Consider the following 57,322-nt stretch of genomic DNA (forward strand, 5'->3'; position numbering starts at 1 on the left):
TGTAGCCAGCCGACGGCGAACGCAGAAAGCCGGGGTGGCGGCGGAACCATAGAGGCGATCAATCACACCAAATGGGCAATCAACCATTTCAGCGTCGATGGTCAGTCGGGGATAGACATTATCGGGCCGTATCAGGGCGGCGGCGGTGGCTGCTGCTATGGCGTGCCGGCGAGGTGGCGGCCGGGTATGACGGTGAAAGTCGACTGGGAAACAGGTGTTGGGGATATGGATGGGTTTCCAGGGTTTGACAAATGGGATGAGTATCTGGTCTGGGAAAAAAAAATGAAGGCCCAGAATAAGCAGCACAGCGCGGTGGTACCGGTGCCGGACTATACGGGACAGGAAATCTGCGGGATCACGGTGCATTTTCTGCCCTGTGATGAGGTGAAAGTGACGACCAGCTGTGCCAACTATGGCCACCCTGAACACCCGATCAAAGAGCCTCTTAAGATGCCGGAGCCCAAAGTATGTCCGAAATAATCACCGATCTGGCGTGGTTCCCGCCGGCGTTTCCGGCTCAGGGGCGATTACCCGCTCAGGCTGCGCTGGTAGGCACAAACTGCGTGCAGCAGGATAACCACGAGCTGGCCTACCGGCAGGCTCTAATCACCGTTTGACGTTTTTTCCTTTCAGTAATGCTTAGCCATGCCATCGTGAAAAGTCATGGTTAAGCAAGACGCAGTAACCTGTTAATTCATAAAAGGAATGCAAAATGAAAATACGACATTACCTCGTGGTACTGGGTGCCCTGCTGCTGGCGGGATGCAGTCAACTCGTGGCGAACGCAGAAAGCCGGGGTGGCGGCGGAACCATAGAGGCGATCAATCACACCAAATGGGCAATCAACCATTTCAGCGTCGACGGTCAGTCAGGCATTGATGCTATTGGTCCCTGGCAGGGCGGCGGCGGCGGATGCTGCTATGGCGTGCCGGCGAAATGGCAGCCCGGAATGACGGTGAGGGTCGACTGGGAGACAGGAGTGGGTGGCTCGAAGGGTTTTCCAGGTTTTGCAGATAGAGAGAAGTTCAAAAAATGGAAAAAAGATATGCAGGCCCAGAATAAGCAGCACAGCGCGGTGGTACCGGTGCCGGACTATACGGGACAGGAAATCTGCGGGATCACGGTGCATTTTCTGCCCTGTGATGAGGTGAAAGTGACGACCAGCTGTGCCAACTATGGTCACCCTGAACACCCGATCAAAGAGCCTCTTAAGATGCCGGAGCCAAAAGTATGTCCGAAATAATTACCGATCTGGCGTGGTTCCCGCCGGTATTTCCGGCTCAGGGGCGTTTACCCACTCAGGCTGCGCTGGTTGGCGCAAACTGCGCGCAGCAGGACAACCAAGAGCTGGCCTACCGGCAGGAGCTGTGCCTGGCCGCCGGGCGGCGCGTGGAGCCCCCCTGCTGTAAGACTTTGCATATCAGCTTTTTTTTTGACGGTACCGGTAATAACCTCAATCACGACTTATATATTGCTGACCCGAAGCACCCCACCAATATTGCCCGTCTGTTTCGCGCCACCATCGGGCAGGGTGCAGCCGGTGGAGTCACTAAAGGTGAAGAACTGCTGGATGCGGATGGTAGCGCTGAAGATAAGTACTACAAATATTATATTCCCGGTGTCGGGACGCCTTTTCCCGAGGTGAACGATCTGGATTTCAGCATGATGGGGCTGGCGGCAGCAACCCACGGGGAGGATCGTATCAACTGGGGCCTGCTGCGGATTATCGATGCCCTGAAGCGGACGACAACCAAGAAGAGCCTGTCGAACAGTGCGAGCTGGACGGCGGTGGACAAAATGGCGACCTCTATGGCGTCCTTTGGGCTGACCGGCAGCGCTAACCGTTATGAGACCTTCCAGAGCCTGCTGAAAGATATGGCACCAGCCCTGCAAAAGGCCCTGGTGCCTGTCGACCCCGGAAAGCCGAAGCTGTTGGGGATTAAACTGTACGTGTACGGCTTTTCGCGCGGGGCAGCGGCGGCGCGGGCCTTTGTCCGCTGGCTCAGCGAACTGTTACCAAAGCCTGCAGAGGGAAAAGACAAACCCGAGCAGTGCCTGGCGGTGGGGGGGCTGAAAATTCCACTCAGCGTGGAGTTTCTTGGCCTGCTGGATACGGTGGCCTCGGTGGGGGTGGCGCATATCGCCCCGGTTGCTGAAGGGCATATGGGCTGGGCGGACGGGACCCAGGAGCTGCCAGCAGAGAAGGTCTACGGGGGCTTGATTAAAAAGTGTGTCCACCTGGTCTCTTCCCACGAACAGCGGCTGTGTTTCCCGCTGGATTCGATCCGCCGCCCGGATGGTACGTATCCGGCGAACAGTCAGGAGGTTGTTTATCCGGGAATGCACTCGGATATAGGCGGTGGTTACCCGCCAGGGGATCAGGGTAAGGCAAATGGTGATGGCGATAGTTTGCTGTTGTCACAAATTGCGTTGAATGAGATGTATGCCGCTGCTTTTGAATCTGGAGCCCCTCTGAAAGCCCCCGAAGATAGTTTACCTGAAGATCTTAAATCTCAGCGCTGGAGGGTAATGGATGCCGATAGAATCTTAGAATTCGATATTGATACTGCTTTAGTCAATCGTTTCAATGCATGGCGCGAAATCACCCTCGGCCTGACAGCTCCCGATAAACCCATTCCCCCCGAACAGGCCGCAAAATACGATCCGCCGCGCGCGCCGGTCAGCCTGGAGAAAGCCCTTGAAGATCAGATGGGCTGGATCACCGCGTGGCGTATCAATCGCTATGCCGGGGGAACCTACAAGACCCAGCGCTTCTATGTTGATTCGGCGGCGAACGGGCTGGATAAAGACAGCGATCCGCTGGTCAGAAAGCAGTCTGAGGAAGCATGGAAAGAAGCAAAGAAAGAGGTTGACGATGCTCGGCGGGATATGAAGGCGAAACATAAACCTGAAGAGGGCTTCCTGATGCTCCCGCCGGGGCCGAAGGATTTTGACGCCGCGCTGGGGCAAACCCAGCTGCGCCAGGCCGCCGAAGAGTTCAGGGAGGATTACAGCGGCCTCTCCCGGTCGGATACCGGTAACTGGCTGTTTACCGCCGTTGATTCAATGAGCAACGCCATCTTCCTGCTGAATCACGACAATGAGTACGGCGAATGGCGCAGCATGAAAACGGCCGGGGACGATCGCGTGAAAGTGCTTTTCCCGACAACCGGCGAAGCGAGTAACGCCTCTGAGCCTGCCGGGCTGGTGCGGGCGCTGTTTGACGATCAGGTCCATGATTCCCGCGCGTGGTTTATGCACAACGCCTTCGGCTCCCGCGAACCCTGGGGCAGCTATTTCCTCTACCGGATGATCTACTTCGGCAGCCGCAGCAGTAAGCCGATGACGCCGTTGATGATTGCCGGGGCGGTGGTGGGGGTCGCGACCCTTGCCGCAGGCGCGGCCGTTATCATCAAACAGAAAAGCGCGAAGGGCAAACTCGCAGGGCTTGCCGGTACCGTGGGGGCCGTTTATCTCGAAACGCAGGCCATCGATCTGCTTTCCGGCAAACCGCTGCCGATGCTGCCTGATGCAGCACAGCTGCAGGCACCAACGATGGAGCCAGGCACGGTGGTTGCACAGCAAACGCAGGTCATCAGCGAGCAGCGGCTGGCGCTGGCAAAATCAATGATTGAATCCAGCTGGGCGGAAAAACTTAAGGCGACCGTAACGGCCTGATTCAGGGAGGGATGAAGGATGAAAGCAGTGATACGCGAGGGCGACACCCTGCGGGAGTACGGCGGGAAAGTGCTGGACGGGCATTATCTTTGCTTCGGGAAAGGGGGTTGCCTGCAAAGGCGATGCAATGTGTCCGAAATAATCACCGTTGTTTATCTCCTTCAGTAATGCTTAGCCATGCCATCGTGAAAAGTCATGGCTAAGCAAGGTGGACGTAACCTGTTAATTCATAAAAGGAATGCAAAATGAAAATACGACATTACCTCGTGGTACTGGGTGCCCTGCTGCTGGCGGGATGCAGTCAGCCTGCGGCGAAGGCTGAAACCCGGAGTGGCGGTGGTGGAACCATTGTTGCCATCAACCATACCAAATGGGCAATCAACCATTTCAGCGTCGACGGTCAGTCGGGGATAGACGCTATTGGGCCCTGGCAGGGCGGCGGCGGCGGCTGCTGTTATGCCGTGCCGGCGAAATGGCGGCCCGGAATGACGGTGAAAGTCGACTGGGAATCGGGGGTGGGCGGCTCAAAGGGTTTTCCCGGCTTTGCAGATAGAGAGAAGTTCAAAAAATGGAAGAAAGATATGCAGGCCCAGAATGAGCAGCACAGTGCGGTGGTACCACTCCTGGACTATACGGGGCAAAAGACCTGCGGGATCACGGTGCACTTTATGCCCTGCGATGAGGTGAAAGTGACCACCAGCTGCGTGAGCCCCGGCCGGCCTGGCTACCCAATCAACGAGCCGCTGCAGATGCCGGAGCCAAAAGTATGTCCGAAATAATTACCGATCTGGCGTGGTTCCCGCCGGTATTTCCGGCTCAGGGGCGTTTACCCACTCAGGCTGCGCTGGTTGGCGCAAACTGCTCGCAGCAGGACAGCCACGAGCTGGCCTACCGGCAGGAGCTGTGCATGGCCGCCGGGCGACGCGTGGAGCCTCCCTGCTGCAGGACGCTGCATCTCAGCCTGTTTTTTGACGGTACTGGTAATAACCTTAATCATTGGCTGGTTTTTAGGCCCCTTCAGTAATGCTTAGCCATGCCATTGCACAGGGCATGACTAAGCAGGATGCAGTAACGTGTCAATTCATAAAAGGAATGCAAAATGAAAATACGACATTACCTCGTGATACTGGGTGCCCTGTTGCTGACGGGCTGTAGCCAGCCTGCGGCGAAGGCTGAAATCCGGAGTGGCGGTGGTGGAACCATTGTTGCCATCAACCATACCAAATGGGCAATCAACCATTTCAGCGTCGACGGTCAGTCGGGGATAGATATTATCGGACCGTATCAGGGCGGTGGTGGTGGTTGCTGCTATGGCGTGCCGGCGAAGTGGCGACCGGGTATGACGGTGAAAGTCGACTGGGAAACAGGGGTGGGATACTCAATGGATTTTCCGGGTTATGCCGATGAACAAAAATTTTTATCCTGGGCCAAAAAAATAAAAGCCCAGAATAAGCAGCACAGCGCGGTGGTACCGGTACCGGACTATACGGGGCAAAAGACCTGCGGGATCACGGTGCACTTTATGCCCTGTGATGAGGTGAAAGTGACCACCAGCTGCGTGAGCCCCGGCCGGCCGGGCTACCCAATCAACGAGCCGCTGCAGATGCCGGAGCCCAAAGTATGTCCGAAATAATCACCGATCTGGCGTGGTTCCCGCCGGCGTTTCCGGCCCAGGGGCGTTTACCCATTCATGCTGCGCTGGTTGGCACAAACTGCGCGCAGCAGGACAACCACGAGCTGGCCTACCGGCAGGAGCTGTGCCTGGCCGCCGGGCGGCGCGTGGAGCCTCCCTGCTGTAAAACTTTGCATATCAGCCTGTTTTTTGACGGCACCGGCAATAACCTTAATAACTGGCTGGTCTTTATACCCCTTCAGAAATGCTTAGCCATGCCATTGCACCAGGGCATGGCTAAGCAGGATGCAGTAACGTGTTAATTCATAAAAGGAATGCAAAATGAAAATACGACATTACCTCGTGGTACTGGGTGCCCTGTTGCTGACCGGATGCAGTCAGCCTGCGGCGAAAGCTAAAACCCGGAGCGGCGGTGGTGGAACCATTGTTGCCATTAATCACACCAAATGGGCAATCAACCATTTCAGCGTCGACGGTCAGTCGGGGATAGACGCTATTGGGCCGTATCAGGGGGGCGGCGGCGGCTGCTGCTATGGCGTGCCGGCGAAATGGCGACCGGGTATGACTGTGAGGGTGGACTGGGAAAGCGGGGAGGCGTCCACAGATGATTTCCCTGGGTACCAAGATAGGGCTAAGTATCTGGCCTGGGAAAAGAAAATTGATAAAAGTAATCGAAATCATAGCAAAATTGTACCGGTTCCAGACTATACGGGACAAAAGACCTGCGGGATCACGGTTCACTTTATGCCCTGCGATGAGGTGAAAGTGACCACCAGCTGTGTGAGCCCCGGCCGGCCTGGCTACCCAATCAACGAGCCGCTGCAGATGCCGGAGCCAAAAGTATGTCCGAAATAATCACCGATCTGGCGTGGTTCCCGCCGGCGTTTCCGGCTCAGGGGCGTCTACCTGCTCAGGCTGCGCTGGTAGGCACAAACTGCGCGCAGCAGGATAACCACGAGCTGGCCTACCGGCAGGAGCTGTGCCTGGCCGCCGGGCGGCGCGTGGAGCCCCCATGCTGCAAGACTCTGCATATCAGCCTGTTTTTTGACGGCACCGGCAATAACCTTAATCACGACTTATATATTGCTGACCCGAAGCACCCCACCAATATTGCCCGTCTGTTCCGCGCCACTATCGGCCAGGGCTATGCCGGGGGGCTGGCGGACAAAAAAGCGGAGCTGCTGGATGCCAGCGGCAGCGGTGATGACAAATACTACAAATATTATATTCCCGGCGTCGGGACACCTTTCCCCGAGGTGAACGATCTGGATTTCAGCATGATGGGGCTGGCGGCAGCGACCCACGGGGAAGACCGTATCAACTGGGGCCTGCTGCGGATTATCGATGCCCTGAAGCTGACGATGGGCCTGGATGCGCTGTCAGACGACGAAAGCTGGACGGCGGTGGACAAAATGGCAACCTCTATGGCGTCTTTTGGGCTGACCGGCAGCGCTAACCGTTATGAGACCTTCCAGAGCCTGCTAAAGGATAAGGATATGGCACCAGCCTTGCAAAAGGCCCTGGTACCGGTCGAACCCGGAAAGCCGAAGCTGTTGGGTATCAAACTGTACGTGTACGGCTTTTCGCGCGGGGCGGCGGCGGCGCGGGCCTTTGTCAACTGGCTCAGCGAATTGCTGCCAAAGCCTGAAGAGGGAAAAGACAAGCCCGAGCAGTGTCTGGCGGTGGGCGGGCTGAAAATTCCGCTCAGCGTGGAGTTCCTTGGCCTGCTGGATACAGTGGCCTCGGTGGGCGTGGCGCATATCGCCCCGGTGGCGGAAGGGCATATGGGCTGGGCGGACGGAACCCAGGAGTTGCCGGCAGAGAAGATCTACGGGGGCTTGATTAAAAAGTGTATCCACCTGGTCTCTTCCCACGAGCAGCGGCTGTGTTTCCCGCTGGATTCGATCCGCCGCCCGGATGGTCATTATCCGGCGAACAGCCAGGAAGTCGTTTATCCGGGAATGCACTCGGATTTAGGTGGTGGATATCCGCCGGGGGATCAGGGGAAAGCAAATGGTCACGGTGACAGTCTGTTACTTTCACAAATCGCTTTACATGATATGTATTCTATAGCGTTTTCTGTAGGTGCTCCATTTAAGGTAATTAAGTCCTCATTACCAAAGGATCTGCAACAAGATAGGTGGCGTATTTTAGATGCACGCCAAATGAAAGAATTCGATATTGATACTGCTTTAGTCAATCGTTTTAATGCATGGCGCGAAATCACCCTCGGCCTGACAGCTCCCGATAAACCCATTCCCCCCGAACAGGCCGCAAAATACGATCCGCCGCGCGCGCCGGTCAGCCTGGAGAAAGCCCTTGAAGATCAGATGGGCTGGATCACCGCGTGGCGTATCAATCGCTATGCCGGGGGAACCTACAAGACCCAGCGCTTCTATGTTGATTCGGCGGCGAACGGGCTGGATAAAGACAGCGATCCGCTGGTCAGAAAGCAGTCTGAGGAAGCATGGAAAGAAGCACAGAAAAAAGTTGACGATGCTCGTAAGGCAGATATTGCCAAACATAAACCTGAAGAGGGCTTCCTGATGCTCCCGCCGGGGCCGAAGGATTTTGACGCCGCGCTGGGGCAAACTCAGCTGCGCCAGGCCGCCGAAGAGTTCAGGGAGGATTACAGCGGCCTCTCCCGGTCGGATACCGGTAACTGGCTGTTTACCGCCGTTGATTCAATGAGCAACGCCATCTTCCTGCTGAATCACGACAATGAGTACGGCGAATGGCGCAGCATGAAAACGGCCGGGGACGATCGCGTGAAAGTGCTTTTCCCGACAACCGGCGAAGCGAGTAACGCCTCTGAACCTGCCGGGCTGGTGCGGGCGCTGTTTGACGATCAGGTCCATGATTCCCGCGCGTGGTTTATGCACAACGCCTTCGGCTCCCGCGAACCCTGGGGCAGCTATTTCCTCTACCGGATGATCTACTTCGGCAGCCGCAGCAGTAAGCCGATGACGCCGTTGATGATTGCCGGGGCGGTGGTGGGGGTCGCGACCCTTGCCGCAGGCACGGCCGTTATCATCAAACAGAAAAGCGCGAAGGGCAAACTCGCAGGGCTTGCCGGTACCGTGGGGGCCGTTTATCTCGAAACGCAGGCCATCGATCTGCTTTCCGGCAAACCGCTGCCGATGCTGCCTGATGCAGCACAGCTGCAGGCACCAACGATGGAGCCAGGCACGGTGGTTGCACAGCAAACGCAGGTCATCAGCGAGCAGCGGCTGGTGCTGGCAAAATCAATGATTGAATCCAGCTGGGCGGAAAAACTTAAGGCGACCGTAACGGCCTGATTCAGGGAGGGATGAAGGATGAAAGCAGTGATACGCGAGGGCGACACCCTGCGGGAGTACGGCGGGAAAGTGCTGGGCGGGCATTATCTTTGCTTCGGGAAAGGAATTGCCTGCAAAGGCGATGCGGTGAGGTGCAATAAACATGGCATGACGGTCATTATCGAAGGTAGCTCGATATCGGAAGTGGACGGACAGCCGGTGGCGCTGCACGGTCACCGTTGTGCCTGCGGCTGCACGCTGGTGAGCTCCTTTCCCGATTGCGGCATTGAGCTGTGAGGCCGTTACCGGAGTATCCACCCTACCGGGTCGCGCGCCCTCCTGATGGCAAGCGATGGCTGTCAGCGGGCGCGCTGATGGTATTGCTGTGCGGGGTGGGCGGCGCGCTGCTTCGTTCTGCCGGGAGCGGTGCAGAGCTGGTTATAAAAGGAATGGCCTGCGCGTTGATTGTGATGGGCGTGCTCTGGTTAATACGCCTGCTGTATTACCGGATGTCGGCCCATAACGCCCGATATTATGAACAACTGGTTGAGCAGCAGCAGCAGGCCTGGTGGGAGCAGCATCAATACCGTTTCGCGCTCAGTGATATGGTGCTGCTGGGCCCGGCCGGAACCGATACGCCACACTGGCTGCGGCTGCTAAAGCGGGAGCATCGGGTTCCTGAGATAAAAAAAGAGCCGAGCGGGAAAGCGCTGCGTATCGGTCGAACGCTGGTCGATACGGTGGCTGAACGCGAAGCTTTACTGGCAAAAATGCTGGTGCTGCAATGGCAGACGCAACGCGCAGATTCCTCCCTCCCACAATTATGGCGATGCTACTGGCAGGGTTCTCTGAAGGGCTGGCGTGCATTCTGTACTCAAATGCAGGTTTCGTTTCCGGACGTGGCGCTTCCTGAAAAACCGGAGGCATGGCAAGGCGAAGAGACGCTGTCTGCACTTGCCGCAACGGCTCAAACTCTCGCTGAAACAGAGGCCATTCTTGTCGCTGGGTGTCATTCGATAGCTGCTTCGTTTAACTCTGCGCAGCCTGCCGGTGAGTCCGCTGCACTGTGTCTGGTCGCTCAGAGAGGGCTAGTCAGCCTGACCCGGGGGGAGGTTTATGATATCGCCGGGAAAGAGGTTTTAACCGCAGTCTGCGAGCGAGCTGAGCAGCAAAGTGAACTCGAAAATCCGCCTGATGCCTGCATGCTGTTCTCACAGCCGACGCTGCCCGCCCTGGCGCAAAGCGGCTGGAATGTAACCCATCACGTTCAGGACCTCAACTGGGGGAACCCCGGTGATATGGAAATGCTTATCGTGCTGCTTCTGGCGGCCCTTTACGCAAAAAATAATCAAGAACCCTGCGGCTGGATAGCCAAAGATCCTCTACACACTCTCGCACTTGGAATTATTAAACCTTATGGTGAAGGAAAATAAACCCGCTGAATTTTCTGTGCTTGCCACGGCGGTGTTGTTTGTTGCTACTGTCACGCTGCTTGCGTTGGCAGGTGGGTTGCTGTGGTGGTATTGGTGGGAAGATCTCTCCACTGAATGGGACGTGTTACGTCGAATCATAACGGCCTGTTTTGTTGTCTGGGGAGTGTCGCTTTGCGTACTGGTGCTGGGGTTTATCGCTTTTCATTTAATGATTCGGGATAAAGTTATGGGAGAAGTTTCTTCCACGCCGGTCAAAAAGAAAAGAACGCCCGGGCTGCCGCTCAAGGTGGACATCAGCAGCCATCTCCGTCGCCGCTATAGCCTCTTTTGGCGAAGTAAAGCTCGCCTGCTGTTAGTCACAGGCGATGAGAACGCCATCGCTCAGTTGGTGCCCAATCTGCAAGCCCGTCAGTGGCTGGAAGGTAACCGCACGGTCTTGATTTACGGCGGCAGCCTGACCGCTGAACCCGACGAAAAAAAATATACTGCTCTGCGCAAGCTGCGACGTGGTCGTCCTCTGGACGGCATCGTGCGCGTAATTGGCGAAGGCCAGAGTATTACGCCGCAGATGAGCGATAGTGATCTGCGCGGGCTGGAAAAAATCAGCGAACTGCTGCGCTATTCCGCGCCGGTATGGTTATGGCAACTGCGAGACAGTAAGTGGTCGCAGGCTAAGCGTATTGAACAGCCGATCGGAGCCACTTTCCCGCTCCGAGCCAAAGCCGACGACATTACCCGCCAGCTTGAACTGATGCTGCCGACCCTGCGGACGCAGGGGGTGAGTCAGGTCGCAGAAAACAACCGCCACGACTTCCTGCTGCGTCTGGGCCAGCATCTCAAAGATGGCGGTATCGCCCGCTGGGCCCAGCAACTGCTGCCATGGCTCTCCGACGCTCAGCAACGCGTTCCGCTGCGCGGCCTGATGTTCAGCCTGCCGGAGAATAAACCTGCTGAGATGTCAGGGGGAACAGCCGACGCTGAGAAATATATTCCGGAGTCACAACGCCATGCCCTCGCTCTGCCGGTGACATGGCAGGGGATCGTTGACGACTGCACCCGTGTACGTGGCCGCCGTGTCGGTATGGCATGGGAACAGACGCTCGCCTGGACGCTGGCGGCCATCATCGGTCTCTGGGGGGCGGGGCTGCTGGTCTCGTTTATGCTGAACTATGCACAAATTTCCTCTGTGGCAGGAAAAGCCCGCAATCTGGTTGAACATCCTTCGGTATCCGATTATCAGCTGACGGCACTGCATGAACTGCGAAACGATGCCGGGCGCATGTTGCACAATATTCAGGAGGGCACGCCCTGGTATCAGCGCTTCGGCCTCGACCATAATCAGCAGTTGCTAAACGCGATGCTGCCCTGGTACGGCGTGGCTAACAACCGGCTAATACGCGACCCGGCAAATGCTGCCCTGGCGCAAAAGCTCGCAGCGCTGGTCAATTCAGCGCCAAACAGCGACCAGCGGGTGCAGCTGGCGAAACCGGGTTATGACCAGCTTAAAGCCTGGCTGATGATGGCTCGCCCGGATAAAGCCGACGGTGCGTTTTACGCGCAAGCGATGAAAACCGTGCAGCCGACGCGTATGGGCATCTCAACCGGGCTGTGGCAGAGTCTGTCGCCGGATTTATGGGCCTTCTATATCGCTGAACTGCCAAAGCAGCCACAGTGGAAAATCACGCCTGATGCACAGCTGGTCAGCCAGAGCCGTCAGGTGCTGTTGCAGCAGATTGGCCGCCGCAACGCGGAAAGCACGCTGTATGAAAACATGCTCAAATCCGTACGCCGTAATTTCGCGGATGTGTCCCTGGAAGACATGACCAGCGGCACCGACGCCCGTCGCCTGTTCACCACCGATGAAGTCGTACCGGGCATGTTTACCCGCCAGGCATGGGAAGGGGGGATTCAGCAGGCCATTGAGAAAGCGGCCAGTTCACGCAAGGATGAAATTGACTGGGTATTGAGCGACTCCCGCAAAGCCGTATCGGCGGACCTTTCCCCGGAAGCGCTCAAAGCGCGCCTGACAGAGCGTTACTTCACTGACTTCGCCGGCAGCTGGCTGAACTTCCTTAACAGTCTGCGCTGGAATCCTGCGAACAATATTGCTGATGTCACCGACCAGCTAACGCTGATGAGCGATGTCCGCCAGTCGCCGCTGATTGCCCTGATGAATACCCTCGCCTGGCAGGGACAGACCGGTCAGAAAAGCGAAGGCCTTTCAGACTCAATCATCAAATCGGCTAAAGACCTCGTAGGCGGGAAAGACAAACCTGCGATTGACCAGTCAGCGTCAGGCCCACAGGGGCCACTGGATGAAACCTTCGGCCCGCTGCTTCAGCTTCTGGGTAAAAACAACGGCAGTAACGTCATGTCGGCTGACAACTCTCTGAGCCTGCAGACCTATCTGACCCGTATCACCCGCGTGCGCCTGCGCCTGCAGCAGGTGGCCAGCGCCTCAGACCCGCAGGAGATGATGCAAACCCTGGCGCAAACCGTATTCCAGGGCAAAAGCGTGGACCTGACTGATACCCAGCAGTACGGCAGCCTCATTTCGGCAAGCCTTGGCGAAGAGTGGAGCGGTTTTGGCAGCACGATGTTTGTGCAGCCGTTGGCCCAGGCCTGGGAGACCGTGCTTCAGCCGTCGGCAGCAAGTCTGAATGACAAATGGAGCCGCTCGGTTGTGACGAACTGGCACACGGCATTTGACGGGCGCTTCCCGTTCGCCGCGAGCAAGAGCGATGCCTCCTTGCCCATGCTGGCCGAATTTATACGTAAGGACAGCGGACGTATTGAACGCTTCCTGGCGACTGAACTCAGCGGTGTGTTGCACAAAGAGGGCAGCCAGTGGGTACCGGATAAGGTTAACAGCCAGGGACTGAACTTTAACCCAACGTTCCTGCGGGCGATAAATCAACTGAGCGAGCTGTCAGACATTCTGTTTACCGATGGCAGTCAGGGCATCAGCTTCGAGCTGCAGGCACGTCCGGCACCGCAGGTAGTGGAAACTCAGTTGACCATTGATGGGCAAAAGCTGCACTACTTTAACCAGATGGCCGACTGGCAGTCCTTCCGCTGGCCGGGAGACACGTACAAACCGGGAACTATGCTGACCTGGACCTCGGTCAACGCCGGTGCGCGTCTGTTTGGGGATTACAGCGGGACCTGGGGCTTTATACGCTGGCTGAACCAGGGCAAGCGGCAGCAGCTTGACCGCAGCCAGTGGATGGTAAGTTTCACCGCCCCGGATGGTCGAACTCTGCAATGGGTACTGCGTTCACAGCTGGGCAGCGGGCCGCTGGCATTACTGGCACTGCGCGGCTTCACGCTGCCGGATCGGATCTTCAGCATCGACAGCGCGGCCACGGCTCAGGCGCTGATGGCCAGCACGGAAAACAGTGACATGGACGGAATTGAAGAATGAGCAGTCTGCAGAATCTTGTTGCCGCCTGTCAGGCGGACGAAATTGAGCTACGACAGCAGGCGCAGGCCCGCACGGAATGCTGGCAGCCCTGGCTTGCCCCGGTCAGCGACACCAATCCTACAGGGGAAGATCCGGGTTATGACGATGATTTCCAGCGTATCAGAGAGGAGGTAAATAAACTCTCCGGCATCGATACCGGGCTGATTTGTACGCTTGCCGAAAAACTGCTAACCACCACCGCCAAAGATATCCGGATTGCCACCTATTACTGTTGGGCGCGTCTGCATCAGGACGGGGAAACCGGCTTTGCCGAAGGGCTTGAACTGCTGGCAGGATTGCTGCAGCGCTATGGAGCGCAGCTTCACCCGCAGCGCGAGCGGAGCCGCAAACCTGCGCTTGAGTGGCTCGCAGGCTCTCGTCTGCTCGACAGCCTCTCCCTCTGGCCGGAAGTAGTTCGCAGCGATGCTCAGCGCACCGCGGGTGTGCTGCTGCTCATCCGCGACAGTCTGGAAACAGAGCCGGAAACGTCACGGCCGGAACTTAATGCGCTGTACAGCGCGCTGGAATCCCGCCTGATGAAGGCCGGTGGCGTAGATGCTTTGGTTCCTCAGAACGCCAGTAACTCGTCCCAGCCACAGATCTCATCGCACACGACAGAGCATGATGCGCCCGTCCTGAGCCGCATTTCGTCTGGTCAGGATCTATTGACCCAGGCCCGTACTCTGGCGGGATATTTGCGTGAACAACCGGATGGATGGCTTCCCGCACACCGGCTGATGAAAAGCCTGCGACATGACACGCTGAGTGCTATTCCGGCGCCGGATGCCGAAGGGAAAACGCGCATCGAACCGCCGCGGGCTGACCAGCGGGCCATGCTCAAACGCCTGTACCTTCAGCAGAGCTGGCTGGAGATACTGGAGCACGCCGACAGCACCTTCTCGCGCGGTGCCAACCACCTCTGGCTGGATTTGCAGTGGTATATCCATCAGGCCCTGGTGAAATTGGGCCAGGATGTGCTGGCCGACATCATCATTGCCGACCTAAAAGGACTGCTGCGTCGCCTCACCGGGCTTGAAACGTTGGCCTTTAATGACGGGACGCCGTTTGCCGATGAGGTCACGCTGAACTGGATAAATCAGAGCGTGCTGGATGATATGTCCGGCTGGCGTGATGAGCCGGTCAGTACTGTCAGTGGGACGGACAACGATATTCTGGCTCTTGAGCAGGAAGCGCTTGTGAAAGCGGACACGGATGGCCTGGATGTCACACTCCACTGGCTGCAGACCCGCCCGGGCACTGACACCACGAAAGACAAATGGCTGCTGCGCCTGCTGATGGCGCGCGTGGCGGAACAAAAGGGTAAGAACGAACTGGCCCTGCATCTGCTGGGGGAACTCGATGGTGCTGCACAGTCAATCACCCTCACGCAGTGGACGCCGGCGCTATTGTTTGAAGTCAAATCGCGCCGCCTCAGACTGCTGCGCATGAAAGCCACCCGCAGCGAGACCGATAAATCTCGGCTTCAGCCTGAGATGGACCAGCTTCTGGCCGGTCTGATCGCGCTCGATCCGGCAAGCAGCGCGGTGCTATGCGGGTAAAACGCCTGGCCTACCTTTAAAATTCATCTATTCAGGTTCTTATGGACGATTTAACCCTGCGTTATTACGACGCTGAAATGCGCTACCTGCTTGAAGCCGGCGAAGAATTTGCCCGCGCTCACCCCGAGCAGGCAGCAATGCTCAACCTCGATAAAGCGGGCGCGCGCGACCCGTACGTGGAACGCCTGTTTGAAGGCTTTGCCTTCATGATGGGGCGGCTTCGCGAGAAGCTTGATGACGACCTGCCTGAACTGACAGAAGGGCTGGTCGGCCTGCTTTGGCCGCATTACCTGCGCACCATTCCGTCGATGTCGGTGGTGGAGTTCACACCCGACTGGCGTGAGATGAAAGAGCAGATGCGCATTGTCAAAGGCTTTGAGGTGCACTCGCGGCCGATTGGTGAAAAGGGGACGCGCTGCCGGTACACTACAACCAAAGAGATTACCCTTCAGCCATTGTCGCTTGAGCACGCCCGCCTGACTACTGATTCAGACGGGCATTCGGTTATCAGCCTGCGGTTTAACTGCAGCCACCTGGCCGACTGGGGCCGTGTCGATCTCAGCCAGCTCCCGTTCTACTTCAACGCCGACGCGCCGCTCGCCTGCGCCATGCATGAAGCCTTCACCATGAATGTTGCCCGTCTCTGGCTGCGGATGCCTGGCGACATGGACAGAAGACCGCTAGACGGATATTTCAGCGCGCTGGGATTTGGCGATGACGACGACCTGTGGCCGAAGGGCAGCAGCAGCTTTAGCGGCTATCAGCTGCTGCTGGAGTACTTCACCTTCCGCGAGAAATTCATGTTCACCGGCCTGTGTGGACTGGAGAGCGTCAACTTTCCGGCTGAACTCCCCTGGTTTGAAATCGACGTAGTGTTGGCGGAACGCTGGGAGCATGACTTCAGCTTTACCGAAAAGCATCTGCGCCTGAACTGCGTGCCCGTGATCAATCTGTTCCCACTGGAATCCGATCCGCTCACGCTAAATTCATTGCAGACCGAATACCTGCTGCGGCCGATGCGCGTACAGGATGGTCATACCGAGATTTACGCGGTCGATTCGGTGATGTCATCCAGCCAGCATACCTACGTGCCGTTCTCGAGCTTCCGCCATAAAGGGGGAATGATGCGCCATGAAGCGCCGGAATATTACTATCACACCCGCGTGCGGCGCGGCCCGTCTGGGCTGCATAATACCTGGCTTATCCTGGGTGGCGAAGCCTTTGACAACCACACCGTCCCGGAAGACGAAAGCCTGTCCCTGACGCTCACCGGCACCAACGGCCAGCTACCGCGACGGGCGCTGCAAAGTACCGTGCTCGATACGGTGATGAAAACCACCTCGGCCAGTATCGCCGTGCGCAACCTGTGTGCGCCAACGCTACCCTGTTATCCACCAGCGCAGGATCGTTTCCACTGGCGCGTGCTGAGCCATCTCGGCAGCGGATTTCTGTCGATGATGGATAATGCCGACGTGCTGCGGGGTACCCTGGCGCTGTATGAATGGACGGATAGCGAGATGAACCGCCGTCGCCTGGAAGCCATCATTGACGTGAAGCACAGTGAAACTGAACGATTCGAGCAGGGTTATTTGGTCCGCGGCGTGCAGATTGAAGTAACGCTGGACAGCCACGGTTTTGCCGGGCGCGGCGACATCTGCCTGTTCGGCGAGATGCTGAGCCGCTTCTTCGCGCTCTATACCGACATCTATCTGTTTAACCGCCTCATTATTATCCTGCAACCGACCGGAGAACGCCTGGAATGGCTAGAGAAGCACAACCGCCGCATTCCCGGCTGACGCCGCGGCTGGAGGTCGATCTTCACCGCATCAACTTTTACCGTTTATGCCAGCTGCTGGAGAAGCGCAATCCTGGAAGGCCGCTGATGGGCTCAACTAGTCATCCCGCCGATGACCCGGTACGTTTCGCGCCGCATCCGGGGATGGGGTTTCCGGTCAGCGAACTGAAGGCCGTCGAGTATGACGAAGACGATGACAGTAAGCCTCCGGTTATCCGCACAACCTTTATGGGCATGTACGGCGTCGATTCTCCCTTACCGACGGCGTATCTCGATGACATTACCCAGCGCCGGGAAGGGCATGAGGCGCTGCAGGGCTTTCTGGATATTTTCAGCCATCGCATCCTGACGCAGTTTTACCGCATCTGGCGAAAATACTCCTACCCGGCCACGTTTGAGCCCGGCGGAACGGACAGCATTTCGCAGTCGTTACTGGGTCTGGTAGGGCTGGGGATACCGGGTACGGCAAATCATATTGCCACACCCGTGTCGCGCTTTCTGGCTCTGCTGGGAGTGCTGCAGCAGCCGGGCAAAACTCAGGAGGGGATACAGGCACTGGTGAGCCTGCTGGCCCCCGATACGACGGTGCAGGTAAGTCCGTATTGTCTCCGGCCGGTAGAGGTCAATCAGCCGCTGGGTTTTTATGGCGATGATGATTTTCTGCTGGATGGCAATACGCCGTTAGGTGATGAAGCGATGGATGCCAGCAGCCAGCTGCTGGTTGCACTCAAGACGGATAACGAACAGGAAGCGCAGGGATGGAAGCCGGATGGCCAGCTGTACCAGGATTTCCTGGTGATGCTGCGGGTGTATCTGGGCTGGCGGTTCAAGGCCAGAATCACCCTGACCACCTCTGTCCGACTGCTGGCCGTACCACCGCTGGGTGAAAACCCTTTCTGGTTGGGAATGAACGGCGTGCTGGGTGCAGAGGGTGAGAGCCTTCCGGATGACATACCTGAAACCTTTACGACAGAGTTGGGCTATTACCGCGGGCTGGAGCCTGCGAAACCGCAACAAGGAAACCGACGTGTTACGTACAAGTTTAAATAAAGCCACTCGCTGGCTGATGCCTCTGATGGCGCTCACTTTGACAGGCTGCGGGGTGACGCAGAGCATCACCGACGGTATCAAATCGGCGTTTACTTCCGTGTTCTATAAAAAGATTAAAATACTGCATCTGGATTTCACCGCGCGTGAGGCGCTGAACACCGACTCCCGCGAAAATAACTCACTGTCAGAGCCTGTTGTGGTGCGGGTTTATCAGCTCAAAGACCGCAAAACCTTTGATAAGACGGTCTATCAGCAACTTCTTCAGGATGATGCCAGCATTCTGAAAGACGACATGCTGGCCAGTCGTGACGTCGTGGTGAAGCCGGGCGGGGATGTAAGCCTTGATATGCCGATGGAAGAAGAAGCGCAGTTTGTCGCGGTAGTGGGGCTGTTCAGGCACCCGGACATGACTAACGACACCTGGAAGCAGGTTATCAAGCGCAGCGATCTGGATCCGGATAAACCGCGCATTCTGGAAGCCGGCGAGAACCATCTGGCGCTGCAACCGCTTAAGGATGACTGATGCCCCAGGGACATAACACACCTTCGCTGTATGAGATGCTGACCGGAAATTTTACCGGCGGCCTCGAGCTTAATCAGGTTGCTGAAGAAAACCAGGTCATCCTTTCGGTACTTGATAACATGCAGCGCGTTCTCAACTGTCGCGCCGGCACGCTGGCGCATCTGCCCGACTACGGGTTGCCCGATATGACAAAAATCCTGCAGGGCATGCCTGGAACGGCCCATGAGCTTATGGGCACATTGTCTGCCGTCCTGCTCAAATATGAGCCACGCCTGAAAAAAATAGACGTGGTTCTGCTGGAGCAGAATGTACCCGGCGAACTGCGCTATGCCATTGACGCCGAGCTCAAAGGGATTGGGCTGGTGCGCTATGGCACCGAGTTTATGCCCGAAGGACGGGTTCTGTTGAGGCACCTCAGGCAACAGCAGTATCTCGACACGTCAACCCGGATATAAGGTCAGTTAGCACCATGTCAATAAAATCACAGTTCCTGAAAAAATTGCAGGCCAGACAACCCGCCCCGGCTTTGCCTTGCAGCAAGAGTCAGTTGGATATAGCTGAGTTTCGCCTGCGAATGGAGCAACTTCAGACGCAGATGGATGAGTGGCTGACAGGTACCGGACTGAATGTAGAGCCGCTGACGGCATCCGTACCTGACCTGCTGGTGGAGGGAGGGGTTTTTGAGATTACCGGTATCGTTCTGCGTTATGACAACCGGGCGGTAAAGTTTATGCCGGTATTTCTGTATGGGCAGGGCGTGGCTGGCTGTGTCGAGGTGACTTTTTGCTCCGGAGAAGATGTGATTTCTCAAGGACGCCTGTTCATGCGGGTGGGGGGAATGAGTCACTGGACTTATACTTCCCCTGATACGTCGCCTCAGTCAGGACAGCTATTTGATGAAGGTATTTTTTTCGGCCTGATTTTAGCGCTGTTGTCATAGCGATAACTCTCATTCCTTCTGTTAGTCATTGCCATTCTAAATCGTAAAACACCTCACACATCAACTGACGACATTAACCGACACGGATATTCAGGCCTTCCAGGATGACCACACATAAAATGTTAAAAACCGGCGGCGACCCGCGCACGCTGCCGGAATACACATCCCTGCGTAACGAATTGAATAAACTAAGCCATCCGGCGCGCCCGGATGTGAACTGGGTATACGTTGAAAAGTGCTGCCTTTCATTATTTGAGCAAAACGGCGTTGAGTTGCAGACCGCAGCCTGGTACACCCTTGCCCGTACGCACCTGTCTGGATTAACTGGTATGAATGAAGGGCTCACTATCCTGGAGGCTCTGATTACCCGTCAGTGGGATGTTCTCTGGCCGCAGTCGCTGCAGGTTCGTATGGAAATCCTGAGCAGCCTGAGCCAGCGCCTGCAGCAGCTCATGCGTATGCTTCCGCTAAACAACAGCGATCTTAGCGATCTTTACAACGCTGAAGAATTGCTTGCCAGCCTGGGGGCAGTGCTTCAGCGCCTTGAGCTCAAACACCTTAGCCAGTTTGATACGTTACGAACGGTGGTACATTCAAGCGCAGCAAGGCTGGAAACCAGTAATGGCGTGACAGACTTGAATGGGAGCAGGCCCGACAGTGAATCGCCTCCGGAGAGGGCAGAGCCGATCGAAGCGGTGAAATGGGTCTATGTTGTGCAGCAGGAAACTGAGCCGAATAGTGACGACCGTATGACGGCTGCCGGGTCTGTCAGGCCATGGAAACCTTTTGTCGCTGGGGTGTGTTCTGCGCTGGTGGTCTGCATCGCCGTGGCGTGGGGAGGGGGATTGCTGTCCAGACCCGATCCATTAGCGGCTCAGGCCGTTGCCTCTACGGCACCGTTACCTGAAGTGCTTACGCCCGTTCAGCAGGACGCTTTATTACAGCGAGATACGTTACCCGCCACGTTTATCTCAGACACGCAACGGCAGCTTGCGCGGCTGGATAAACTGCCGCCTGACTGGAGTATTGCTTACAGTCTTCAGCTGTTAGAGCAACTCCAGACATTGCGACCTGAAGAGGCTAAGGTGCTGATAATACAGTGGCAAAAAAAGTTTAACGCGACGGCGTTGCCGGTAGGCGCAATGAACAGCTGGTATCAGGGGATGATGAAGCTTCAGCAACTGAGTGATCGGCTGAGTAATCTGGATGAGCAAAAAGGAAAATATATAACCGTAAGTGAGCTTAAATCCGTGGTTTTTTCGACTATGCAGTCATTTAACCATGCAATACCCGCTGAAGAGCAGCTCAGGCGCCTCTCGCAATATCCTGCAGGAAATGCGCTCCCTGAAGCTGAAAAGACCCAGCTTGAGCTGCATCTAAAGCAACTGGCTGCGCGTTATGCTCAAATAAAGCAGGATGCTTCAGCTCAATGAGTTTTTGCAGCGAACGGACTAATGTGGGTGAAAACAGAGGAAGATAGAAGTGTCCCCTGCAGGAATCGAACCTGCAACTAGCCCTTAGGAGGGGCTCGTTATATCCATTTAACTAAGGGGACGAGGCGGCACGAGTATAGCGTTATTTACACTTTGCGTTAAGCGCATCGCCGCCTGACTGCTCAAAGAGTCACCATTCAGGTTGATTTTTTTGCCGCTTTATCCTTATTTGCCTGCGCCTTAAGCTCGGCTTTGCGTTTATTCGACATGTCGTTACGGATTTGGGCATGGCTTAGCAGCGCAAAGATAAACGTTCCGCCGCAGATATTGCCTGCCAGCGTCGGAATGGCGAACGGCCAGAAAAAATCGCTCCAGTGAAGCGTGCCGTTAAAGACCAGGTAGAGTATCTCAACGGTACCGACCACGATATGCGTGGTATCCGCCAGCGCAATCAGCCAGGTCATCAGGATGATCACCACGATTTTAGCGCTACCAGCAGAAGGGAACATCCACACCATTGTGGCGATAATCCACCCGGAGATGATGGCATTAGAGAACATTTCGACCGGCGTGTTTTTCATGACATCCATACCGATCTTCACAAACGCGTCCCGGGTGGGCTCATCAAATATCGGCATATATTCGAACGCCCAGGCCGCAATGCCCGTGCCGATAATATTTCCCAGCAGAACCACGCTCCAGAGCCTCATCAATAAACCGAAATTACCGAGGGTAGGGTTTTGCATGACCGGCAGAACGGCGGTCACGGTGTTCTCAGTAAAAAGTTGCTGGCGGGCCATGATGACGATAATAAAGCCGAAGGTGTAGCCGAGGTTCTCCAGTAAAAATCCGCCGGGCACGCCCTCCAGCTGCACATGAAATATCCCTTTCGCGAGCAGCGAGGCGCCCATTGAAAGTCCCGCCGCGATAGCTGACCAGAAGAGGGCCATGGCATCGCGCTCCATCTCCTTTTCGCCGTCCTGGCGTATATGTTCGTGGATGGCCATCGCACGGGAGGGGAGGCGATCCTCATCAATCTCTATCTCCTCACCGCGCGCTTTCTCCTCGCTTTCGATTTCATGTTCCTCATTATTTTCGCCAATTTTGTCTTCATCCACTTCTTTCATATCTGCTCCCGGAGGTTGATCTTTCTTTTAAGCGTAGCGGCTTTTATCGGGATGCCTGTGGGGATGCTCTTAAATTGGCGGGAATGACAACAAAGGTGATACATCTCGTTCAAAGACATTATAAAATTGCCAGCGAAACGAATTCCAAAAGTCCGGCTATGCTGAGATCAGAGTCACGGTGATTACTGCCCGTAATTGTACTCATAGACATCGGTAAACGTGCTGTTACAATCACTTGCACGTTTTCAGACGGAGCGCCAGATGCTCCGTTACGGATGGCAATCAACGATAGCCATACTGCACAGGGAGATATTTATGAAACTTCGGCTGTCGGCGCTTGCGCTGGGCGCGACGATGCTTGTGGGCTGCGCCAGCTCCGGGGAGCAAACGGGACGCTCCGATCCTCTCGAAGGATTTAACCGTTCTATGTATAGCTTTAACTACAACGTGCTGGACCCGTACGTGGTTCGCCCGGTGGCAGTAGCATGGCGCGATTACGTTCCACAGCCCGCGCGTAACGGGTTAAGCAATTTTACCAGTAACCTGGAAGAGCCTGCGGTGATGGTCAACTATTTCCTGCAGGGCGATCCGTATCAGGGGATGGTGCACTTTACGCGCTTCTTCCTGAACTCCCTGCTGGGGATGGGCGGCTTTATCGATGTCGCAGGTATGGCAAACCCGAAACTGCAGCGTGAACAGCCGCACCGTTTCGGCAGTACGCTGGGGCATTATGGCGTCGGTTACGGCCCTTACGTTCATCTGCCGTTCTATGGCAGCTTCACCGTTCGTGATGATGGCGGCGATATGGTGGATACGCTGTATCCGGTTCTGTCGTGGCTGACCTGGCCGCTGTCGATTGGTAAATGGACGGTGGAGGGGATTGAAACCCGCGCGCAACTGCTTGATTCAGACGGCCTGCTGCGCCAGTCGTCCGATCCGTACATTATGGTGCGTGAAGCGTACTTCCAGAATCATGACTTTATCGCCAACGGCGGCAAGCTGAAGCCGGAAGATAATCCAAACGCGAAGGCTATTGAAAACGAACTCAAAGATATTGATTCGGAATAAATAAAAAAGGTGAGCAACGCTCACCTTTTTTGATCCCTGCGCGATTAGAACGCGTAGTTGAAGTTAGTACCGAACAGCCAGGCTTTACCTTCAGAGGTAAACTCGTACGGGCCTTCCTTGAAGGTCACTTTCTGACCATGCATATAAGAAACGCCCGCATCGACAGAAGCATTCTCGTTGAACGCGTAGGTTGCGCCAGCACTCACCCAGAAGCGGTCCTGATCCGGAATGGAGATGGAGCGCTTATCAGCCGGTACCGGGCTATCATCGAATGCGATGCCGGTACGGAACGTCCAGTTGTCATCCATATAATAGGTGGTACCCAACGCAATGCGATAGGCGTCGTGGAAGCTCTCGTCCTTATAGAACAGCGTTTGACCGTTGGTGCCGGTCGCTTTCAGCTCCTGGAACTGGCTCCAGCTGGTATAGGCCAGGCTATAGTGAATAGCCCACTGTGGCGCAACGCGGTTGTAACCGGAGACTTCCCACATTTCAGGCAGATGCAGCGACAGTGAGCCAGGGACAGTTTGACCGGAAGTCCCCCACGGGATAGTGGTGCCCGCGCCTGGAACCAGGTTGTTGACCGGCGCCAGGATGCCGCTCTTGTAATCGCCGTCGAAGTCAATTTTCACTTCGGAACGATAGGTCAGGCCCCAGCGGTTGTTTTTGTCCAGCTCGTACAGGATACCGGCGTTCCAGCCATAGCCCCACTCATCGCCCTTCAGGCTGGCAATTTTGTTGCTGTTTTTCGGCAGGCGAGCCGTTTGTTCACCGGAGTAACGCTCAATTTTTGCATCAGCGTAGACGGCATCAAAGCCCAGGCCGAAGCTCCAGCTGTCGTTCAGACGATAAGCACCGCTCAGGTTCAGGTTCAGCGTTGTCAGGTCTGTTTTACCGCCGTATTCGCCTGCCGGGTAGTTGTTGTTGAACTCGGTAGCAAGGCCATAGTTAGACGTGACGGATGCGCCCCAGCCAAACTGTTCATTGATTGGAGCAACGAAGTGCAGGTTAGGTACCCACGCCGTTGGCGCAATGTTATCTGCTTTCAGGCTCGCACCAGAAGGTGACGTGCCGGAAATGTTGACATCAGGATCGATATACACCGCACCAGCAGAGAAGGTCGGGCGATCGAACATCATGATTAATGCAGGGTTACGGCTTGCGTTACCAGCATCATCAGCGATTGCACCTTCCCCTGAATACGCACGGCCAAGGCCAGAGGAAGAAAATTCGTTTAGCTGAAAGCCCGCTGACCAGGCGGAAGTAGAGACGATTGCCACTGCGACTGCCAGCGCAGTCTTGTTGAACAGGGTTTTCTGGCTCATGACCATAACCTCATTGAGTTATTTTTATTCAATAATTGTTACATACCGTAACAGGAGCGCGAAGTGTAGGGTCTGAGGTATGACAGACAAATCAGACCAGTGGCCAGAGTATAGGTCCGACCAGCCTGAATGTTGCAAGTTTGTTTATTAATATTTTCAAACATGTTTCTTGAAACGAGATCTGGTTGGCAAAATTGTGACCATCGCGGCTCACTCAAAAGGGTGGTTTTTGTTTTAGATCATTTTTTAGTGTGATATCGGTCACTTATCCGATTTTGCGCCATTAACGGCTGGAGAGAGCCAGCGCTGGGGCGTAAAATATCAGCATCGTGTTTATCTCGCGCTCTGCGCGAATACAGAGGAAATTGAGCTATGAGTAAATGCAGTGCTGATGAAACCCCGGTTTGCTGCTGTATGGATGTTGGCACCATCATGGACAACACCGATTGCACCGCGTCTTACAGCCGTGTGTTCACCAACCGCGCCGAAGCCGAAGAGACGCTGGCCGCGCTGAGCAAGCGCGCGCGTGATGTGGAGTCCGATCCGTGTGAAATCAAATCTACCTTCACGGAAGTGGACGGTGGCGTGAAGCTGGATATCGACTTTGTGTTTGCCTGCGAAGCTGAAACGCTGATTTTCCAGCTGGGTCTGCGTTAATTCCTGCGGTCTGGTGCCCTCATCCCAACCCTCTCCCACGTGAGAGGGCGCAAGCACTAAAAACGGTAACCTACGGGTTACCGTTTTGCTTTTATCCTCGGCATTTTCTTTTTCTTCTCTGTGTTTTACCTCGCATTTTTATGCTTCCCTGATTGGCTGAATGTAAAAAAATGGTTAAGACTGTTATCAGGTCAGACCACTTCATGTTCATGTAAAATTTTTTCACAGGGGAAGGTTATGAGTCAGGCATTACCGCTAATCACCCGACAAGGTGACCGCATTGCCATTGTCAGCGGTCTGCGTACGCCGTTTGCGCGTCAGGCGACGGCGTTTCACGGTATACCGGCTGTCGATCTGGGGAAAATGGTAGTGGGTGAGATGCTGGCTCGCAGCGAAATTCCGCCTGAGGTCATCGAGCAGCTGGTCTTCGGCCAGGTGGTGCAGATGCCTGAAGCCCCCAACATTGCGCGGGAAATTGTTCTCGGTACCGGCATGAACGTTCATACCGATGCCTACAGCGTCAGCCGCGCGTGCGCGACCAGCTTCCAGGCGGTGGCAAACGTGGCGGAAAGTCTGATGGCGGGCACCATTCGCGCCGGGATCGCAGGCGGCGCCGATTCTTCCTCCGTACTGCCGATTGGGGTCAGTAAAAAGCTGGCCCGTATTCTGGTGGATGCCAATAAAGCCCGCACCACCGGTGCGAAGCTCAAACTCTTCTCGCGTTTACGCCTGCGCGATCTCATGCCCGTGCCGCCTGCCGTAGCGGAATACTCCACCGGCCTGCGCATGGGCGATACCGCCGAGCAGATGGCGAAAACCTACGGTATCACCCGCGAGCAGCAGGATGCGCTGGCGCATCGCTCGCATCAGCTGGCTGCGAAAGCCTGGTCGGAGGGCAAACTCACCGACGAGGTCATGACCGCCTACACGCCTCCCTATCGAGAGCCTCTTACAGAAGACAACAATATTCGTGGCACCTCGACGCTGGCGGATTACGCCAAACTGCGCCCGGCGTTTGACCGCAAACACGGCACCGTGACGGCGGCCAACAGTACGCCGCTGACCGATGGTGCTGCTGCGGTGATCCTGATGACGGAGTCGCGTGCCAAAGAGCTGGGCATCACGCCGCTGGGCTATTTGCGCAGCTATGCCTTCACCGCCATTGATGTCTGGCAGGACATGCTGTTAGGTCCGGCGTGGTCCACGCCGCTGGCGCTGGATCGCGCGGGGCTGACGCTGGCGGATTTAACCCTGATTGATATGCACGAAGCCTTTGCCGCGCAAACCCTCGCAAACGTCCAGCTGCTGGCAAGCGAGCGTTTTGCGCGCGACGTGCTGGGCCGCGCCCATGCCACCGGCGAAGTGGATCAGAGTAAATTCAACGTGCTGGGTGGTTCTATCGCCTACGGCCATCCGTTTGCAGCCACGGGCGCGCGTATGATCACCCAAACATTACACGAGCTACGCCGCCGCGGCGGCGGGTTTGGTCTCGTCACCGCCTGCGCGGCGGGCGGTCTTGGCGCAGCAATGGTTCTGGAGGCTGAATAATGGATATGCCATCTGCATTTAATCTGACGGTTCGCCTCGATAACGTCGCGATTATCACTATTGATGTGCCTGATGAAAAGATGAATACCCTGAAGGCTGAATTTGGCACTCAGGTTCGCGCCATGCTCAAGCAGATCCGCGAAAATAAAGCGATTCGTGGTCTGGTTTTTATCTCGGCCAAGCCGGACAACTTTATTGCCGGGGCCGATATCAACATGATCGCCCGAGCGAAAAGCGCCCAGGAAGCAGAAGACCTGGCGCGTCAGGGCCAGCAGGTAATGGCTGAAATCAACGCCCTGCCGGTCCCGGTTATTGCCGCGATCCACGGTGCCTGCCTGGGGGGCGGGCTGGAGCTGGCCCTGGCCTGTCACAGCCGTATCTGCACCGACGATGCGAAAACCGTTTTAGGGTTGCCGGAAGTGCAGCTAGGCCTGCTGCCGGGATCGGGTGGAACACAGCGTCTGCCGCGTCTGGTTGGGGTTAGCACTGCCCTGGAGATGATCTTAACCGGCAAGCAGCTACGCCCCCGTCAGGCGCTGAAAGTGGGGTTGGTTGACGACGTCGTTCCGCACACCATTTTACTGGACGCTGCCGTTGAACTGGCGCTGAAGGGACGTCAGACAAAACGTCCTCTCCCCGTGCGCGAGCGCGTGCTGGCAGGGCCACTGGGGCGCGCGCTCCTGTTCAACATGGTGGGCAAAAAAACCGAGCAAAAAACCAAAGGCAACTACCCGGCGGCAAAGCGCATTCTGGAAGTGATTGAAACAGGGTTGTCGCAGGGAAGCAGCAGCGGCTATGCCGCTGAAGCTAAAGCTTTTGGCGAACTGGCGATGACGCCGCAGTCGCAGGCGCTGCGCAGCATCTTCTTCGCCAGTACTGAGGTGAAAAAAGACCCGGGCAGCGAGGCAGAGCCTGCTCCGCTGCGCGCCGTTGGCGTGCTGGGCGGTGGGCTGATGGGCGGCGGCATCGCGTTTGTTACCGCCAGCAAAGGCAAATTGCCCGTGCGTATCAAAGACATCAACGCGAAGGGCATCAACCACGCGCTGCAGTACAGCTGGCAGAACCTTGATCGGAAGGTCAAACGCCGCCATATCAAGGCAAGCGAGCGTGATAAAACCCTGGCGACGATCTCCGGCACGACGGATTACAGCGGTTTTGCGCACCGGGATCTGGTGATTGAAGCCGTATTTGAAGACCTGGCGCTTAAGCAGCAGATGGTGGCTGACGTGGAGCAGCACTGCGCGCCGCACACCATTTTCGCCTCAAACACCTCGTCTTTACCAATTGGCGATATCGCGGCGAAAGCTGCTCGTCCGGAGCAGGTCATTGGTCTGCACTTTTTCAGTCCTGTCGAAAAAATGCCGCTGGTGGAGGTGATTCCGCACGCCACGACCAGCCCGCAGACCATCGCCACCGTGGTGAAGCTGGCGAAAAAACAGGGTAAAACCCCGATTGTGGTCGCGGACAAGGCTGGCTTCTACGTCAACCGTATTCTGGCACCCTATATCAACGAAGCGATGCGGCTGCTGACGGAAGGGGAGAAAATCGAGCATGTCGACGAGGCGCTCGTAAAGTTTGGCTTCCCGGTCGGCCCAATCCAACTTTTGGATGAGGTGGGAATAGACACCGGCACTAAAATTATACCTGTGCTGGAAGCCGCATATGGCGATCGTTTTACCCCGCCTGCAAACATTGTTTCTGCAATTTTGAAGGACGATCGCAAAGGCAGAAAAAATGAACGCGGTTTCTATCTTTACGGCGCGAAAGGGCGTAAAAGCAAGAAACAGGTCGACCCTTCGGTTTATGGGCTTATTTCGGCCACCGGTCAGGGAAAACTGTCTGCCGTTCAGTGCGCTGAACGTTGCGTCATGATGATGCTCAATGAAGCGGCGCGCTGCTTTGGTGAACAGGTGATCAAAAGCGCGCGCGACGGCGACATCGGCGCGGTATTTGGTATTGGTTTCCCGCCGTTCCTTGGCGGCCCGTTCCGTTACATGGACACTCTCGGCGCGGGTGAAGTGGTTGCCATTCTGCAACGTCTGGCCTCGCAATACGGTCCGCGGTTTACACCGTGTGACGAATTATTGCAGATGGCGGAGCGGGGCCAGACATTCTGGCCTGCAAGGGAAACTGATTTCGTAAACTGAAGTCAAAGAAGGGTAAATCCTGAGGTGAATGAACCTGTTCTGGCGATTTTGTAAACAGAGATTGACTATACTTACGCCATTGAGGTAAAAAACAGCGTTTCATTCACCGAATGGATCAGGCACAATGCCCGGCCATCGGGTTTTCTACCTCAGAGCATTAATCGCGGGTAGTTAACGCCGGTGATTCTGGTTAACAAAAGCGGTGCAATATGCAAGTTTTTATCATGCGTCACGGCGACGCGGCACTCGATGCCGCCAGTGACTCAGTACGTCCTTTAACCGTCTGTGGCTGTGACGAATCCCGTCAAATGGCGACGTGGCTTAAAGGTCAAAAAGTGGACATTGAACGCGTTCTGGTGAGTCCGTTCCTGCGTGCAGAACAGACGCTGGACGTGGTAGGGGAGTGTATGAACCTGCCATCCAGCGTGGACGTTCTCCCTGAGCTGACGCCATGCGGCGATGTCGGTCTTGTCAGCGCTTACCTTCAGGCGCTGTGCAATGAAGGTGTCGCTTCCGCACTGGTCATTTCCCACCTGCCGCTGGTCGGCTATCTGGTATCTGAGCTGTGCCCGGGCGAAACGCCGCCAATGTTCACCACTTCCGCCATTGCCAACGTCACTCTCGACGAAACCGGCAAAGGGGTCTTCAACTGGCAAATGAGCCCGTGCAACCTGAAGATGGCAAAAGCTATCTGACGTGACGTGTGACAGGGCGGGGTACTACGTATTACCCGCCCTTCTGTCAGGGCAACTCTGGCGGCTGCCACTCCTCAACTTCAATCAACACCAGCAATGCGGCATCTCCGCCGTACTCTTTCGGTGCCTGATGAAACGCCATCACGTGCGGGTGCTGAGCCAGCCACAGCGGCGTCTGTTGCTTCAGAATATGTTTACCGTGGCCGTGCATCACGCAGGCGCAAAAAACGTGTTCGCGGCGACAGGCGGCAATCAACGCCCCCAGTTCCTGTTTCGCCTGCATCTGCGTTAAGCCGTGCAGATCGAGAAACAGCTCCGGCGAATAATCGCCGCGGCGTAATTTCTTCAGTTCAAAATGGCTGACGTCTTCGCGCACGTACTTCACAGCCCCTTGCGTATTGAGCAGCGGCTGAAATTCATCTGAAAAATAGTGGCTGTTATCCGCCTGCTCCTGGAGCAGCCGTTTGACCGGAACTTCGCTGATTTTTTTACGCTGCGGGCGGTGGACAATCGTGTCCTGCGCGATTTTACGCGTCCCGGTCATCAGCTGGCGGAAGAGAGCCTGATCCTCCTCGCTGAGCGATGTTTTCTTTTTCATTCGTCATTCTCATCTCGTATTTCCGATAGTGTACCCGACTAAACGCATTTTTTAACCTCAAGCGGTACGCGTCATTGCTGATTTATCGCCGTCTTCATGGCAAACTAGCCGCCGAAAATTATGCGAGCATGCCCTGGAGGAAAGAGTGGATAAAATATTTGTCGATGAAGCAGTAAACGAGCTGCATACCATACAGGACATGTTGCGCTGGTCGGTTAGCCGCTTCAGCGCCGCCAATATCTGGTACGGTCACGGTACCGACAACCCGTGGGACGAGGCCGTTCAGCTGGTGCTGCCGTCTCTTTACCTGCCGCTGGACATTCCGGAAGACATGCGCACCGCGCGCCTGACCTCCAGCGAAAAACACCGCATCGTTGAGCGCGTGATCCGTCGCGTAAACGAGCGTATCCCGGTCGCCTATCTGACCAACAAAGCCTGGTTCTGCGGCCACGAGTTTTACGTCGATGAACGCGTGCTGGTACCGCGTTCGCCGATTGGCGAGCTGATCAACAACCACTTTGAAGGCCTGATTAGCCATCAGCCGCAGCATATTCTGGATATGTGCACCGGCAGCGGCTGCATCGCGATTGCCTGCGCGTACGCCTTCCCGGACGCGGAAGTGGACGCCGTCGATATCTCCACCGACGCGCTGGCCGTGACCGAACACAACATCGAAGAGCACGGTCTGATCCATCACGTCACGCCAATCCGCTCTGACCTGTTCCGCGACCTGCCGACGCTGCAGTACGATCTGATCGTCACTAACCCGCCGTACGTCGATGCAGAAGACATGTCCGATCTGCCGAACGAATATCGTCACGAGCCTGAGCTGGGCCTGGCGTCAGGCTCTGACGGCCTGAAGCTGACCCGCCGCATTCTGGCCTGCGCGCCGGATTACCTGACCGATGACGGCGTTCTGATTTGTGAAGTGGGCAACAGCATGGTACATCTGATAGAGCAGTACCCGGATGTGCCGTTCACCTGGCTTGAGTTCGACAACGGCGGTGACGGCGTCTTTATGCTGACCAAAGCGCAGCTGCTCGACGCGCGCGAACATTTCAGCATCTATAAAGATTAATCCAGCGGGCTTCGGCCCGTTTCACAACGCTCAAACACAAACAACAACATCGGAGCCGTGATGGCAGGAAACAGTATTGGACAGTTATTCCGCGTGACCACCTTTGGCGAGTCGCACGGGCTGGCGCTGGGCTGTATCGTTGATGGCGTACCGCCAGGCATCGAACTGACCGAAGCAGATTTACAGCACGACCTCGACCGCCGTCGTCCGGGCACCTCTCGCTACACCACGCAGCGTCGCGAGCCGGACCAGGTGAAAATTCTCTCCGGCGTCTTTGAAGGCCGCACCACCGGGACCAGCATCGGTCTGCTGATTGAAAACACCGATCAGCGCTCCCAGGACTACGGTGCTATCAAGGACGTGTTCCGTCCGGGCCACGCTGACTACACCTACGAGCAAAAGTACGGCTTTCGCGACTATCGCGGCGGCGGACGCTCTTCCGCGCGTGAAACCGCGATGCGCGTGGCCGCTGGCGCGATTGCCAAAAAGTATCTGCAGCAGAAATTTGGCATCGTTATCCGCGGCTGTCTGACCCAGATGGGCGACATTCCGCTGGCGATCAAGGACTGGGATCAGGTCGAGCAAAACCCGTTCTTCTGCGCCGATGCGGACAAGCTGGAAGCGCTGGACGAGCTGATGCGCGGCCTGAAAAAAGAGGGCGACTCCATTGGGGCGAAAGTCACCGTGGTGGCAGACGGCGTCCCGGCTGGCTGGGGCGAGCCGGTATTTGACCGTCTCGACGCCGATATCGCCCACGCGCTGATGAGCATCAACGCGGTGAAGGGCGTCGAGATTGGCGACGGCTTCGACGTGGTGGCGCTTCGCGGCAGCCAGAACCGCGACGAAATCACGAAAGCGGGCTTCCAGAGCAACCATGCGGGCGGCATTCTCGGCGGTATCAGCAGCGGGCAGCAGATTATTGCCAACATCGCGCTGAAGCCAACCTCAAGCATCACCGTGCCGGGCCACACGATTAACCGCTCAGGCGAAGAAGTTGAGATGATCACCAAAGGTCGTCACGATCCGTGCGTGGGGATCCGCGCGGTGCCGATCGCAGAAGCGATGCTGGCGATCGTGCTGATGGATCACTTCCTGCGCCAGCGCGCGCAGAATGCGGACGTGACGACCACCATTCCACGCTGGTAAACATGAAAAAAACCGCAATTGCTCTGCTGGCGCTGCTGGCCAGTGGAGCCAGTCTGGCCGCCACCCCGTGGCAAAAAATCACCCATCCGGTGGCGGGAAGCGCGCAGTCCATCGGCGCCTTCTCTAACGGCTGTATTGTGGGCGCGCAGGAGCTGCCGCTGCAATCGGATACGTATCAGGTGATGCGTACCGACCAGCGTCGTTACTTCGGCCACCCTGACCTGGTGCTGTTCATTCAGCGACTGGGAAACCAGGTGCATAACCTGGGGCTGGGGACGATGCTGATTGGCGATATGGGGATGCCTGCCGGTGGCCGCTTCAACGGCGGGCACGCCAGCCACCAGACCGGACTGGATGTCGATATCTTCCTGCAGCTGCCGAAAACGCGCTGGACGTCTGCGCAGCTGCTGAAACCGCAGGCGCTGGATCTGGTCTCGGGCGACGGCAAACGGGTCGTTGCCTCCCGATGGTCACCGGAGATTTTCAGCATGATCAAGCTGGCGGCAGAAGATAACGACGTCACGCGGATTTTCGTCAACCCTGCCATCAAGCAGCAGCTCTGTCTGGATGCGGGAACCGATCGCGACTGGCTGCGCAAAGTGCGCCCGTGGTTCCAGCATCGTGCGCATATGCACGTTCGTCTGCGCTGCCCGGCGAACAGCCTGGAATGTGAAGATCAGCCGTTACCTCCGCCAGGCGATGGCTGTGGTTACGAACTGCAAAGCTGGTTTGAGCCGGCAAAACCTGGAACCTCTAAGCCTGAGAAGAAGACACCGCCTCCGTTGCCGCCTTCCTGCCAGGCGCTACTGGATGAGCATGTACTTTAATGGATAATTTCGTCGATCTGTTTATGGTGTCACCGCTGCTGCTGGTGGTGCTGTTCTTTGTGGCCATGCTGGCCGGTTTTATCGATGCGCTCGCGGGCGGCGGCGGGCTATTGACCGTGCCCGCGCTGCTGGCGGCAGGCATGAGCCCGGCGCAGGCGCTTGCCACCAACAAGCTTCAGGCCTGCGGCGGCTCGCTCTCCGCGTCGCTCTATTTTATCCGCCGTAAGGTGGTGAGCCTGGCCGATCAGAAGCTCAATATCCTGATGACCTTTATCGGCTCCACGTCGGGCGCGCTGCTGGTGCAGCACGTGCAGTCCGATATTTTGCGCCAGATCCTGCCGATTCTGGTTATCTGCATTGGCCTGTATTTTTTACTGATGCCGAAGCTCGGTGAGGAAGACCGCCAGCGTCGTCTGCACGGCCTGCCGTTTGCGCTGATTGCCGGCGGCTGCGTCGGTTTTTACGACGGTTTCTTCGGCCCGGGCGCAGGCTCGTTTTACGCGCTGGCGTTCGTGACGCTGGCCGGGTTTAACCTTGCCAAATCCACAGCCCACGCCAAAGTGCTGAATGCGACCTCGAACCTCGGCGGCCTGCTGCTGTTTATCATTGGCGGCAAGGTTATCTGGGCAACCGGTTTTGTGATGATGGCAGGGCAGTTTTTGGGCGCGCGCGCGGGCTCGCGTCTGGTATTAAGCAAAGGACAAAAGCTGATCCGCCCGATGATTGTTATCGTCTCGGCGGTGATGAGCGCCAAACTTCTTTATGACAGCCATGGACAGGAGATCCTCACCTGGTTGGGGATGAACTAATGAACAGTACGCATAAATACGAACAGCTGATTGAGATCTTTGACGGCTGTTTTGCTGATGATTTTAATACCCGTCTGATTAAAGGCGACGACGAACCGATCTATCTTCCTGCTGATGCAGAGATTCCGTATAACCGCATCGTTTTTGCCCACGGCTTTTACGCCAGCGGTTTGCACGAGATTTCGCACTGGTGCATCGCGGGGAAAGCGCGGCGCGAGCTGGTGGACTTCGGTTACTGGTACTGTCCGGACGGGCGTGACGCCGCCACGCAGGGCCAGTTTGAAGACGTGGAAGTGAAGCCGCAGGCGCTGGAATGGCTGTTCTGCGTGGCGGCGGGTTTCCCGTTCAACGTGAGCTGTGACAACCTTGAAGGCGACTTCGAGCCAGACCGTATCGTCTTCCAGCGCCGCGTTCATGCGCAGGTGATGGAGTATCTTAAGAAAGGCATTCCGGAACGTCCGGCGCGCCTGATCGGGGCTTTACAGAATTATTACCACACGCCGGAGATCACGGCGGAATGCTTCCCTTGGCCGGAAGATCTTTAACAGAGGAAAGAAGATGATCGCAGAATTTGAATCACGCATTCTGGCGTTAATTGATGACATGGTGGAACACGCCAGTGATGATGAGCTGTTCGCCAGCGGTTATCTGCGTGGTCACCTGACGCTGGCGGTAGCCGAGCTGGAAGCAGGAGACGATCACTCTGCCGACGCCGTTCACGCTGAAGTCACTCGCAGCCTGGAAAAAGCCATTCTGGCCGGGGAGCTCTCTCCGCGCGACCAGTCACTGGTACTGGGCATGTGGGACAATTTGTTCCAGCAGGCTAAACGCTAAGCCGCCTTCTCTTCCCTCTCCCCTTTGGGGAGAGGGTGAGGGTGAGGGGATTCGACCGCACCCTACTTAACCCTTTTCCCCTTCAGCAGTTTCCGTACCCACAGTCGATTCGGGTTCAGCCCCGCAAGCGTGGTTCTGTCCAGCGGAACGGGCTCGTTGCTCATTTGCGCGGCTAACGTTTCAGCCAGCAGCGGCGCGGAACACAATCCTCGCGATCCTAATCCGCCCAGCATGAACAGTTCCGGATAAACGGGAGCACTCACCGCCGCATCCCGGTTTTCTGCCAGATCCTGATAGGCCTCAAGCGTTACCTCATAGTCCGGCACGTTTCCCGCCATTGGCAGATGATCGCGGGTCGCACAGCGCACGCCGCAGCGCGCTTCGCCCTCGCTGACGTCAACCTCTTTCGCCCACGCCGCATCCGGGAAACAGTCAATAAGGCGCTGGCGGTTTTGCTGCTGATCCGCTTCGCTGTAGCGCATATCCGCTTCGCCACGATGGTAGCTGGCGCCGATGCAGTGATGAGCATTAGACGGATTTTTCGGCGTCAGATAGCCGTCATAGCACAGCACCTGACGCAGCTTGCTCAGTTCGGGCGCGGTCGGGATATGGCTTACCTGGCCGCCGACCGGATAAACCGGCAACGTCTCTGTCTGGATAAACTGGCTGATGTTGTGCCCGTTTGCCAGCACAACGCTGGCATGCTGCGCCGCTTTGCCATCAGCAAAACGCAGAGTCCACCGTTCTGACCGGCTGAGCGATTCAACTTTATGGGCATAATGCACCGTCAGACCGCGTGACTGCGCCAGGCTAATCGCCGCCGCGGTCAGTTCAGCCGGGCACAGCCAGCCGCCGAGCGGATACTGAATGCCGCCACAGCCGATTTCCACGCCAGCGGCGTCTGCCACCTCCTGCGCGCTGACCGCGCGGGCAATCTCCTCCGGCAGACCCAGCGACAGCATCTGCGCGATTTTTTGCTGGCTCTTTTCATCCCAGCCGAGCTGCGTCACGCCGCACCAGTCGTGGTCGAATGCCACCGGCAGCGTGTCGTACAGGCGACGGGCGAAGGTAAAGGCCGCGGGGAAAAACTGGAACAGGGCCGGATCGTGCGCGCTTAAAAGCGGGTAAAGCGCGCCCTGGCGGTTGCCGGACGCGCCGCTGGCCGGTGCCTCGTCAGCGCAGTAGAGCGTCACCTGCCAGCCCCGGTGCAGCAGCGCGAGAGAGAGCAGGGCGCTGGCGATCCCTCCGCCAACGATCGCCACTTCGCGCGATGCGCTGGCGCTGCGCGCAAACCAGGGAGCCCGAGCGGGAATGTCCAGCGTCCGATCCATCGTGCCGACCAGCATGTCGCGCTTGCGGCCAAAGCCTTTGGTCTTCTGCATGGTAAAGCCCGCCTCCTGCAGCCCGCGGCGGACAAAGCCGGCCGAGGTAAAGGTGGCGAGCGTTGCGCCGGGACGCGCCAGCCGCGCCATCGCGCTAAACAGATGCGGGCTCCACATGTCCGGATTCTTGGCGGGCGCAAAGCCGTCCAGGAACCACGCGTCCACCGTCTGGTTCATCGAGTCGTCGAGCGTATCGGTCAGGTCGTTAATGTCGCCCAGCCATAAATCCAGCGTCACCCGTCCGCCGTCCAGAATCAGACGGTGGCAGCCGCCAATATGCGGCGGCCACTGCGCCTGAAGCTGCTCCGCCCAGACTGCAAGCTCCGGCCAGCGCTGGTGGGCGAGCCGCAGATCGTGCGCGGTGAGCGGGAATTTTTCGAAACTGATGAAATGTAATCTTTGTAGCGTAGCCTCAGGGTGCGCAGCGTGAAACTGGTCAAACGCCAGCCAGAGGGTTAAAAAATTCAGCCCGGTGCCGAATCCGCTTTCCGCGACCACAAACAGGCTCCGCGGGTGCGCCGGGAAGCGGGTGCTGAGCTGGTTTCCGTCGAGGAAAACATAGCGGGTTTCTTCGAGTCCGTTATCATTAGAAAAATAGACGTCATCAAAATCTCGGGAAACAGGTGTACCCTCAGCGTTAAATTCGAGGTTGGCGGGTTGTATAGCGTTTTGTTTCACGTAAGTTACTCGTCTGACAGGCAGTGGCACGATCTTAACGATGTGAGTCCATCGGTGCAAATTTCCGCAGAAAATGTCTGATCGGACTTGTTCGGCGTACAAGTGTACGCTATTGTGCGACTCGAAACTTTTTATAGTGCGACTTACAGAGGTATTGAATGAAACGTGCAGTGATTACTGGCCTGGGCATTGTTTCCAGCATCGGTAATAACCAGCAGGAAGTCCTGGCATCTCTGCGTGAAGGACGCTCCGGGATCACTTTCTCTGAAGAGTTTAAAGATTCAGGTATGCGTAGCCACGTATGGGGTAACGTCAAACTGGACACCACCGGTTTGATTGACCGTAAAGTGGTTCGTTTCATGAACGATGCCTCTATTTATGCTTATCTCTCCATGCAGGAAGCGATCAAGGATTCTGGCCTGAGTGAAGAGGTTTATCAGAACAACCCGCGCGTGGGCCTGATTGCCGGTTCCGGCGGCTCGTCAAAAGCGCAGGTATTCGGTGCTGACGCAATGCGCAGCCCGCGTGGTCTGAAAGCGGTAGGTCCGTACGTGGTCACCAAAGCCATGGGTTCTGCGGTTTCCGCATGCCTGGCGACCCCGTTCAAAATCCACGGTGTGAACTACTCCATCAGCTCCGCGTGTGCAACTTCCGCGCACTGCATCGGCAACGCGGTTGAGCAGATCCAGCTGGGCAAACAGGACATCGTATTTGCCGGCGGCGGCGAAGAGCTGGGCTGGGAAATGGCCTGTGAGTTCGACGCAATGGGCGCTCTGTCCACCAAGTACAACGAAACCCCGGACAAAGCCTCCCGTACCTATGACGCGCACCGTGACGGTTTCGTCATCGCGGGCGGCGGCGGTATGGTTGTGGTTGAAGAGCTGGAGCACGCGCTGGCGCGCGGCGCGCACATTTACGCTGAGATCGTGGGCTACGGCGCGACGTCCGACGGCGCCGACATGGTTGCACCGTCCGGCGAAGGCGCGGTGCGCTGCATGAAAATGGCGATGCACGGCGTTGATACCCCAATCGACTACCTGAACTCCCACGGTACCTCTACTCCGGTAGGCGACGTGAAAGAGCTGGGCGCGATCCGTGAAGTGTTCGGCGACAACAGCCCGGCTATCTCCGCAACCAAAGCCATGACCGGCCACTCTCTGGGCGCGGCGGGCGTGCAGGAAGCGATTTACTCACTGCTGATGCTGGAAAACGGCTTTATCGCCCCAAGCATCAACATCGAAGAGATGGACGAGCAGGCGGCTGGCCTGAACATCGTGACCAAACCAACGGAAGCGACGCTGACCACCGTCATGTCCAACAGCTTCGGCTTCGGCGGCACCAACGCCACGCTGGTTATGCGCAAGCTGAAAGCATAAGCGTTTGAATGTATAATAGAAGGGAGCCGGAAGGCTCCCTTTTTTTATGCCTGAACACGGAGTTATGCATGAAGGCTGTTACCCCCGAGAAGGGTACTCCTTCCGGGAACCTTTCTCTTTTCCGCATCGCCTTTGCGGTATTCCTGACCTACTTGACCGTTGGCCTGCCGCTGCCGGTGATCCCGCTGTTCGTTCATCAGGAACTCGGCTATGGCAACACCATGGTCGGCATTGCCGTGGGCATTCAGTTTTTAGCCACGGTGTTAACCCGCGGCTACGCCGGACGGCTGGCGGATCAGCACGGTGCAAAACGCTCGGCCTTACAGGGCATGTTTGCCTGCGGGCTGGCGGGCGGCGCGTGGCTGCTGGCCGCTCTCCTGCCGGTCGACGCCGCGTATAAATTTGCGCTGCTGGTGGTGGGCCGTTTAATCCTTGGCTTCGGTGAAAGCCAGCTGCTGACCGGCACCCTGACCTGGGGGATGGGGCTGGTGGGGCCTGCGCGCTCCGGCAAAGTCATGTCCTGGAACGGGATGGCCATTTATGGCGCACTGGCCGCAGGCGCGCCGCTGGGGTTGCTGATCCACAGCCAGTTTGGATTTGCGGCGCTGGCGGGTACCACCATGGTGCTGCCGCTGCTGGCGTGGGCGTTTAACGGTTCAGTGCGTAAAGTGCCCGCGCACAAGGGCGATCGTCCTTCGCTGTGGAGCGTGGTGGGGCAAATCTGGCAGCCGGGTCTGGGGCTGGCGCTTCAGGGCGTGGGGTTTGCGGTGATTGGCACCTTCGTCTCCCTCTATTTCATGAGCCGCGGCTGGGCGATGGCGGGCTTTACGCTGACGGCCTTTGGCGGCGCGTTTGTCCTGATGCGCGTCCTGTTCGGCTGGATGCCGGATCGCTTTGGCGGCGTGAAGGTGGCGGTGGCGTCGCTGGTGATCGAAACCATTGGGCTGGTGCTGCTCTGGCAGGCGCCGGTTGCCTCCGTTGCGCTGCTTGGCGCCGCGCTCACCGGCTGCGGCTGTTCGCTGATCTTCCCGGCGCTGGGCGTTGAGGTGGTGAAGCGCGTGGCGCCGCAGGTGCGCGGTACGGCGCTGGGCGGCTATGCGGCGTTTCAGGATATCTCATACGGGGTAACCGGGCCGCTGGCGGGGCTGTTGGCCACCTCGTTTGGCTACCCGTCCGTCTTCCTGGCCGGCGCGGTTTCCGCGGTGGTGGGGATCGTGGTGACGCTGGTGGCGTTTCGCAGGACTTGAGCCGTTGTAGGCCCGGTAAGCGGAGCGCCACCGGGCAAAACGTCAGGCAACCAGCCAGAAAATCGCCAGCGCAATCAATAATGCAATAAACATTAATCCCGGACGGGCAGAGAGCGTTCTGAACGTCTCCACAACGGGCGCAAACAGCGGGCTGTAGATCGGCTGAACGTTTCTTACCTCCGGCACGCCGCCTTCCCGCTCTGCGCGGCGAACGAAGATCTGATTGAGAAGATCCTGCACCTGCGCGGTGGTCAGCACCGTTTGCGGCGTGGCCTGCCAGTTCTGCTGGGCGTAATCCCGAATCACCTCGAACTCGTGCGGCTCCAGAGGCTGTTTAAGCGCCGCCTGAACGGTATGCAGGGTAGGGGCGCTCTGGGTGCTGAGCGTCTGGCGCGCCTGCAGCCAGGTCACCAGATGGGTAAACTGTTTGGCCGGAATCAGCTCGCCCGCCTTCACGCCGGACAGTTCGAGCATGGATTGCCAGATAAGCTTCGTCGACTCGCCGGTGGCGGCGGCCAGTTTGGTCACCATCTGGTTCAGCGTGTTGTGCTCGGCAGGCTGCAGCGGGCGCTCGGTTGACGGGCGTACCTGAGGCTGAGGAATAGATAACTGATTGTTCTGCAACAGCGTCAGCACGGTTTTAAGCTGGTCTGGCGTCAGCTGGCTCAGGGCGGTCTGGCCATACTGCTGACGGATAAAGTCACTGACTGCCTGACGGTTATTTCCCTGGCCCAGCAGCTCGGTCAGCTGCGTGACAATCTGACGCGTGGTGTGGTTCTGCTGCGCGGTCGTAATACGCTGGTTGAGATTTTGCTCGGCGGCAGGGAAATGGCGCGACTGCAGCGGTGCATCGTTTCTCACGCCTAAATCATGCTTTACCCCGGCCCAGACTTCCGCGTTTTGCTGCGAAGTCAGCGCTATCAGGCGCGTGATCAGTCGCTCCAGCACGGTGCGCTGTTGCGTGGATAGCGGCTGTTCACCGGCAACGTTTGGCGTGACAGGGCCTTCACCTGGAGGGCGCGGCGGCGTACCTGAAATAGGCTGCATCGTCAAAAATCCTTAAAGTCAAAACTCAGCGTAAACCCGGCATACGTATATGCCTGGCGGCCAGATTATGGCACACTTGGTAGGTTTTCTTCCTCTCAAACAGGTACTCAGACGTGAAAATCCTCGTTGATGAAAATATGCCTTACGCCCGCGAGCTGTTTAGCCGCCTCGGCGACGTTAAGGCTGTCCCTGGTCGCCCTATTCCGGTTAACGAACTGGATGACGCAGACGCGCTGATGGTGCGCTCGGTGACCAAAGTAAATGAGGCGTTGCTTGCCGGTAAAGCGATTAAGTTTGTCGGAACCGCAACGGCAGGGACCGATCATGTGGATGATCAGTGGCTGAAGCAGGCCGGAATCGGTTTTTCCGCCGCGCCGGGCTGTAACGCCATTGCCGTCGTGGAATACGTTTTCTCCTCGCTGCTGATGCTGGCCGAGCGCGACGGTTTTGCGCTAAAAGAGCGCACCGTGGGGATTGTCGGCGTGGGTAACGTTGGCAGGCGCCTGCAAAAGCGCCTTGAAGCGTTAGGGATCCGCACGCTGCTGTGCGATCCGCCGCGCAAAGATAACGGTGACGACGGGGATTTCCGCGCGCTGGATGAGCTGGTTGAACAGTGCGATGTGCTGACGTTCCACACGCCGCTGTTTAAAGAGGGGCCGTATAAGTCCCTGCATCTGGCGGACGAGGCGCTGATTCGCCGTCTGAAGGCTGGCACTATTCTGATAAATGCCTGCCGTGGCCCGGTGGTGGATAATGCCGCGCTGCTGAAATGTCTGAATGAAGGGCAGGACCTCAGCGTGGTGCTGGACGTCTGGGAGCCGGAGCCGGATCTCAACGTTGAGCTGCTGAACAAGGTTGACGTTGCTACCGCGCATATCGCGGGCTATACGCTTGAAGGTAAAGCGCGCGGCACGACGCAGGTGTTTGAAGCTTACAGCGCCTTTATCGGCCATCCGCAGCAGGTGGCGCTGGATACTTTACTCCCCGCGCCTGAATTTGGCCGCATTACCCTGCATGGTCCGCTCGATCAGGCAACGCTGAAAAGGCTGGTGCATTTGGTGTATGATGTGCGCCGCGACGATGCGCTGCTGCGTAAGGTGGCGGGGATCCCGGGTGAATTTGACAAGCTGCGCAAGAACTACGTTGAGCGCCGCGAGTGGTCTTCCCTGTATGTGATGTGCGACGACGCAGCGGCTGCGACGTTGCTCAAGAAACTGGGTTTTAACGCCGTCCATCACCCGGCGCATTAATGTCTTCATAATGCTCCCTGTCGGATACGCCGACAGGGACGCTTTTTTATTTCTGGAGTAAACCACCATGTCTGAAGGCTGGAACATTGCCATTTTAGGTGCCACGGGTGCCGTGGGCGAAGCCCTGCTCGAAACTCTTGCCGAGCGTCAGTTCCCGGTGGGCGATATCTATGCGCTGGCGCGCACCGACAGCGCGGGCGAGCATCTGCGTTTTGGCGGTAAATCCGTGATGGTTCAGGATGCGGCCGCGTTTGACTGGACCCAGGCGCAGCTGGCGTTTTTCGCCGCGGGTGCTGAAGCCACGGCGTCTTACGTTGAAGAGGCGACCAATTCGGGCTGTCTGGTGATCGACCTGAGCGGCCTGTTCTCCCTGGAGCCGGACGTGCCGCTGGTGGTACCGGACGTCAACCCGTTTGTGCTGGCGGACTACCGCAACCGTAACGTCATCGCGGTACCGAACAGCCTGACCAGCCAGCTGCTGACCGCGCTGAAGCCGCTGATCGACGACGGCGGCCTGTCGCGCATTACCGTCACCAGCCTGCTGTCCGCGTCGGCGAACGGTAAAAAGGCCGTTGACGCGCTGGCCGGGCAGAGTGCGAAGCTGCTGAACGGCATCCCGATCGACGAAGATGATTTCTTCGGCCGCCAGCTGGCGTTCAACATGCTGCCGCTGCTGCCGGATCGTGAAGGTTCCGTGCGCGAAGAGCGCCGTCTCGTCGACGAAGCGCGCAAGATTCTGCAGGACGAGGGGCTGATGATTTCCGCCAGCGTCGTGCAGTCCCCGGTCTTCTACGGCCACGCGCAGATGGTCGGTTTTGAGGCGCTGCGCCCGCTGGCGGCAGAAGAAGCGCGCGATGCTTTTGGCCGCGGTGAAGACATTGTCCTTTCCGAAGAGAGCGAGTTCCCGACCCAGGTGGGCGACGCCACCGGCAGCGCGCATCTCTCCGTTGGCTGCGTGCGTAACGACTACGGGATGCCGGAGCAGGTTCAGTTCTGGTCCGTTGCCGATAACGTCCGCTTTGGCGGCGCGCTGATGGCGGTCAAGATTGCCGAGAAGCTGGTGCAGGAGTATCTGTACTGATGTCCGAAGTGGAACTAAAGCCGGTTCATAAAATTGCCCTCGGTATTGAGTACGATGGCAGTAAATACTATGGCTGGCAGCGTCAGAATGAGGTGCGCAGCGTCCAGGAAAAGCTGGAGAAAGCGCTCTCTCAGGTGGCAAACGAGCCGATTAACGTCCTGTGCGCGGGGCGTACGGACGCGGGTGTTCACGGCACGGGGCAGGTGGTTCACTTTGAAACCACCGCCGTGCGTAAGGATGCCGCCTGGACGCTGGGTGTAAATGCGAATTTACCTGGTGACATCGCGGTGCGTTGGGTTAAAGCTGTGCCGGATGATTTTCACGCGCGCTTCAGCGCGACGGCGCGTCGCTATCGCTATGTCATCTACAACCAGCGTCTGCGCCCGGCGGTATTAAGCCAGGGCGTGACGCATTTTTATGAACCGCTCGATGCAGAACGCATGCATCGCGCGGCGCAGTGTCTGATTGGTGAAAATGACTTTACGTCGTTTCGTGCGGTTCAGTGTCAGTCCCGTACGCCGTGGCGTAACGTCATGCACATTAACGTCAGTCGTTTTGGCGCGTATGTGGTGGTGGATATCAAAGCCAATGCCTTTGTACATCATATGGTGCGGAATATTGTAGGCAGCCTGATGGAAGTGGGCGCCGGACACCAGCCGGAGAGCTGGATTGCAGAACTGCTGGCAGCGAAGGACAGAACGCTTGCGGCAGCAACGGCGAAAGCGGAAGGGCTTTATCTGGTCTCGGTAGACTATCCGGATCGGTTTGACCTGCCAAAACCGCCAATGGGCCCGCTGTTTTTAGCGGACTAAACAAAGGTGCAATTAAGGCTTAGACAATATGGACGTAATACGTTTTCTGATTGATTTCATTCTGCATATTGATGTTCACCTGGCGGAGCTGGTCGCGCAGTACGGCGTCTGGGTTTACGCCATTCTGTTCCTGATTCTGTTCTGTGAAACCGGTCTGGTCGTTACCCCGTTCCTGCCGGGAGACTCGCTGCTGTTCGTGGCCGGTGCGTTATCTGCCCTGCCAACCAATGACCTGAATGTCCATCTGATGGTCGTGCTGATGATCGTCGCGGCGATTATCGGTGATGCGGTCAACTACACCATCGGGCGGGTGTTCGGTGAGCGGTTGTTCAGCAATCCGGACTCGAAAATTTTCCGCCGCAGCTATTTAGACAAGACCCATGCCTTCTATGAACGTCATGGCGGAAAAACCATTATCCTTGCGCGTTTTGTGCCTATTGTGCGCACATTTGCACCGTTTGTGGCGGGAATGGGCCATATGTCCTATCGTCATTTTGCAATGTATAACGTGGTAGGGGCACTGCTGTGGGTACTGCTGTTTACCTATGCGGGCTACCTGTTTGGCGACTTGCCGGTGGTTCAGGAAAACCTTAAGTTACTGATTGTAGCGATTATTGTGCTTTCCGTACTGCCTGGCGTTATCGAAATTATTCGTCACAAACGTGCGGCGGCAAAGCAAGCGAAGTAAATGCACGCTGGCGGTTCGACCACTTTTTTATCCAAAGTTTCGGGCTGTTATGTTTTAATGTGCAACATTCATGGTCTGTTGGAGGCAAAAATGGCATTATTCGCCTCTTATAGCAAAACTGGCATACGACCAGGTTCAGGCAGAAAGGTTATCAATGAGCTGGATTGAACGAATTAAAAGCAACATTACCCCGACGCGCAAAGCGAGCATTCCTGAAGGGGTATGGACGAAGTGTGATAGCTGCGGCCAGGTTCTGTATCGCGCAGAGCTGGAACGCAATCTTGAGGTGTGTCCGAAGTGTGACCACCACATGCGTATGTCGGCGCGCAACCGCCTGCATAGCCTGCTGGACGAAGGTTCTCTGGTAGAATTGGGCAGCGAGCTTGAGCCAAAAGACGTGCTGAAGTTCCGCGATTCCAAAAAATACAAAGATCGTCTCGCCTCTGCACAGAAAGAGACCGGCGAGAAAGACGCACTGATCGTCATGAAAGGCACCCTGCACGAGATGCCGGTTGTTGCCGCCGCGTTTGAGTTCTCCTTTATGGGCGGCTCAATGGGCTCCGTGGTGGGCGCGCGCTTTGTGCGTGCCGTTGAGCAGGCGCTGGAAGACAACTGTCCGCTGATCTGCTTCTCTGCCTCCGGCGGTGCACGTATGCAGGAAGCGCTGATGTCCCTGATGCAGATGGCGAAAACCTCTGCGGCGCTGGCGAAAATGCAGGAGCGCGGTCTGCCGTACATCTCTGTGCTGACCGACCCAACCATGGGTGGCGTCTCCGCAAGCTTCGCGATGCTGGGCGACCTGAACATCGCTGAGCCAAAAGCGCTGATCGGCTTTGCCGGTCCTCGCGTCATCGAGCAGACCGTTCGTGAAAAACTGCCGCCGGGCTTCCAGCGCAGTGAGTTCCTCATTGAGAAAGGCGCTATCGATATGATCGTCCGCCGTCCAGAAATGCGCCTGAAACTGGCCAGCATTCTGGCGAAGCTGATGAATCTGCCAGCGCCTAACCCGGATGAGCCGCGCGAAGGCGTGGTGGTACCGGATCAGGAACCCGAGGCCTGATAACTGAAAAGGGCAGGGCCAGATGGCGCTGCCCTTTTGCTTTATAACCTGTTAATGACAACCGGGCATTATGGAAAATAAAAGCATTCCCCAAGCCACGTCGCCCCTGGCCGCGTGGCTTTCTTATCTGGAAAACCTGCACAGTAAAACCATTGATATGGGGCTTGATCGCGTAAGCCAGGTTGCCGCGCGTCTCGACGTGCTGAAACCGGCGCCTTTCGTGTTTACCGTCGCCGGAACCAACGGTAAAGGGACGACCTGCCGCACGCTGGAATCAGTTCTGATGGCGGCGGGTTATAAGGTTGGCGTCTACAGCTCTCCGCATCTGGTGCGCTACACCGAGCGGGTTCGCGTGCAGAACAGCGAGCTGGCGGAATCTGCCCATACGGCGTCGTTCGCGGCTATCGAAGCTGCGCGCGGAGAAACCTCATTAACCTATTTCGAATACGGTACCCTGTCAGCGCTGTGGCTTTTTAAGCAGGCGCAGCTGGACGTGGTGATCCTGGAAGTGGGGCTGGGCGGGCGTCTGGATGCCACCAATATGGTGGATGCGGACGTGGCGGTGGTCACCAGCATCGCGCTGGATCATACCGACTGGCTGGGCCCGGATCGTGAAAGCATTGGCCGCGAGAAGGCCGGTATTTTCCGGGCGAATAAGCCCGCCGTGGTCGGCGAGCCGGACATGCCGCATACCATCGCTGATGTAGCAAACGAGAAGGGCGCTCAGCTCCTGCGTCGCGGCGTTGACTGGCACTATGAGGTGCAGGACAACGGCTGGCGCTTCAGCGATGCGCAGGGCGTGCTGGACAGCCTGCCGCTGCCGCAGGTACCGCAGCCGAACGCGGCAACTGCGCTGGCGGCACTGCGCGCCAGCGGATTAGCGGTCAGCGAACAGGCAATCCGTGACGGCATTCAGAATGCGCTGCTGCCGGGTCGTTTCCAGATAGTCAGCGAGTCACCGCGTCTGATCCTGGACGTGGCGCACAACCCGCATGCGGCGGCGTATCTCGCAGGACGTCTCAAATCGTTACCAAAAACCGGGCGCGTGCTGGCGGTTATCGGTATGCTTCATGATAAAGATATCGGCGGGACGCTGGCCTGCATGGAGAGTGTGGTCGATAGCTGGTATTGTGCTCCTCTGGAGGGGCCGCGCGGCGCGACCGCTGAGCAGCTGATGGAGCATCTCGGTAAAGGCGCAATCTACAGTAGCGTGGCGCAGGCCTGGCATGCCGCGATGGCGGAGGCTAAACCAGAAGATACCGTGCTGGTGTGTGGCTCTTTCCACACGGTGGCACATGTCATGGAAGTGATGGACGCGGGGAGAACCGGTGGCGAGTAAGTTTCAGAACCGTTTAACAGGAACCATTGTGCTGGTCGCGCTCGGGGTGATTATTCTTCCCGGGCTGCTCGACGGGCAGAAAAAACATTATCAGGACGAGTTTGCAGCCATTCCGCTGGTGCCGAAGCCGGGCGACCGCGATGAGCCGGATATGCTGCCTGCGGCAACGCAGGCGCTGCCTGCGCAGCCGCCTGAAGGGGCGGCGGAAGAAGTCCGCGCGGGCGATGCCGCTGCACCGTCACTCGACCCGTCGCGTCTGGCGGCGAATAACAACATCGAGATCGATCCGGTACCGGTAGAGAAGCCAAAGCCTGTTGAAAAACCGAAGCCGGTAGAAAAACCGCAGCCGAAGCCACAGCAACAGCGAGATAAAGCAGCAGAGCAGCTGGCTGCAGCGTCTGAAACCCCACCGCCGGCGAAGCAAGACGCAGCGCCGACCGGCAAAGCCTATGTTGTGCAGCTGGGGGCGCTGAAAAACGCCGATAAAGTCAACGAGGTTGTCGGTAAACTGCGCAGCGCGGGATATCGTGTTTACACTTCACCTTCCACGCCGGTGCAGGGTAAAATTACCCGCATCCTCGTGGGGCCGGAGGCGTCGAAAGACAAGCTGAAAGGGTCGCTGGGCGAGCTGAAGCAGATCTCCGGGCTGAGCGGTGTGGTGATGAGCTACAGCGCGAACTGATAAGTTTTCCCCCTCACCCCGGCCCTCTCCCCAAAGGGGAGAGGGTGAAAGTCGCATCGAGCGCGTTTGTATCATACGGCATCGTACAGTCCCCTCTCCCCTTTGGGGAGAGGGTTAGGGTGAGGGGCGTTGAACATTTTTTCAGCGCCTTTTTTATTTACGCGCGGGAAGGAAATCCCTACGCAAACGTTTTCTTTTTCTGTTAGAATTCGCCCCGAACTGGATGACAGGGCGTTTAATCGTGGGACACATATGGTCTGGATTGATTACGCCATCATTGCGGTGATTGGTTTTTCCTGTCTGGTTAGCCTGATCCGTGGCTTTGTTCGTGAAGCGTTATCGCTGGTAACCTGGGGTTGTGCTTTCTTTGTTGCCAGTCATTACTACACTTACCTGTCTGTCTGGTTCACGGGCTTTGAAGATGAACTGGTCCGAAATGGAATCGCCATCGCGGTGCTGTTTATCGCGACGCTGATTGTCGGCGCTATCGTGAATTACGTGATAGGTCAGCTGGTCGAGAAAACCGGTCTGTCAGGAACGGACAGGGTGCTCGGCATCTGTTTCGGGGCGTTGCGAGGCGTGCTGATTGTGGCCGCGATCCTGTTCTTCCTGGATACCTTCACCGGGTTCTCCAAAAGTGAAGACTGGCAGAAATCGCAGCTCATTCCAGAGTTCAGCTTCATCATCAGATGGTTCTTTGACTATCTGCAAAGCTCGTCGAGTTTTTTGCCCAGGGCATAAACCCTGAGATGTGGCTTAACGAGGAAAAGACGAATGTGCGGTATTGTCGGTATCGCCGGTTTCATGCCGGTAAACCAGTCGATTTATGACGCGTTAACGGTGCTTCAGCACCGTGGGCAGGATGCTGCGGGTATCATCACCATTGATGCAAACAACTGCTTCCGTTTACGTAAGGCCAATGGCCTGGTAAACGATGTGTTTGAAGCCCGCCATATGCAGCGTCTGCAAGGTAATATGGGGATCGGTCACGTTCGTTATCCTACTGCTGGCAGTTCCAGCGCCTCTGAGGCACAGCCTTTCTACGTCAACTCACCGTATGGCATCACGCTTGCCCATAACGGCAACCTGACCAACGCTCATGAGCTGCGTAAGAAGCTGTTCGAAGAGAAACGTCGCCACATTAACACCACCTCTGATTCAGAAATCCTGCTCAATGTGTTCGCCAGCGAGCTGGATAACTTCCGTCACTACCCGCTGGAAGCAGACAATATCTTCGCTGCCATTGCCGCGACCAACCGCCAGATCCGCGGCGCGTACGCCTGCGTGGCGATGATCATCGGTCACGGTATGGTCGCCTTCCGCGATCCAAACGGCATTCGTCCGCTGGTACTGGGCAAGCGCGACCTCGGCGATGGCCGTACCGAGTACATGGTTGCCTCTGAGAGCGTGGCGCTGGATACCCTGGGCTTCGAGTTCCTGCGCGACGTTGCGCCGGGCGAAGCGGTGTATATCACCGAGAAGGGCCAGCTGTTTACCCGTCAGTGTGCCGACAACCCGGTCAGCAACCCGTGCCTGTTTGAATACGTCTATTTCGCCCGTCCGGATTCCTTCATCGACAAGATCTCCGTCTACAGCGCGCGCGTGAACATGGGCACGAAGCTCGGCGAGAAGATTGCCCGCGAGTGGGACGATCTCGACATCGACGTGGTTATTCCTATCCCGGAAACCTCCTGCGATATCGCCCTGGAGATCGCCCGCATTCTGGACAAGCCGTACCGTCAGGGTTTCGTGAAGAACCGCTACGTTGGCCGCACCTTTATTATGCCGGGCCAGCATCTGCGCCGTAAGTCCGTGCGCCGCAAGCTGAACGCCAACCGCGCGGAATTCCGCGACAAGAACGTTTTGCTGGTGGATGACTCCATCGTTCGCGGCACCACCTCTGAGCAGATTATCGAGATGGCGCGCGAAGCGGGGGCGAAGAAAGTCTACCTGGCGTCTGCCGCGCCGGAAATTCGCTTCCCGAACGTGTACGGTATTGATATGCCAACCGCCAACGAGCTGATTGCTCACGGCCGTGAAGTGGACGAGATTCGTCAGATCATCGGTGCCGACGGCCTGATTTTCCAGGACCTGAACGATCTCATCGACGCGGTGCGCGCCGAGAATCCGGAAATTCAGCAGTTCGAATGCTCCGTGTTTAACGGCGTCTACGTGACGAAAGACGTTGACCAGCAGTACCTCGACTATCTTGATTCGCTGCGTAACGACGATGCGAAAGCCGTTCAGCTGCAAAACGATCTCGAAAGCTTAGAGATGCACAACGAAGGTTAATCTCTCCGCAGGTGAGGGCGCTCGCCCTCACTTGCAACTCCCCGCAAAATCCTGCACAGTCAGCCCAGAAATCAGCAAGGGCGAAATCATGAAACGACTCATTATAGGCATCAGCGGTGCCAGCGGCGCGATTTACGGCGTACGCCTGCTACAGGTTTTGCGTAACGTGGCAGAAGTGGAAACGCATCTGGTGATGAGCCAGGCGGCGCGGCAAACCCTCTCCCTTGAAACGGATCTCTCCCTGCGCGAAGTCCAGGCGCTGGCGGACGTGGTTCACGATGCGCGCGATATCGCCGCCAGCATCTCCTCAGGCTCGTTTAAAACCGCCGGCATGGTTATCCTGCCCTGTTCAATCAAAACGCTCTCCGGGATTGTGAATAGCTATACCGACACGCTGGTCACGCGCGCGGCGGACGTGGTGCTGAAGGAGCGCCGACCGCTGGTGCTCTGCGTGCGGGAAACGCCGCTGCATCTGGGCCATCTGCGTCTGATGACCCAGGCCGCCGAGCTGGGCGCGGTGATCATGCCGCCGGTGCCGGCGTTTTATCACCGGCCGCAGTCGCTGGACGATGTGATTAATCAGACGGTCAATCGCGTGCTGGATCAGTTTGACATCGACCTGCCCGAAGATCTCTTCACCCGCTGGCAGGGAGCCTGATTCTGTGCACAAATGCTGTGCATGAAAAGAGACGTTGCCCTGTTTCAGGGCAATTATGCAACGGCGATCATATCCTCGACATTTAATTCGCTTTTTCCCTTTTTCTCTTTCCGGTTCGTTCGGCAGACCTGCTATCTTTCACCATTAAGGCAATATCGCAACGTTTTATTAACATATTTAACGTCGAAGTTTTGACCAGACGGCAATGTGGCATAAGACCTGCAAGAGAAGCCTGCAACACAACACACAACACAATACATAATAAAATCACGGTACTTGAGGGTAAATGTATGAAGAAGACGGTTCTGGCTCTGTCTTTGCTGGTGGGGTTAAGTGCGGCAGCAGGTTGCTACGCAGCGCTTCCACAGACGGTTCGTATCGGTACAGACGCAACCTACGCGCCATTCTCTTCCAAGGATGCGAAAGGCGATTTCGTGGGGTTTGATATCGATCTGGGAAATGAAATGTGCAAACGTATGGAAGTGAAATGCACATGGGTGGGCAGCGACTTCGACGCGTTAATCCCGTCGCTGAAAGCCAAGAAAATCGACGCCATTATCTCTTCTCTCTCCATCACCGAAAAGCGTCAGCAGGAGATTGCCTTCTCTGACAAGCTCTACGCTGCGGATTCGCGTCTGATTGCCGCGAAAGGCTCCCCGATCCAGCCGACTATCGACTCGCTGAAAGGCAAGCATGTGGGCGTGCTCCAGGGCTCGACCCAGGAAGGTTACGCGAATGCCAACTGGCGCGAGAAGGGCGTCGACGTGGTGGCTTACCAAAACCAGGATCTGATCTACTCTGACCTGGCGGCAGGCCGTCTGGATGCCGCGTTCCAGGATGAAGTCGCCGCGAGCGAAGGCTTCCTGAAGCAGCCGGCCGGTAAAGACTACGCCTTTGCGGGTCCGTCCGTAAAAGACAAAAAATACTTTGGTGACGGTACCGGCATCGGCCTGCGCAAGGACGATAAAGAGCTGAAAGCCGCCTTTGACAAAGCGTTTGCCGAGCTGCGCAAAGACGGTACCTACGACAAACTGGCGAAGAAATACTTCGACTTCAACGTCTACGGTGACTAACGCATAACGGCGATGCACCAATATGGTGCTCCTGGGGTGCGAATGATTCAATATGGTGCAGTTTGTGCACCATATTGGGTCGCTATGTGCATACTTAAGCATTTATAATGCAAAAAATCCCGCCAGAAAGGCATTATTCTTTGCCTGACAGCGGGGATTAATGGCACATTAACCCCACCCCGTCGTCGTAAAAAACCGTATGTAGACAGTTTGTTGAGGACAAATATGAAAAAACTCGTGTTGTCACTATCCCTCGTGCTGGCCTTTTCCAGCGCCACCGCGGCATTCGCAGCCATTCCGCAGAAAATCCGTATTGGTACCGATCCAACCTATGCGCCGTTTGAATCGAAGAATTCGAAGGGTGAACTGGTGGGTTTTGACATCGATCTGGCCAATGAGCTGTGCAAACGCATCAAAGCGCAGTGTACTTATGTAGAGAACCCGCTGGATGCGCTGATCCCTTCCCTGAAAGCTAAAAAAATCGACGTGATTATGTCCTCGCTTTCCATTACCGAGAAACGTCAGCAGGAGATTGCCTTCACCGACAAGCTCTACGCGGCCGATTCACGTCTGGTAGTGGCGAAGTCTTCTGACATTCAACCGACACTCGAGTCGCTGAAGGGGAAACGCGTGGGCGTGCTGCAGGGCACCACGCAGGAAACCTACGGTAACGAACACTGGGCGCCGAAGGGGATCGAAATCGTTTCCTATCAGGGCCAGGAAAATATTTACGCAGACCTGACGGCTGGCCGTATTGATGCGGCATTCCAGGATGAAGTCGCGGCAAGCGAAGGCTTCCTGAAAACGCCGGTGGGTAAAGATTACAAGTTCGGCGGTCCGTCCATTAAGGACGAGAAGCTCTTTGGCGTGGGCACCGGTATGGGCCTGCGTAAAGAAGACAACGAACTGCGTGAGGCGCTGAACAAAGCGTTTGCTGAAATGCGCGCTGATGGTACCTACGACAAGCTGGCGAAAAAGTACTTTGATTTCAATGTGTACGGCGGCTAATCGCTCCGTCAAATAACGTGCGGCCCCTCCCGCTGCGGGAGGGGATAAGACACGGTTTACCACTCACGATACGACAGGGCTCGCGGTATGCTGTACGGATTTTCTGGCGTTATTTTACAGGGCGCGCTTGTCACCCTTGAGCTGGCCATCAGCTCCGTGGTGCTGGCGGTGCTGATAGGTCTGGCGGGCGCAGGGGCGAAGCTTTCGGCTAACAAACCGCTGGCGCTCATTTTCGAAGGCTATACCACGCTCATTCGCGGCGTACCCGATCTGGTACTGATGCTGCTTATCTTTTACGGTCTGCAGATTGCTCTGAACAGCGTGACGGATGCGATGGGCATGGGACAAATTGATATCGACCCGATGGTGGCCGGTATTATTACCCTCGGTTTTATCTACGGTGCCTACTTCACGGAAACCTTCCGTGGTGCTTACATGGCGGTCCCAAGAGGACACATTGAAGCGGCAACCGCATTTGGTTTTACCTCTTCACAAACGTTTCGCCGGATTATGTTCCCGGCCATGATGCGCTATGCGCTGCCGGGCATCGGTAACAACTGGCAGGTTATCCTCAAAGCGACGGCGCTGGTCTCGCTGCTCGGTCTTGAAGACGTCGTGAAAGCGACTCAGCTGGCGGGCAAGAGCACCTGGGAGCCGTTCTACTTTGCGGTGGTCTGCGGCGCGATCTATCTGGTCTTTACGACCGTCTCCAATGGTGTGCTGCTTCTGCTCGAACGTCGCTACTCCGTGGGTGTGAAGAGGGCTGACCTGTGATTGAGATTATTCAGGAATACTGGAAATCCCTGCTGTGGACGGATGGCTACCGCTTTACCGGCGTGGCGATTACGCTCTGGCTGCTGATTTCTTCCGTGGTGATGGGCGGCATTCTGGCGGTGTTTCTTGCCATCGGCCGCGTGTCGAACAACAAATTTATTCAGTTCCCGATCTGGCTGTTTACCTATGTGTTTCGCGGTACGCCGCTGTACGTGCAGTTGCTGGTGTTCTATTCGGGGATGTATACGCTGGAGATCGTAAAAGGCACGGAAATGCTGAACGCGTTCTTCCGCAGCGGCCTGAACTGTACGGTGCTGGCGCTAACGCTCAACACCTGCGCCTATACCACCGAGATTTTCGCCGGGGCCATTCGTTCCGTGCCGCACGGTGAGATCGAGGCGGCGCGCGCGTACGGCTTCTCCTCCGTGAAGCTTTACCGCTGCATTATTCTGCCGTCGGCGCTGCGTATTGCGCTACCGGCGTACAGCAACGAAGTGATTTTGATGCTGCACTCCACCGCGCTCGCCTTTACCGCCACGGTGCCGGACCTGCTCAAAATCGCGCGCGATATCAACTCCGCGACCTATCAGCCGTTTACCGCGTTTGGCATTGCGGCGGTGCTCTATTTAATTATCTCTTATGTTCTGATTAGCCTGTTCCGTAAGGCTGAAAAACGCTGGTTGCAGCATATAAAACCTTCTTCGACGCACTGAGAAAGATGATGGCTGAGAACAAATTAAACGTTATTGATTTGCACAAACGCTACGGCGAACATGAAGTGCTGAAAGGGGTGTCGCTGCAGGCGAATGCAGGCGACGTGATCAGTATCATCGGCTCATCCGGCTCGGGTAAGAGTACCTTCCTGCGCTGCATTAACTTCCTCGAAAAACCGAGCGAAGGCTCGATTGTGGTGAGCGGGCAGAATATTAACCTGGTCCGTGACAAAGACGGCCAGCTGAAGGTGGCGGATAAGAATCAGCTGCGCCTGCTGCGCACGCGCCTGACGATGGTGTTCCAGCACTTCAACCTCTGGAGCCACATGACGGTGCTGGAGAACGTGATGGAAGCGCCGGTTCAGGTGCTCGGCTTAAGCAAGCAGGAAGCCCGCGAGCGCGCGGTGAAATACCTGGCGAAAGTGGGCATCGACGAGCGCCAGCAGATGAAGTACCCGGTGCACCTCTCCGGCGGCCAGCAGCAGCGTGTCTCCATCGCCCGTGCGCTGGCGATGGAGCCGGAAGTGCTGCTGTTCGACGAACCGACCTCCGCGCTGGATCCGGAACTCGTCGGCGAAGTGCTGCGCATCATGCAGAAGCTGGCCGAAGAGGGCAAAACGATGGTGGTGGTGACGCACGAGATGGGCTTCGCCCGTAACGTCTCCAACCACGTGATTTTCCTGCATCAGGGGAAAATTGAAGAGCAGGGGCACCCCGATGAGGTGCTGGCGAACCCGCAAAGCCCGCGTTTGCAACAGTTCCTGAAAGGATCGTTGAAGTAATATTTCGACTTTCTCCCTCTCCCTTTGGGCTGAGGATTCCCCACAAATTAATGCTAGCACTGAACAATCCCCTCGCCCCTTTGGGGAGAGGGTTAGGGTGAGGGGGAACATACGGCTCCGGTGGTCATTCCGTTCACTTTATGTTCCTTGCTACTCTTTGATTCCTGTACCGGTGAACGTGCCAGGGCGGCTCAATCGCCACCGCCCTGGCGACCCGGGCTCCCGGCGGAAAATCGCCGCTTCGCGGTGCCCTCAGCTTATTCCTTCAGGCTATCGGGTCGGGCATGAGCCTGCAGGCCACGCCCTCTCGGCGCATCCTTGCGCCTCGCCCCGGCCTTACGGAAACGCTTCGGCGATTTACAGCCGGACCAGGGCGTCGCTGAAAGCTTTAACTCGCTCTGAAACGACCTTATTGCATCTGCTTATAAATTACTGGGGATTCCTCAGCTCTTTGGGAGAGGGCCGGGGTGAGGGCCTCAGGCTGCACCACATTCCAGGCGATACACCCAGTCGTCATACCGCACGCCGTCAATCTCATACGCCTTTTCCAGCACCTGCGTGCGCACAAACCCTGCTTTCTCCAGCACCCGCACAGACCCGCCGTTGTCCGCCAGCACGTACGCGTTAATCGCCCTCACGCGGGTCTGGTTAAACGCATAGTCACACACCGCGCGCAGCGCCTCGCTGGCGATGCCTTTCCCCTGCGCGGCAGGCACAACCGTGTAGCCGATGTCCGCCTCTTCACGATTCTCAGGGCTGATTTGCAGGCCGATATCGCCCAGCGGCGTATCGTTATCCCGAAAGCGGATCACGAAGACATGCTCCGCCATCAGGCGCGCGGCAAACACGCGTCGGGTCTCTTTTTCAGGCGCAATCGCGGCCATGTAGCGCATGATGTCGCGGTTTTCGCGCAGCGAGCGGAAGAACGCCCAGTCAGAGGGTTCGAAAGGGGTGAGATGAAGCCGGGGAGTGGTGATGGTTGCCATTGTTACGCCATTTCTTCGGAACATGGCGTATCACTGTAACATATTCAGCGCACCACATCCCCCAGCGCCTCTTCTAAGTCATACCAGCGGAACGCAAACCCGGCCGCTTCCAGGCGTTTTGGCAGCGCGCGCTGACCGCCAAGCACCAGCACGGACGCCTCGCCCATCAACAGGCGAATCGCCGTCGCAGGCACGCGTAAAATCGCCGGGCGGTGCAGGGCATGACCCAGCGCGTGGGCAAACTGTTCATTACGCACCGGATAAGGCGCAACCATGTTAAACGGCCCGCGCAGATCGTTATCCAGCAGCCAGATGATGCCGTTCACCATATCGTCGATATGGATCCAGGCCAGATACTGACGCCCGTTGCCGATCGGCCCGCCGAGCCCCAGCCTGAAGGGCGGAAGCATTTTGCCCAGAATGCCGCCTTTCGGCGCAAGCACCACGCCGGTACGCAGCAGGCAGACGCGGGTGTTATCGCTTTGCGCCGCGCAGGCGATGCGCTCCCATTGGGCGCAGAGTTTATGGGTGAACTCGTTGTGCGGCGGCTCTTCCTCGGTCACCACCACTTCGCCGAGATCGCCGTAATAGCCCGTCGCAGAACCTGAAATCAGCACCGACGGCGGGGTCTGGCTGTTGCGAATCAGTTCAACCAGCTTCTCGGTAATATTCCAGCGGCTGCTGCACAACCGCTGTTTCTGCTCTTCGGTCCAGCGCTTGTCGGCGATGGGTTCGCCCGCAAGGTTGATGACGGCGTCGAAGCCGTCCAGATTCTGCCGATCGGCCAGCCCTTTCCAGATATCGACACCCGCACCCAGCACCTGGCGCGCTTTCTCCGGGCTGCGGGTCACTACGGTAATGTCGTGATGCAGCGCCTGCAAACGCGCAATGAGATGGCGCCCAATCAGGCCTGTACCGCCGGTCAGCAGAATCTTCATATAACCTCCAGGTTTACGCCTGGCGTCGCCAGCTTAACGTCATGGAGACGGAGTCGGCATAGCGCAGGGCGTGAAGTTTATCGATCTCTACTTCAGCATAAGTGACCCAGTGATGATCGCGTGCGATATCGAGCACATCCTGAGTTAATTTCTCCAACAGCGAGAAGCGGTTGTTTTCCACGTACTGAATGATGTTTTTGGTTATCGTGCGGTAGTTCAGCGCGTCATTGATATCTTCGCTGGCCCGCGCTTTGTCTGCCGGGTAGTGGATCACCACGTTTATGACAATATCCTGACGGTTGGCAATCTCTTCCTCTTTGATACCAATGAACGTGCGCAAGCGTAAATTTTTTATACGAATAATAGCGTCGGGCTGTGACATTGCAGGTCTTCTCCGTGTCAGTATTTCCCGCCCATAATACATGAGAGCCTCGCAGGCACCCAGCCTCCTACAGGGTTAAATTTGCTGGATTTTTTGCATGGCGCGTTCGGTGGCCGGGCGGGTCCGGATACGCTCAAACCAGTTGTTCACCGCCGGGTAAGAGGCTAAGTCAATCCGGTGTTTTTCGTGCGTATTTACCCACGGCCAGCAGGCGATATCGGCGATGCTGTAATGGTCGCCCCCGAGCCACGGCGTTTTCTCCAGCCGCTGGTTCAGAACGCCGTAAAGACGCTGGGTTTCAACCTGATATCGCTCGATGGCATAAGGAATGGTCTGCGGCGCGAAGGCGGTGAAGTGGTGGTTCTGCCCCAGCATCGGCCCAAAGCCGCTTGACTGCCAGAAAAGCCACTGCAGAGTGTGGTGACGCTCG

55 protein-coding genes, 1 tRNA gene and 3 pseudogenes (1 of these 59 cut by a window edge) are annotated in these 57,322 nt (G+C 56.9%); 49 read left to right on the plus strand and 10 right to left on the minus strand.

What is annotated here, in order from left to right; all coding sequences use genetic code 11:
- The 21 genes and pseudogenes from OSH03_RS06750 to OSH03_RS06850 all read left to right on the plus strand — a co-directional run.
- On the plus strand, positions 1-480 hold a 480-nt coding region (locus OSH03_RS06750), incomplete at its 5' end, for a Tli1a family immunity protein (protein WP_266178650.1).
- Entirely contained in the window at positions 468-617 is a 150-nt protein-coding gene (locus tag OSH03_RS06755; protein ID WP_266178651.1) for a hypothetical protein, read from the plus strand. The genes OSH03_RS06750 and OSH03_RS06755, both read left to right, overlap by 13 nt.
- Positions 618-712: 95 nt before the next feature.
- A complete protein-coding gene (locus tag OSH03_RS06760) occupies positions 713-1,243 on the plus strand; it encodes a Tli1a family immunity protein (RefSeq protein ID WP_151412978.1) in 531 nt (176 codons plus the stop codon).
- Entirely contained in the window at positions 1,231-3,678 is a 2,448-nt protein-coding gene (locus tag OSH03_RS06765; protein ID WP_266178652.1) for a T6SS phospholipase effector Tle1-like catalytic domain-containing protein, read from the plus strand. Before OSH03_RS06760 ends, OSH03_RS06765 begins: the two co-directional genes overlap by 13 nt.
- Before the next feature lie 18 nt (positions 3,679-3,696).
- Positions 3,697-3,802, plus strand: a pseudogene (locus OSH03_RS06770) (PAAR domain-containing protein); the annotation flags it as partial.
- 121 nt (positions 3,803-3,923) lie between these two features.
- Positions 3,924-4,457, plus strand: a complete 534-nt coding sequence (locus tag OSH03_RS06775) for a Tli1a family immunity protein (RefSeq protein WP_266178653.1) — start codon at positions 3,924-3,926, stop codon at positions 4,455-4,457.
- A pseudogene (locus OSH03_RS06780) lies at positions 4,445-4,675 on the plus strand (hypothetical protein); the annotation flags it as partial. The gene OSH03_RS06775 and the pseudogene OSH03_RS06780, both read left to right, overlap by 13 nt.
- Positions 4,676-4,777: 102 nt before the next feature.
- Positions 4,778-5,311, plus strand: a complete 534-nt coding sequence (locus OSH03_RS06785) for a Tli1a family immunity protein (protein WP_266178655.1) — start codon at positions 4,778-4,780, stop codon at positions 5,309-5,311.
- Positions 5,299-5,529 (plus strand): annotated as a pseudogene (locus tag OSH03_RS06790) (hypothetical protein); the annotation flags it as partial. The gene OSH03_RS06785 and the pseudogene OSH03_RS06790, both read left to right, overlap by 13 nt.
- 103 nt (positions 5,530-5,632) lie before the next feature.
- On the plus strand, positions 5,633-6,166 hold the full coding sequence (locus OSH03_RS06795; protein WP_266178657.1) for a Tli1a family immunity protein: 534 nt from the start codon (positions 5,633-5,635) through the stop codon (positions 6,164-6,166).
- Positions 6,154-8,610: a T6SS phospholipase effector Tle1-like catalytic domain-containing protein gene (locus tag OSH03_RS06800; RefSeq protein ID WP_266178658.1), complete on the plus strand. Its 2,457-nt coding sequence runs from the start codon at positions 6,154-6,156 to the stop codon at positions 8,608-8,610. The genes OSH03_RS06795 and OSH03_RS06800 overlap by 13 nt, the downstream gene beginning before the upstream one ends.
- Positions 8,611-8,628: 18 nt before the next feature.
- Positions 8,629-8,886, plus strand: a complete 258-nt coding sequence (locus tag OSH03_RS06805; RefSeq protein WP_266178659.1) for a PAAR domain-containing protein — start codon at positions 8,629-8,631, stop codon at positions 8,884-8,886.
- On the plus strand, positions 8,883-10,022 hold the full coding sequence (locus OSH03_RS06810; RefSeq protein ID WP_420909755.1) for a hypothetical protein: 1,140 nt from the start codon (positions 8,883-8,885) through the stop codon (positions 10,020-10,022). Before OSH03_RS06805 ends, OSH03_RS06810 begins: the two co-directional genes overlap by 4 nt.
- Complete coding sequence (locus OSH03_RS06815; protein WP_266178661.1) at positions 10,006-13,446, plus strand: ImcF-related family protein; 3,441 nt, start codon at positions 10,006-10,008, stop codon at positions 13,444-13,446. Before OSH03_RS06810 ends, OSH03_RS06815 begins: the two co-directional genes overlap by 17 nt.
- Positions 13,443-15,044, plus strand: a complete 1,602-nt coding sequence (tssA, locus tag OSH03_RS06820; RefSeq protein ID WP_266178662.1) for a type VI secretion system protein TssA — start codon at positions 13,443-13,445, stop codon at positions 15,042-15,044. The genes OSH03_RS06815 and tssA overlap by 4 nt, the downstream gene beginning before the upstream one ends.
- 41 nt (positions 15,045-15,085) lie before the next feature.
- A complete protein-coding gene (gene tssF / locus OSH03_RS06825) occupies positions 15,086-16,840 on the plus strand; it encodes a type VI secretion system baseplate subunit TssF (protein WP_266178663.1) in 1,755 nt (584 codons plus the stop codon).
- On the plus strand, positions 16,804-17,889 hold the full coding sequence (gene tssG, locus OSH03_RS06830; RefSeq protein ID WP_266178664.1) for a type VI secretion system baseplate subunit TssG: 1,086 nt from the start codon (positions 16,804-16,806) through the stop codon (positions 17,887-17,889). The genes tssF and tssG overlap by 37 nt, the downstream gene beginning before the upstream one ends.
- On the plus strand, positions 17,867-18,412 hold the full coding sequence (tssJ, locus tag OSH03_RS06835) for a type VI secretion system lipoprotein TssJ (protein WP_266178665.1): 546 nt from the start codon (positions 17,867-17,869) through the stop codon (positions 18,410-18,412). The genes tssG and tssJ overlap by 23 nt, the downstream gene beginning before the upstream one ends.
- Positions 18,412-18,867, plus strand: a complete 456-nt coding sequence (gene tssE / locus OSH03_RS06840) for a type VI secretion system baseplate subunit TssE (protein ID WP_151412973.1) — start codon at positions 18,412-18,414, stop codon at positions 18,865-18,867. Before tssJ ends, tssE begins: the two co-directional genes overlap by 1 nt.
- 14 nt (positions 18,868-18,881) lie before the next feature.
- On the plus strand, positions 18,882-19,352 hold the full coding sequence (locus tag OSH03_RS06845; RefSeq protein WP_266178666.1) for a hypothetical protein: 471 nt from the start codon (positions 18,882-18,884) through the stop codon (positions 19,350-19,352).
- Between the two features lie 104 nt (positions 19,353-19,456).
- Entirely contained in the window at positions 19,457-20,785 is a 1,329-nt protein-coding gene (locus tag OSH03_RS06850; RefSeq protein WP_266178667.1) for a VasL domain-containing protein, read from the plus strand.
- Positions 20,786-20,835: 50 nt separating this feature from the next.
- On the opposite strand, the gene OSH03_RS06855 is transcribed toward OSH03_RS06850, so the two are convergent.
- Positions 20,836-20,907, minus strand: a tRNA-Arg gene (locus tag OSH03_RS06855).
- Positions 20,908-20,982: 75 nt separating this feature from the next.
- Entirely contained in the window at positions 20,983-21,912 is a 930-nt protein-coding gene (locus OSH03_RS06860) for a formate/nitrite transporter family protein (protein WP_253542879.1), read from the minus strand.
- A 315-nt stretch (positions 21,913-22,227) separates the two neighbouring features.
- Between OSH03_RS06860 and mlaA the strand changes: the two genes are divergently transcribed.
- Positions 22,228-22,980, plus strand: coding sequence for a phospholipid-binding lipoprotein MlaA (mlaA, locus tag OSH03_RS06865; RefSeq protein WP_061097503.1), 753 nt, complete (start codon positions 22,228-22,230; stop codon positions 22,978-22,980).
- 44 nt (positions 22,981-23,024) lie between these two features.
- On the opposite strand, the gene fadL is transcribed toward mlaA, so the two are convergent.
- On the minus strand, positions 23,025-24,305 hold the full coding sequence (gene fadL / locus OSH03_RS06870) for a long-chain fatty acid transporter FadL (protein WP_266178668.1): 1,281 nt from the start codon (positions 24,303-24,305) through the stop codon (positions 23,025-23,027).
- Positions 24,306-24,677: 372 nt separating this feature from the next.
- Here fadL and OSH03_RS06875 point away from each other — a divergent pair, with 372 nt between their 5' ends.
- From OSH03_RS06875 to sixA, 4 genes are all read left to right on the plus strand, one after another.
- Complete coding sequence (locus tag OSH03_RS06875) at positions 24,678-24,962, plus strand: YfcZ/YiiS family protein (protein WP_028013973.1); 285 nt, start codon at positions 24,678-24,680, stop codon at positions 24,960-24,962.
- Positions 24,963-25,199: 237 nt separating this feature from the next.
- Complete coding sequence (gene fadI / locus OSH03_RS06880; protein WP_041908875.1) at positions 25,200-26,510, plus strand: acetyl-CoA C-acyltransferase FadI; 1,311 nt, start codon at positions 25,200-25,202, stop codon at positions 26,508-26,510.
- Positions 26,510-28,657, plus strand: coding sequence for a fatty acid oxidation complex subunit alpha FadJ (gene fadJ / locus OSH03_RS06885; protein WP_266178669.1), 2,148 nt, complete (start codon positions 26,510-26,512; stop codon positions 28,655-28,657). Before fadI ends, fadJ begins: the two co-directional genes overlap by 1 nt.
- Positions 28,658-28,866: 209 nt before the next feature.
- The gene (gene sixA, locus OSH03_RS06890; RefSeq protein ID WP_003861375.1) at positions 28,867-29,352 is read left to right on the plus strand and encodes a phosphohistidine phosphatase SixA; all 486 of its coding nucleotides are present in this window, start codon (positions 28,867-28,869) and stop codon (positions 29,350-29,352) included.
- 46 nt (positions 29,353-29,398) lie between these two features.
- Here the strand turns inward: sixA and smrB are convergent, their stop codons facing one another.
- The gene (gene smrB / locus OSH03_RS06895; RefSeq protein WP_008502613.1) at positions 29,399-29,950 is read right to left on the minus strand and encodes an endonuclease SmrB; all 552 of its coding nucleotides are present in this window, start codon (positions 29,948-29,950) and stop codon (positions 29,399-29,401) included.
- A 145-nt stretch (positions 29,951-30,095) separates the two neighbouring features.
- Here smrB and prmB point away from each other — a divergent pair, with 145 nt between their 5' ends.
- The 6 genes from prmB to OSH03_RS06925 are packed head-to-tail and all read left to right on the plus strand — an operon-like array spanning position 30,096 to position 34,644.
- On the plus strand, positions 30,096-31,028 hold the full coding sequence (gene prmB / locus OSH03_RS06900; RefSeq protein ID WP_266178670.1) for a 50S ribosomal protein L3 N(5)-glutamine methyltransferase: 933 nt from the start codon (positions 30,096-30,098) through the stop codon (positions 31,026-31,028).
- Positions 31,029-31,088: 60 nt separating this feature from the next.
- A complete protein-coding gene (aroC, locus tag OSH03_RS06905) occupies positions 31,089-32,174 on the plus strand; it encodes a chorismate synthase (RefSeq protein WP_116338504.1) in 1,086 nt (361 codons plus the stop codon).
- 2 nt (positions 32,175-32,176) lie between these two features.
- A complete protein-coding gene (mepA, locus tag OSH03_RS06910) occupies positions 32,177-33,001 on the plus strand; it encodes a penicillin-insensitive murein endopeptidase (protein ID WP_266178671.1) in 825 nt (274 codons plus the stop codon).
- The gene (locus tag OSH03_RS06915) at positions 33,001-33,810 is read left to right on the plus strand and encodes a sulfite exporter TauE/SafE family protein (RefSeq protein WP_061097513.1); all 810 of its coding nucleotides are present in this window, start codon (positions 33,001-33,003) and stop codon (positions 33,808-33,810) included. The genes mepA and OSH03_RS06915 overlap by 1 nt, the downstream gene beginning before the upstream one ends.
- A complete protein-coding gene (locus tag OSH03_RS06920) occupies positions 33,810-34,355 on the plus strand; it encodes an elongation factor P hydroxylase (RefSeq protein WP_266178672.1) in 546 nt (181 codons plus the stop codon). The genes OSH03_RS06915 and OSH03_RS06920 overlap by 1 nt, the downstream gene beginning before the upstream one ends.
- Before the next feature lie 13 nt (positions 34,356-34,368).
- A complete protein-coding gene (locus OSH03_RS06925) occupies positions 34,369-34,644 on the plus strand; it encodes a YfcL family protein (RefSeq protein WP_028013966.1) in 276 nt (91 codons plus the stop codon).
- A gap of 62 nt (positions 34,645-34,706) precedes the next feature.
- Here the strand turns inward: OSH03_RS06925 and mnmC are convergent, their stop codons facing one another.
- Positions 34,707-36,704 (minus strand): bifunctional tRNA (5-methylaminomethyl-2-thiouridine)(34)-methyltransferase MnmC2/FAD-dependent 5-carboxymethylaminomethyl-2-thiouridine(34) oxidoreductase MnmC1, encoded by a 1,998-nt coding sequence (gene mnmC / locus OSH03_RS06930; protein ID WP_266178673.1) that lies wholly within the window; start codon positions 36,702-36,704, stop codon positions 34,707-34,709.
- Positions 36,705-36,862: 158 nt separating this feature from the next.
- On the opposite strand from mnmC, the gene fabB reads away from it, so the two are divergent.
- Together fabB and OSH03_RS06940 are read left to right on the plus strand one after the other, a co-directional pair.
- The gene (fabB, locus tag OSH03_RS06935) at positions 36,863-38,080 is read left to right on the plus strand and encodes a beta-ketoacyl-ACP synthase I (protein WP_014832795.1); all 1,218 of its coding nucleotides are present in this window, start codon (positions 36,863-36,865) and stop codon (positions 38,078-38,080) included.
- Positions 38,081-38,148: 68 nt separating this feature from the next.
- Positions 38,149-39,327, plus strand: a complete 1,179-nt coding sequence (locus tag OSH03_RS06940) for an MFS transporter (RefSeq protein ID WP_266178674.1) — start codon at positions 38,149-38,151, stop codon at positions 39,325-39,327.
- 42 nt (positions 39,328-39,369) lie between these two features.
- Here the strand turns inward: OSH03_RS06940 and flk are convergent, their stop codons facing one another.
- Complete coding sequence (gene flk / locus OSH03_RS06945) at positions 39,370-40,374, minus strand: flagella biosynthesis regulator Flk (protein WP_253542870.1); 1,005 nt, start codon at positions 40,372-40,374, stop codon at positions 39,370-39,372.
- Between the two features lie 113 nt (positions 40,375-40,487).
- On the opposite strand from flk, the gene pdxB reads away from it, so the two are divergent.
- The 15 genes from pdxB (at position 40,488) to hisP (ending at position 54,586) form a co-directional block, all read left to right on the plus strand.
- The gene (gene pdxB, locus OSH03_RS06950) at positions 40,488-41,624 is read left to right on the plus strand and encodes a 4-phosphoerythronate dehydrogenase PdxB (RefSeq protein ID WP_266178675.1); all 1,137 of its coding nucleotides are present in this window, start codon (positions 40,488-40,490) and stop codon (positions 41,622-41,624) included.
- 67 nt (positions 41,625-41,691) lie between these two features.
- On the plus strand, positions 41,692-42,705 hold the full coding sequence (locus tag OSH03_RS06955; RefSeq protein WP_266178676.1) for an aspartate-semialdehyde dehydrogenase: 1,014 nt from the start codon (positions 41,692-41,694) through the stop codon (positions 42,703-42,705).
- Entirely contained in the window at positions 42,705-43,517 is an 813-nt protein-coding gene (gene truA / locus OSH03_RS06960; RefSeq protein ID WP_266178677.1) for a tRNA pseudouridine(38-40) synthase TruA, read from the plus strand. The genes OSH03_RS06955 and truA overlap by 1 nt, the downstream gene beginning before the upstream one ends.
- A gap of 28 nt (positions 43,518-43,545) precedes the next feature.
- A complete protein-coding gene (locus OSH03_RS06965) occupies positions 43,546-44,205 on the plus strand; it encodes a DedA family protein (protein ID WP_061097521.1) in 660 nt (219 codons plus the stop codon).
- A 154-nt stretch (positions 44,206-44,359) separates the two neighbouring features.
- Positions 44,360-45,265, plus strand: a complete 906-nt coding sequence (accD, locus tag OSH03_RS06970) for an acetyl-CoA carboxylase, carboxyltransferase subunit beta (protein ID WP_003861408.1) — start codon at positions 44,360-44,362, stop codon at positions 45,263-45,265.
- A gap of 70 nt (positions 45,266-45,335) precedes the next feature.
- Positions 45,336-46,604, plus strand: a complete 1,269-nt coding sequence (gene folC, locus OSH03_RS06975; RefSeq protein ID WP_266178678.1) for a bifunctional tetrahydrofolate synthase/dihydrofolate synthase — start codon at positions 45,336-45,338, stop codon at positions 46,602-46,604.
- Positions 46,594-47,286, plus strand: a complete 693-nt coding sequence (dedD, locus tag OSH03_RS06980) for a cell division protein DedD (protein ID WP_045259684.1) — start codon at positions 46,594-46,596, stop codon at positions 47,284-47,286. Before folC ends, dedD begins: the two co-directional genes overlap by 11 nt.
- Positions 47,287-47,538: 252 nt before the next feature.
- Entirely contained in the window at positions 47,539-48,027 is a 489-nt protein-coding gene (gene cvpA, locus OSH03_RS06985) for a colicin V production protein (RefSeq protein WP_000262116.1), read from the plus strand.
- Between the two features lie 33 nt (positions 48,028-48,060).
- Positions 48,061-49,578 carry an amidophosphoribosyltransferase gene (gene purF / locus OSH03_RS06990; RefSeq protein ID WP_014884664.1) on the plus strand — a complete coding sequence of 506 codons (1,518 nt, stop codon included), beginning with the start codon at positions 48,061-48,063 and terminating at the stop codon, positions 49,576-49,578.
- Between the two features lie 88 nt (positions 49,579-49,666).
- Positions 49,667-50,236, plus strand: coding sequence for a UbiX family flavin prenyltransferase (locus tag OSH03_RS06995; RefSeq protein ID WP_266178679.1), 570 nt, complete (start codon positions 49,667-49,669; stop codon positions 50,234-50,236).
- A 290-nt stretch (positions 50,237-50,526) separates the two neighbouring features.
- Positions 50,527-51,309, plus strand: a complete 783-nt coding sequence (gene argT / locus OSH03_RS07000) for a lysine/arginine/ornithine ABC transporter substrate-binding protein ArgT (RefSeq protein WP_253542864.1) — start codon at positions 50,527-50,529, stop codon at positions 51,307-51,309.
- 225 nt (positions 51,310-51,534) lie between these two features.
- Positions 51,535-52,317 (plus strand): histidine ABC transporter substrate-binding protein HisJ, encoded by a 783-nt coding sequence (hisJ, locus tag OSH03_RS07005; RefSeq protein WP_028013955.1) that lies wholly within the window; start codon positions 51,535-51,537, stop codon positions 52,315-52,317.
- Between the two features lie 87 nt (positions 52,318-52,404).
- Positions 52,405-53,091, plus strand: a complete 687-nt coding sequence (locus tag OSH03_RS07010) for a histidine ABC transporter permease HisQ (RefSeq protein ID WP_028013954.1) — start codon at positions 52,405-52,407, stop codon at positions 53,089-53,091.
- Positions 53,088-53,804, plus strand: a complete 717-nt coding sequence (locus OSH03_RS07015; protein WP_028013953.1) for an ABC transporter permease — start codon at positions 53,088-53,090, stop codon at positions 53,802-53,804. Before OSH03_RS07010 ends, OSH03_RS07015 begins: the two co-directional genes overlap by 4 nt.
- 8 nt (positions 53,805-53,812) lie before the next feature.
- A complete protein-coding gene (gene hisP, locus OSH03_RS07020; RefSeq protein WP_028016220.1) occupies positions 53,813-54,586 on the plus strand; it encodes a histidine ABC transporter ATP-binding protein HisP in 774 nt (257 codons plus the stop codon).
- Between the two features lie 476 nt (positions 54,587-55,062).
- Here hisP and OSH03_RS07025 read toward each other — a convergent pair whose 3' ends face one another.
- From OSH03_RS07025 to yfcG, 4 genes are all read right to left on the minus strand, one after another.
- Complete coding sequence (locus tag OSH03_RS07025; RefSeq protein ID WP_266178680.1) at positions 55,063-55,572, minus strand: GNAT family N-acetyltransferase; 510 nt, start codon at positions 55,570-55,572, stop codon at positions 55,063-55,065.
- Positions 55,573-55,616: 44 nt separating this feature from the next.
- The gene (locus tag OSH03_RS07030) at positions 55,617-56,510 is read right to left on the minus strand and encodes a TIGR01777 family oxidoreductase (RefSeq protein ID WP_047367995.1); all 894 of its coding nucleotides are present in this window, start codon (positions 56,508-56,510) and stop codon (positions 55,617-55,619) included.
- Positions 56,511-56,523: 13 nt separating this feature from the next.
- On the minus strand, positions 56,524-56,892 hold the full coding sequence (folX, locus tag OSH03_RS07035; protein WP_028013950.1) for a dihydroneopterin triphosphate 2'-epimerase: 369 nt from the start codon (positions 56,890-56,892) through the stop codon (positions 56,524-56,526).
- A 75-nt stretch (positions 56,893-56,967) separates the two neighbouring features.
- Positions 56,968-57,322: the 3' portion of a GSH-dependent disulfide bond oxidoreductase gene (gene yfcG / locus OSH03_RS07040; RefSeq protein WP_061097529.1), read on the minus strand. Its footprint extends 275 nt past the window's final position; 355 of the gene's 630 nt are visible here — the last part of the coding sequence; its start codon lies beyond the right edge, outside the window; the stop codon is at positions 56,968-56,970.

Source organism: Enterobacter nematophilus, from assembly GCF_026344075.1.
Classification (GTDB): Bacteria; Pseudomonadota; Gammaproteobacteria; order Enterobacterales; family Enterobacteriaceae; genus Enterobacter; species Enterobacter nematophilus.

Coding starts and splice junctions, on each gene's coding strand:
- OSH03_RS06755 (WP_266178651.1), top strand. CDS start 468: ATGTCCGAAATAATCACCGATCTGGCGTGGTTCCCGCCGGCGTTTCCG.
- OSH03_RS06760 (WP_151412978.1), top strand. CDS start 713: ATGAAAATACGACATTACCTCGTGGTACTGGGTGCCCTGCTGCTGGCG.
- OSH03_RS06765 (WP_266178652.1), top strand. CDS start 1,231: ATGTCCGAAATAATTACCGATCTGGCGTGGTTCCCGCCGGTATTTCCG.
- OSH03_RS06775 (WP_266178653.1), top strand. CDS start 3,924: ATGAAAATACGACATTACCTCGTGGTACTGGGTGCCCTGCTGCTGGCG.
- OSH03_RS06785 (WP_266178655.1), top strand. CDS start 4,778: ATGAAAATACGACATTACCTCGTGATACTGGGTGCCCTGTTGCTGACG.
- OSH03_RS06795 (WP_266178657.1), top strand. CDS start 5,633: ATGAAAATACGACATTACCTCGTGGTACTGGGTGCCCTGTTGCTGACC.
- OSH03_RS06800 (WP_266178658.1), top strand. CDS start 6,154: ATGTCCGAAATAATCACCGATCTGGCGTGGTTCCCGCCGGCGTTTCCG.
- OSH03_RS06805 (WP_266178659.1), top strand. CDS start 8,629: ATGAAAGCAGTGATACGCGAGGGCGACACCCTGCGGGAGTACGGCGGG.
- OSH03_RS06815 (WP_266178661.1), top strand. CDS start 10,006: ATGGTGAAGGAAAATAAACCCGCTGAATTTTCTGTGCTTGCCACGGCG.
- tssA (WP_266178662.1), top strand. CDS start 13,443: ATGAGCAGTCTGCAGAATCTTGTTGCCGCCTGTCAGGCGGACGAAATT.
- tssF (WP_266178663.1), top strand. CDS start 15,086: ATGGACGATTTAACCCTGCGTTATTACGACGCTGAAATGCGCTACCTG.
- tssG (WP_266178664.1), top strand. CDS start 16,804: ATGGCTAGAGAAGCACAACCGCCGCATTCCCGGCTGACGCCGCGGCTG.
- tssE (WP_151412973.1), top strand. CDS start 18,412: ATGCCCCAGGGACATAACACACCTTCGCTGTATGAGATGCTGACCGGA.
- OSH03_RS06845 (WP_266178666.1), top strand. CDS start 18,882: ATGTCAATAAAATCACAGTTCCTGAAAAAATTGCAGGCCAGACAACCC.
- OSH03_RS06850 (WP_266178667.1), top strand. CDS start 19,457: ATGACCACACATAAAATGTTAAAAACCGGCGGCGACCCGCGCACGCTG.
- OSH03_RS06860 (WP_253542879.1), bottom strand. CDS start 21,912: ATGAAAGAAGTGGATGAAGACAAAATTGGCGAAAATAATGAGGAACAT.
- mlaA (WP_061097503.1), top strand. CDS start 22,228: ATGAAACTTCGGCTGTCGGCGCTTGCGCTGGGCGCGACGATGCTTGTG.
- fadL (WP_266178668.1), bottom strand. CDS start 24,305: ATGAGCCAGAAAACCCTGTTCAACAAGACTGCGCTGGCAGTCGCAGTG.
- OSH03_RS06875 (WP_028013973.1), top strand. CDS start 24,678: ATGAGTAAATGCAGTGCTGATGAAACCCCGGTTTGCTGCTGTATGGAT.
- fadI (WP_041908875.1), top strand. CDS start 25,200: ATGAGTCAGGCATTACCGCTAATCACCCGACAAGGTGACCGCATTGCC.
- fadJ (WP_266178669.1), top strand. CDS start 26,510: ATGGATATGCCATCTGCATTTAATCTGACGGTTCGCCTCGATAACGTC.
- sixA (WP_003861375.1), top strand. CDS start 28,867: ATGCAAGTTTTTATCATGCGTCACGGCGACGCGGCACTCGATGCCGCC.
- smrB (WP_008502613.1), bottom strand. CDS start 29,950: ATGAAAAAGAAAACATCGCTCAGCGAGGAGGATCAGGCTCTCTTCCGC.
- aroC (WP_116338504.1), top strand. CDS start 31,089: ATGGCAGGAAACAGTATTGGACAGTTATTCCGCGTGACCACCTTTGGC.
- mepA (WP_266178671.1), top strand. CDS start 32,177: ATGAAAAAAACCGCAATTGCTCTGCTGGCGCTGCTGGCCAGTGGAGCC.
- OSH03_RS06915 (WP_061097513.1), top strand. CDS start 33,001: ATGGATAATTTCGTCGATCTGTTTATGGTGTCACCGCTGCTGCTGGTG.
- OSH03_RS06920 (WP_266178672.1), top strand. CDS start 33,810: ATGAACAGTACGCATAAATACGAACAGCTGATTGAGATCTTTGACGGC.
- OSH03_RS06925 (WP_028013966.1), top strand. CDS start 34,369: ATGATCGCAGAATTTGAATCACGCATTCTGGCGTTAATTGATGACATG.
- fabB (WP_014832795.1), top strand. CDS start 36,863: ATGAAACGTGCAGTGATTACTGGCCTGGGCATTGTTTCCAGCATCGGT.
- OSH03_RS06940 (WP_266178674.1), top strand. CDS start 38,149: ATGAAGGCTGTTACCCCCGAGAAGGGTACTCCTTCCGGGAACCTTTCT.
- flk (WP_253542870.1), bottom strand. CDS start 40,374: ATGCAGCCTATTTCAGGTACGCCGCCGCGCCCTCCAGGTGAAGGCCCT.
- OSH03_RS06955 (WP_266178676.1), top strand. CDS start 41,692: ATGTCTGAAGGCTGGAACATTGCCATTTTAGGTGCCACGGGTGCCGTG.
- truA (WP_266178677.1), top strand. CDS start 42,705: ATGTCCGAAGTGGAACTAAAGCCGGTTCATAAAATTGCCCTCGGTATT.
- OSH03_RS06965 (WP_061097521.1), top strand. CDS start 43,546: ATGGACGTAATACGTTTTCTGATTGATTTCATTCTGCATATTGATGTT.
- accD (WP_003861408.1), top strand. CDS start 44,360: ATGAGCTGGATTGAACGAATTAAAAGCAACATTACCCCGACGCGCAAA.
- folC (WP_266178678.1), top strand. CDS start 45,336: ATGGAAAATAAAAGCATTCCCCAAGCCACGTCGCCCCTGGCCGCGTGG.
- cvpA (WP_000262116.1), top strand. CDS start 47,539: ATGGTCTGGATTGATTACGCCATCATTGCGGTGATTGGTTTTTCCTGT.
- purF (WP_014884664.1), top strand. CDS start 48,061: ATGTGCGGTATTGTCGGTATCGCCGGTTTCATGCCGGTAAACCAGTCG.
- OSH03_RS06995 (WP_266178679.1), top strand. CDS start 49,667: ATGAAACGACTCATTATAGGCATCAGCGGTGCCAGCGGCGCGATTTAC.
- argT (WP_253542864.1), top strand. CDS start 50,527: ATGAAGAAGACGGTTCTGGCTCTGTCTTTGCTGGTGGGGTTAAGTGCG.
- hisJ (WP_028013955.1), top strand. CDS start 51,535: ATGAAAAAACTCGTGTTGTCACTATCCCTCGTGCTGGCCTTTTCCAGC.
- OSH03_RS07010 (WP_028013954.1), top strand. CDS start 52,405: ATGCTGTACGGATTTTCTGGCGTTATTTTACAGGGCGCGCTTGTCACC.
- hisP (WP_028016220.1), top strand. CDS start 53,813: ATGGCTGAGAACAAATTAAACGTTATTGATTTGCACAAACGCTACGGC.
- OSH03_RS07025 (WP_266178680.1), bottom strand. CDS start 55,572: ATGGCAACCATCACCACTCCCCGGCTTCATCTCACCCCTTTCGAACCC.
- OSH03_RS07030 (WP_047367995.1), bottom strand. CDS start 56,510: ATGAAGATTCTGCTGACCGGCGGTACAGGCCTGATTGGGCGCCATCTC.
- folX (WP_028013950.1), bottom strand. CDS start 56,892: ATGTCACAGCCCGACGCTATTATTCGTATAAAAAATTTACGCTTGCGC.